Genomic DNA, 57,671 nt, shown 5'->3' with positions numbered 1-57,671 from the left:
ACCGCATGATCGCCCTGCACCTGAAAAAACTGCCGCTGACCCGCGAAGTCAGCCTGCTGATCCTCGCGTACCTGTACGTACCGATCTTCGTGCTGATCGCCTACAGCTTCAACGCCAACCGCTCGGCGACGGTGTGGACCGAGTTTTCGTTCGCCTGGTACGGGCGGATTCTGGCCAACCCGTCGATCCAGACCGCAGCGCTGAACTCGATCATCGTCGCCAGCATCGCCACGGTCTGCGCCACGGCCATTGCGCTGCTCGCGGCGCTGGCGACTTACCGGCCGTTCTACGGACAGAAAATGGTCGAGGGCGGGATCAACCTGCCGCTGATCCTGCCGGAGATCGTCACGGCGGTGGCCACCCTGCTGCTGTTCATGGCGCTGGGGATCAAGCTCGGTTTGCTGACGGTGATTGTCGCGCACGTCGGCTTCTGCATTCCCTTCGCGTACCTGCCGATTCGCGCGCGGCTCAATGATCTCGACAAAAGCCTGCTGGAGGCGGCGAACGATTTGTACGCCAACCCGTGGCAGGTGTTTCGCCGGGTGACGTTACCGCTGTTGTGGCCGGCGGTTTTGTCCGGTTCGGTGCTGGCGTTCGTGGTCAGCCTCGACGATTTCATCATGACGTTCTTTGTCGCCGGGCCGGGTTCGACGACCTTGCCGGTGTACATCTTCTCGGCGATCAAGGCCGGCGTGACGCCGGAGATCAACGCGATCTCGACCCTGATGCTGGTGATTTCCATCGTGCTGGTGGTGCTGGCCTTCTGGCTGGGACAGCGCGGCAAAAACCAATAAATCCTGGAGCGCACAAAAACATGAAAATGAAAAAACTGTGTTTCGCCGTCACCGGTCTGGCCCTGAGTTGCTTCACCGCGTTCGGCGCACAGGCCGCCGAGCCCAAGGAGCTGTTTTTCTACAACTGGACCGATTACTACCCGGTGGACCTGCTGGCCAAATTCGAAAAGGAGACCGGCATCAAGGTCACCATGGACGGTTACGACAGCAACGAAACCCTGCTCGCCAAATTGCAGGCCGGTGGTGCGGCGTATGACGTGATCGTGCCGTCGCAGTCGATCATGCGCACGCTGATCAATCAGAACCTGCTGCTGGAAATCGACGCATCGACCCTGCCCAATTTCCAGCACGTCAAACCGGCGTTCCGCGACCCGAGCTTCGACCCCGGTCGCAAGTTCTCGGCGCCGTACCTGTGGGGCACCACCGGGTTTTCCTATGACAGCGCACGCGTGCCGGGCGGCAAACTGGACGATTCGTGGAAGGAATTCTTCGAGCCACGCAAGGAACTGCAAGGCCAGCTCGCCGCGCTCGACACCTCCAGCAGCGTGATCAACGCCGCCAGCCACTATCTCAACGTCGACGAATGCAGCGAAAACCCGCAGGACGCCAAGCGCATTCTGGAACTGCTGCAAAAGCAGAAACCGTTCCTGAAGATGTACAGCTCGGATAACACCGTCGACCGCATGGCCTCCGGTGAAGTGATCATGATGCAGAACTGGAACGGCTCCACCGCCCGGGCCACGTTGCAGAAGAGCAGCATCAAGTACGTGTATCCGCGTGAAGGCCTGGCGATGTTCCAGGACAACTTCGCCGTACCGAAAAGCGCCCCGCACCCCGGCAACGCGAAGATCTTCATCGACTGGATGATGAAACCGGAAAACGCCGCCGCCGTGTCCAATGCGATCGCCTATGCCAACGGCATTCAAAGCGACAAATTGATCGACGCCAAATGGCGGGTGATGGACGCGATCAACATGCCCGACGAGTTCGCCTCGCGCCTGCGCCCTGAGAAAGAGTGCAGCAACAAGGCGCGGGAGCTGCAGGACCGGATCTGGTCGAAGCTCAAGGGCTGATCCGAGACCGCGTCGCGGCCATCGCCAGCAAGCTGGCTCCTACAAGGATTTTGCGTTCGCCGCGCCCCCTGTAGGAGCTGGCTTGCCAGCGATGAGGCCCTCCAATACACCACAAAGCTTGAGGTTTGAAATGAATCACCCCCGCTGGCTACGCAACGTGCGGCCCTACGGTTCCACCGCTGAAGACCTGCTGATCGAAAACGGCCTGTTCAAACAACGCCGCCCGGCATCGTCCGCGCCGCTGACCGCCACCGACATTGACGGCCAGAACCAGCTCCTCACCCCGGCCCTGGTGGAAAGCCTCGTCCACCTCGACAAAACCCTCTGGGGCCAACCCTGGCGCCCGAACAGCGCCGGGCCGACGCTCAAGGACTACATCGCCAACGAGCGCCGCGTGCTGCGTGAAGTTCAGAGCCCCATCGCCGAACGTGCCGGCGCCCTGCTGGAAAACTGCATCGCCCGTGGTTCGCTGACCATGCGTTGCCACGTCGACATCGACCCGGATTTCGGCCTGCGTCATGTCGAAGCCATGCAACAACTGCGCGAACGCTACCGCGACCTGATCGACCTGCAACTGGTGGTATTCCCGCAAACCGGCCTTATCAGTCGCCCGGGCACCGCCGAGCTGATGCGCGAGGCCATGGCCCTGGGCGTGGAAAACGTCGGGGGCCTCGACCCGTGCGGCATCGACAACGACCCCGTCGCCCAACTCGACTTCGTGTTCAAACTGGCCAGCGAATTCGACCGTGGCGTCGACATTCACCTGCACGACAAAGGTGAACTGGGCCTGTGGCAAATCGCGCTGATCGCCGATTACACCGAGCATTTCGGGCGCCATGGCCGAGTGATGATCAGCCACGCCTATTGCCTCGGGATGTTGCCTTGGAGCCAGGTCAAACCCGTGGCCGAACGCTTGGCGGCGTTGGGCATTTCGTTGATGAGTTCGGCACCGGCCGATTGTGCGGTGCCGCCGTTCCTGGCGTTGCGCGAGGCCGGGGTCAACGTGTGCCTGGGCTCGGACGGCATCCGCGACGCCTGGTCGCCCATGGGCAACGGCGACATGCTGGAACGGGCGATGCTGCTGGCGTTCCGTTTCGACTTGAACAAGGACGAGGAACTGGCGGCGGCGTTTGCAGCGGCGACGGTGAATGGTGCGCTGGCGTTGGGCTGCGAGGATTATGGCGTGGAGCTCGGTCAACCGGCGGACTTCCTGTTGATGCCGGTGCAGACGCTGGGTGAAGCCGTGGTGTCGCGGCCGCTGCGACAGGTCTATCGGCGCGGCGAGCTGATTGCCGCAGGTGGTCGACTGCTGGAAAGCCGGTTGTGAAGCGCATCGGCCTGAAAAGCAGCTGCGTGGTCGGCTTCGACGGCACGCAGCATGTGCTGTGGCGCGACGGCGAAGTGGTGTTCGAGGGCTCGCGCATTGTGTTTGTCGGGCGCGGTTATTCGGGGCCGGTGGATCAGTGGATCGATTACGGCAACGCGTTGATCGGTCCCGGCTTCATCGATCTGGATGCACTCGGCGACCTCGATTCCACGGTGCTGACGCTGGACAACGGCGATGAGCGCGACATGGGGCGGATGTGGTCCGAGGACTATCTGGCAGCCGGTGCGCGGGAGAGTTACAGCGCGGACGAAGAAGTCTTCAAATACCGCTACGCCTTCACGCAACTGATCCGCAACGGCATCACCACCGCCATGCCGATCACCTCGATGTATTACCGCGAGTGGGCCGAAACCTACGACGAATTTGCTGCGGTGGCCGGCGTGGCGGCCGAGCTGGGACTGCGGACTTACCTCGGGCCCTGCTACATGAGTGGCATGAGTTATTGGCGCGCCGATGGCAGCCTCGGGCATCACTGGGATGAAGCACGGGGCTTGGCCGGGCTCGACGCTGCGGCCCGTTTTTTCCAGGATTTCGACGGTTCACATGACGGTTTGATTCGCGGCGCGCTGCTGCCGGATCGCATCCAGACCTGCACCCCGGCGCTGTTGCAACGCACCGCCGCGCTGAGCCGCGAGCTGAATGCGCCGATGCGCTTGCATTGCTGTCAGGGTCTCGGCGAAGTGGCGATGGTCGAGCAGTTGCGGGGTGTTTCGCCGCTGGCCTGGCTGGAGCAGTTGAACCTGCTGACCCCTCGCAGCCTGCTGCCCCACGGCATTTACACCCAAGGTGATGCAGACCTGCAACGGCTGGTGGATGGCGGCGCGAGCCTGGTGCATTGCCCGGTGGTGTTTGCCCGGGACGGCGAAGCGCTGAACTCGTTCGGACGCTATCGGGCCAAGGGCATCAACTTTGCGCTGGGCACCGACACCTGGCCGGCGGACCTGCTGGAGAACATGCGTCAGGGGTTGAACATCGCTCGCTTGATGGAGGGCGGCGGTTCGCTGACCAGCGCCCTGGATTTTTACAACGCGGCCACACTCGGGGGCGCCAAGGCGTTGGGGCGTGACGACATCGGTCGTCTGGCACCGGGAGCCAAGGCCGACATCACGGTGTTCAACCTTCGCGGTCTGCACCTCGGGCCGCTATTCGACCCCTTGAAAAACCTGGTGCTCGCCGGACGCGGTGATGACTGCATCGCCAGCTACATCGACGGCCGCTGCGTGATGCAGGACAGGCAGGTTCAAGGCGCCGACTACCCCGCCCTGCAACGCCAGGCCCAACGACAATTCGAAACACTGATGCGCAGCCACAGCGACCGGGCCTTCGGTCGACCGGACTGGAAAAGCCTGTTCAAACCGGCCATCCCGTTCGCCGATGACTACAGCGCACAAGCGCCGCTAAGCGCGATTGATCCCCTTCCTTAGAGATTTCTGCCCATGCAAAGCTTCGACTTCAGCACCCTCAGTGCGCGGGACAAATACAAGATTCTGATCGGCAGCGTAGTGCCTCGGCCCATCGCGCTGGTCACCACGGTTGATGGCGAAGGACGGATCAACGCCGCGCCGTTCAGCTTCTTCAATGCGCTGTCCGCCGACCCGCCGATCCTCGCACTGGGCGTGGAAAACTATGGGGACCAGAGCCCCAAGGACACCACGCGCAATATCCAGCTCAATCAGGAATTCACCGTCAACATCGTCAGTGATGCGCTGGTGGAAGCGATGAATGTCTGCGCCGTGCCTTTCGCTCCCGGGTTCGACGAACTGACCGCCGCCGGACTCACTGCGATTCCCGGCACCACGGTCAAATGCCCGCGGATCGGCGAGGCGCCCGTGGCGCTGGAATGCCGACGGATGATGGCGCTGTCCATCGGGCAGTCGCGGGAAATCATCTTCGGCGAAGTGCTGATGGCGCATGTGCGGGATGAACTGATCGACCCGAAAACCCTGTACATCGATCAGCTGGGGCTTGATGCGATCGGGCGAATGGGTGGGCATGGGTATGCGCGCACGCGGGATTATTTCGATTTGCCGACCCGGTCGTTGCAAGCGTGGACGGATGCGCCGGGCGGTGGCGAGCGGTTTTGGCCAGAGGCTAAATAGTCAGAGAATCACCACGACCTGTAGGAGCCGGCTTGCTGGCGATGGCGTCATCATGGCCACCACCGCTTCGCCAGCAAGCCGGCTCCTACAGGTTCGGTGTTGTTCAGAAAATTAACGGCATGATCCTTCAGTGGAAATCCCGGCTGCGTACGTTGATGCCATCCAGTAGCGGACTCAGGTCGCTCAAGCGTCCGGCAATCAAATGCCGCACCTCGCCTTCCTTCTCCCAGCGCCCGTCGACCTTGAGCAACTGCGAGCCGACCAACACCTGCCGTTGCCGGTCGGCCAGGTCGCGCCAGACCACCACGTTGACGTTGCCGAACTCGTCTTCAAGGGTGACGAAAGTCACGCCACTGGCCGTGCCCGGACGCTGCCGACCGGTCACCAGCCCGGCGACGCTGACCGGGCGGCCATGCTCGACGTCCAGCAACTCCCGCGAACTGCGACAGCGCCGGGCTTTCAACTCACCCCGCAACAAGGCCAGTGGATGCGGGCCGAGGGTGGTGCCGAGACTGTTGTAATCCGCCAGCAGGTCTTCGCCCACCGTGGGTTTGGGCAATGCCACCGCGTCCTCTTCCTGGCTCGGCAAACCGGCGAACAAGCCCAATTGCTTCTGCACCCCCGCCACTTCCCAGCGTGCTCGATGACGATCACCGGCCAGCCCACGCAACGCGCCGGCATCGGCCAATTGCTCCTGCGCACGGGCATCGAGCCGCGCCCGTTCGCCGAGGTCGGCGATATCGATAAACGCCCCCTTGGACCTCGCGGCTTCGATACGCCGCGCATCGTCTTCACGAAAACCCTTGATCATCCGCAGCCCCATGCGAATTGCCGGCTGCGCACCGATGACGGGTTCGAGGCTGCAATCCCAGTCACTGGCACGCACGTCCACCGGGCGGATCTGCAAATGATGCCGGCGCGCATCCTGCAGAATCTGGTCCGGGCTGTAGAACCCCATGGGCCAGCTGTTGATCAGCGCACAGGCGAAGGCCGCCGGCTCGTGGCATTTCAACCAGCAACTGGCATAGGTCAGCAAGGCAAAACTGGCGGCGTGGGACTCGGGAAATCCGTAGCTGCCGAAGCCTTTGATCTGCTCGAAAATCTGCGCGGCGAATTCGGGTGTGTAGCCGTTTTTCTTCATTCCGGCGGCCAGGCGATCCTTGTGTGGTTCCAGTCCGCCATGGCGTTTCCAGGCGGCCATGGAACGGCGCAATTGATCGGCTTCACCGGGGCTGTAGTCGGCAGCAACGATGGCGATCTGCATCACCTGCTCCTGGAACAGCGGCACGCCGAGCGTGCGCTTGAGTACCGCTTCCAGCTCTGGAGACGGGTAAGTCTCGGGCTCCTGTTTGTTTCGCCGCCGCAGGTACGGGTGCACCATGCCACCCTGGATCGGCCCCGGCCTGACGATCGCCACTTCGATCACCAGGTCATAAAACTTCCGGGGTTTAAGCCTCGGCAGCATCGACATCTGCGCCCGGGACTCGATCTGGAACACGCCGATGGTGTCCGCATGACCAATCATGTCGTAGGTTTGCGGGTCTTCGGACGGGATCGTCGCCAGGCTTAAATCAAGGTTGCGGTGCCGTCGCAGCAGATCAAAGCAGCGGCGGATGGCGCTGAGCATGCCCAGCGCAAGAATATCGACCTTGAGCAAACCGACCGCGTCCAGATCGTCCTTGTCCCACTGGATGATGGTGCGCTCGGCCATGGCGGCGTTTTCCACCGGCACCAGACTGTCCAGCGGTTGCTCGGAAATGACGAAACCGCCCGGGTGCTGGGACAGGTGCCGGGGAAAACCGATCAGTTGCCCGGTCAGGCTCAGCACCCGGCGCAACACCGGGCTCTCGGGATCGAAACCGCCTTCATGCAGGCGCTCCACCGGTGGTGTTTCATCACTCCAGTGGCCGCAGCAATCGGCCAGGGCATTGATCTGGTCCGGCGGCAAACCCAACGCCTTGGCCACATCGCGTACCGCGCCGGCCGCGTGGTAGGTGCTGACCACCGCCGTCAACGCCGCACGGGTCCGGCCATAACGCTGGAACACGTACTGCAAGACTTCTTCGCGTCGCTCGTGCTCAAAATCGACGTCGATGTCCGGCGGCTCGTTGCGCTCTTTGGAGAGAAAGCGCTCGAACAACAGCGTGGTGCGATCCGGATCGATTTCCGTGATTCCCAAGGCATAACACACCGCCGAGTTGGCGGCTGAACCACGGCCCTGACAGAGGATTTTTTGCTCACGAGCAAACCGGACGATGTCGTGAACCGTCAGGAAGTAACTTTCGTAGCCCAGTTCGGCAATCAGCTCCAGTTCCTTGTCGATCTGTTTGAGCACCTTGGCTTGCGGGCCTTTTGGCCAGCGCCATGTGATCCCCTCTTCGGTCAAATGACGCAACCAGGACGAGGCCGTCTGGCCTTCGGGCACCAGTTCGCGGGGATACTGATATCGCAACTGGCCAAGGTCAAAGGTGCAACGCCGGGCGATGGTCAAGGTTTCATCGAGCAATGCTTGCGGGTAGATCGATTGCAACACGTCGAGGCTGCGCAGGTGCCGCTCGCCGTTGGGGTGCAGGCGCAACCCGGCCTCGGCCACCGGCAGGTGATGACGGATTGCGGTCATGGTGTCCTGCAAGGCGCGCCGCCCACGCGTGTGCATGTGCACATCGCCGCTGGCCACTGCCGGGATTCGCAGCTCCCTTGCCAACGTCATCAGCGCACTCAATCGCCCGGTATCGTCCTGGCCGCGATGTAACTGGACCGCCAGCCACAGGCGTTCGGCGAAGGCTTGCTTCAGCCAGTGACCGGTTTGAAAATCATCCGGCGCATCCGGCACCCACAACGCCAACAGCCCCGGCAAAGGCGCGCTGAAATCCTCCCGCAACACCTGATACCGGCCTTTCTGCGAGCGACGCCGCGCCCGGGTAATCAGCCGGCACAGGTTTTGGTAACCCTCAAGGCTCTCCACCAGCAGCACCAGTTTCGGACCGTTCTCGATGCGTACTTCGCTGCCGATGATCAGTGGCAGCTCCACGGATTTGGCCGCTTGCCAGGCGCGGACAATGCCCGCCAGCGTGCATTCGTCGGTGATCGCCAGCGCCTGATAGCCCAGCTTTTTCGCCCGCTGAAAAAGTTCGAGGGCGCTGGAGGCGCCACGCTGGAAACTGAAGTTCGACAGGCAGTGCAGCTCGGCATAATCAATGCTCATGCGAACCACCCCTGCAACCACAACGGGCCGTCCTCACCGACCGTACGATAGGCCCAGCCCTGTTGGCCGGAACGGGTTTCGATCAGGTAGTAGTCGCGGCGCACGTCGGCGCCGTCCCACCAACCGGACTCGATGCGCTCCGGGCCCATAAGGATGCGCGTCGAACCTTCGTGTACCGCTTGCGGCTCCGTCAGCAACCAGCCCGGACGCTGCACGCCAGGCATCACCGCGCAGCGCTGGCTCTCGGCACTGGCCTGCCACGCGCACTCCGGCCGGTGATCGGCCTGGAACCGCAAGCCCTGCACCGCGTCATCCCCCAGCCGCGCGCGCAAGCGTTCGCGCAGTTGCTCCCAGGGCAAGGACTGCTGCGGGCGATCATCGAACAGTTCCTGATACTGCGGAACGAAGGCCGGCAAGTCTTCGGCGCGCAAACGAAACCCGCGCACCGGCGCCTCGACCTGAACCTGTTCCAGCCGCCCTCGGGCCAGTTCGAAGAGCATCGCCGGATCGCGCTCGGCGCTGAGCAGGCCGACCTTGATCACGCTGTCCGGCAAGCCGGCATGTTCCAGATGCAGGTCAAAACGCTGCACACCGCTGTCGCGACCGCACAGGAACGCCGACAGATCGCCGGTCAGCCGGCGTAACGGAAACAGCAGCGCCTGATGGGATTGCACGTCGAAATTGAGCTCGATGCGCACATCGAAGCGGTCCGGCGGCAGGTAGAACGCCAACGCCAGCCGTCGTTCGCCAGACAGCGCGTCCAGGTGCTTGAGCACCTGGGCCTCGAAACGCCGCGCCAGACTCTGTCGCGGTAACGCCTGCACCTGGCTCAAGGTGCGCAACCCCATACGCGACAATGCCGTGGCCACCGCTGGCTCCAGAGCGATCCGGTCGACAGGCAATTGCCCCAGATGATGCTGCAAGGCTTGAGCGTCCGGCACCACCAGACCGTCATACGCATTGGCCAATACCCGCGCCGCCACCGGGTTGGGCGCGGCAACAATCCGATGACGAAAGCCCAGTTCGCCGAGTTCGGTGCGCAAGCGCGCTTCGAATTGCGGCCAGTCGCCAAACAATCCCAGGCTGGACTCGATTTCAAACACCACCGCACGCGGGTAATGCACGCTGACCTGGGAGCTGAAGCGGTAGGCCCAGGCCGCGAGAAACTGCTGCCAGTGCTCGATCTCGGCGGCGTCGTATTCCGCCGTGACAAAGTCTTTGCTCAAGGCCTGCGCGGCAGTCATCGACATGCCGGGGCGCAAGCCCAGCGCCCGCGCCGAAGCGTTGACCGCCTGCAACACCCGACGCTGCGCCGGACCGGTCAGCAGCGCCAGCGGCTCATCGGGATCGGGGCGCTGACGCAGTACCGCGTCCAGCGCCAATTGCGGGAAGAGAATGCACACCCAGCGCATGGCAACCTCAATGCCCCACAGGGAAGGCAATCGGCGCCGAGCGGGCCAACCCGCCCCGGCACTTGAGCACGCGCAATTGCGCAGGCCTGGCATCGATGGCGATGCGCAGCGCGGCCGGTGACGGGTTGATCGCTTCATGGATCGAGCGGTAGGCGAATGCCAGGGTCGAGCCGGTTTCCGCCGCCACCTGCAAGCGCCGCAAGGCGCGGTCATCCGCCTTGTGCGGCCAGCACAGCACTGCGCCGCAACTGCCCGAACGCAGGCATTGTTCCGCCGCCCACAGCGCATCACGCTCGCTGGCCTGGATGATCGATAACTGGCGCAGATCAACCCCGGCGTTCTGCCAGGCTTGCGGATACGGCACGTACGGCGGCGCCACCAGCACGATGCGCTCACCCGCCGCCGACAACCGCGCCAGCGCCGGCCACACCAGTTGCAACTCGCCGACGCCCTGCCCGGCCAGGAGGATTTCGGTCAGCGCCGCCTCCGGCCAGCCGCCAGTGGGCAACGCCGCATCCAGCGCCGCATGCCCGGTGGGTTGCGGGCTGACCGTTGGTGGCGCAGGCCGACCCTTCCAGACCTGGCCGCCATTGAACAGCGTGTCCAGCGCAACGACGGCGCCCATCACCCTTGCCTCACCAGACCGCAGAACACCCCTTCGATGGCCAGGTCCTGATCGGCCTCGACGATGATCGGCTTATAGGCCGGGTTGCGCGGCAACAGGCGCACCGCATCGCCGACCCGCTCGAAACGCTTGATGGTGACTTCGCCATCAAGCCGCGCCACGACGATCTGGCCATTGAGCGCTTCGGGATTGCGATGCACGCCCACCAGATCGCCATCGAGGATGCCGTCCTCGATCATCGAATCACCCTGGACCCGCAGCATGTAATCCGGCACCCGGGAGAAGATCGACGGGTCGAGCAGCAAGCGGCTGTGCACCTCGGCATCGGCACCGATCGGCGCCCCCGCCGCCACCCGGCCGAGGACCGGAATGTCCAGCAGCTCGGGGCGCGTCGGTTGCCCGAGCAAACGAATGCCTCGGGCCTGATGCGGATTGACCTCGATAAAACCGGCGTCGGTCAGCGCCAGCACATGCTTGCGCGCCACGCTGCGGGAGGCGAAACCAAAGGCCTCGCTGATTTCAGCGAGGCTCGGGGACTGACCGTGCTCCGCGATTCGATCACGGATAAACGTCAGGATGGCAGTACGGCGGGGAGTTAAAGTCGTCATGGAGTACATTTGTACTCTTTTGACTTTTTTATGGCAAGGCCCGCCAGTCAGCTCCCCTTTATCACGGGGCCCGGCATACCGCACATCCGGAGTCAGGCCCTACAACGTCCGCTGGCCATTGCCGATATCCTTGGCTTTCTCGATCCCCCACTCCATCGCGGCCTCCATGTCGAGAAAATGCAACGCCGGGTGATCATTCTCTTCAATGGCCGAGCCATCGGGTCGGTATACCCCGATGAACATTCCCAACGAACCGTCTCGCAGGATCTCGGCCTTGACCTTGATGCTGCAATCGTTCGACAGCGTTTCCGTATGAACCATGTGGCGCTCAGTCATCATCGCGTTCCTCCGGGTGATTGAATCCAGTAAAGGCGATCTGCCGTCCCTGTTTCAAGTTCGACCCATCCGCCAAAAGGCGTGATTTATGGGGCACAAGACAGCGGCGTAATGCCACCTATACTACAAGCCACCGCCCCCTCGGGGTCTGCAATCCCAACAATAAAAAGCAGAGGTGGAACATGGTCTGGCAGCAAATCTACGATCCGTTCGGCAACCCGGTCATTTCAACCATCATGGCAGCTGTGCCGGTCGTGGTGATGCTCGCAGCCCTGGCCTTTTTCCACATCAAGGCCCATCTGGCGGCCTTGCTCGCCCTCGCCTCAGCGCTGGTCATCGCGATTTTCGCCTTCGGCATGCCGGCGAACATGGCAGGCTCGGCCGCCCTTTACGGCGCCGCCAACGGCTTGCTGCCAATTGGCTGGATTGTGCTGAACATCATCTTCCTGCACCGGCTGACTACCGAAAACGGCTCATTCAAAGTGCTGCAGGACTCGCTGGCGCGCATTACCGACGATCGCCGCCTGCAACTGCTGCTGATTGCCTTCTGCTTCGGTGCCTTCTTCGAAGGGGCTGCCGGTTTCGGCACACCCGTGGCGGTGACCGGCGCGATTCTGATTGGCCTGGGCTTCTCGCCGCTGGCGGCGTCGGGCCTGGCGTTGATCGCCAACACCGCGCCCGTGGCGTTCGGCGCCCTCGGCACGCCGATCATTACCCTGGCCAAAGTGACCGGTCTGGACGAAATGGAACTGTCGATGATGGTCGGTCGGCAATTGCCGTTTTTCTCGGTGATCGTGCCGTTCTGGTTGATCTGGGCCTTTGCCGGGTGGCGCAAGATGCTGGAAATCTGGCCGGCCATCCTGGTCGCCGGGGTCAGTTTCGCCGTGCCACAGTTCCTGGTGTCCAACTATCACGGGCCGATGCTGGTGGACGTGATCGCCGCGCTGATTTCCATGGCCTGCCTCACCGGTTTTCTCAAGGTGTGGAAACCCGCGACCGTGCACACCTCCGCCGCGCTGTCCGGGCGCGTCGACAACTCCAAAATAGCCGAAGAACATGACGAGAAACCCATCGCCAGCGCGACCTTCGCCAGCGATGCCAAGCCTGCGGTCATGCGCGCGTGGATGCCGTGGATCATCCTCACGGTGTTCGTGTTCGCCTGGGGTACCCAAGGCTTCAAAAACCTGTTCGATACCCGCCCGGCGATTGATCCCGTGACCCACTCGGCCAAGCTCGATCCCCAAGGCAAACCGCTGCGCGAAGCGAACCCGATCTTTGCGCCGGTCGTCACCTTCGGCACGATCCACCAGCAAATCGAAAAGGTCCCGCCGGTGGTGCCTGCGCCTAAAACCGAGGACGCGGTCTACAAGTTCACCTGGCTGACCAGCACCGGCAGCGGCATCTTGCTGGCGGCGATCTTTGGCGGGCTATTGATGGGTTACTCCATCCCGCAGTTGGTCAAACACTATCTGCGCACGATCTGGGTCGTGCGTTACTCGCTGATTACCATCGTCGCGATGCTCGCGCTCGGCTTCCTCACCCGCTATTCGGGGCTGGACGCGACCATGGGCCTGGCGTTCGCTGCGACGGGGATCTTTTACCCGATGTTCGGCACCCTGCTTGGCTGGCTCGGTGTGGCGCTGACGGGGTCGGACACGGCGTCCAACGTGTTGTTCGGCGGGCTGCAGCGGGTGACGGCTGAGCAACTGGGGCTGAGTCCGGTGTTGATGGCTGCTGCCAACAGTTCCGGTGGGGTCATGGGCAAGATGGTCGATGCGCAGTCGATCGTGGTGGCTTCCACTGCTACGCGTTGGTATGGGCATGAGGGGGAAATTCTGCGTTATGTGTTCTTCCATTCCGTCATTCTGGCGATTCTGGTGGGGGGGTTGGTGACGTTGCAGGCTTATGTGGCACCGTTTAGTCATATGGTTGTGGGTGGGCATTGAGCGCTGGGGGCATATCCGTTTCTGCGGTGATGGCGGCTGGCGGTTTCGCTCTTACAGCGAGTCACTTGGAAGAGCCCCAAGTAACCAAGGGCTCTTGCCCCTTTCGTTCGGTGGCTCGCTAATGCTCGCCATGCCCTCGCTCCGGTCCTGCTCCGTGGGCCCGCCGCCATCGGCCATCCATGGCCGGGGGCGGCTAACCCGGCATCCTTGCCGGGTTGCCCACTGCGCAGAACCTCCACTCGGCCTCTCGAGGGGGCGTGTACCGCAAAAGCAAAAACGAGGCGGCCTGCCAGCCGACCTGGCTCTTCTGACGTGTGCACACTCCCGCACTGTGGCTGCCGCACTAATTTTCGATGTTTGCACATTCCCCTGTAGGAGCCGGCTTGCTGGCGATGGCGTCCGTTCAGCCAATACATACGTTGACTGACTCACCGCTATCGTCGGAACGCCGCCCGCAGCAAGCCGGCTCCTACACGAGGATTGGGTTCACACGATTCAAAATTGTAGGAGCTGGCTTGCCAGCGATGGACGTCAACGATAACGAGGGCTGTCTGAATGAACGCGTTGCCCCGACGTTTTTCGCCGGCAAGCCGGCTCCTACAGGGAATCGCGTTTGCTTTTGATTTTCACCACTCATCAGGCCGAGCGTTAGCTCGCCTTCAGCTTTTGATCTGGCGGTACACGCCCCCTCGAGAGGCCGAGTGGAGGTTCTGCGCAGTGGGCAACCCGGCATGGATGCCGGGTTAGCCGCCCCCGGCCATGGATGGCCGATGGCGGCGGGCCCACGGAGCAGGACCGGAACGAGGGCATGCCGAGCCTAGGCGAGGCACCGAACGAAAGGGGCAAAAGCGCTTGGTTACTTGGCGCTTTTCCAAGTGACCCGCTGTAAGAGCGGAACCATAAGCAGCCATCACAAAAATAATGGATATACACACAAAGCCTAAGTAAACAGACCGCTGCCCGGCCGCACACGAACGGAGTATCGTAAAACGACCATGAACATTCTCTACGATGAACGCGTTGACGGAGCGCTGCCCGACGTCAACAAGTCAGCATTGTTGCAAGCCCTGCAAACCCGTTTGCCAGGCCTGGAAGTGCTGCATCAGCAAGAAGAACTCAAGCCATACGAATGCGACGGACTCTCGGCCTATCGCACCACGCCCCTGCTGGTGGTCCTGCCACGCCATCTCGACGAAGTACAAGGCGTGCTCCGGCTCTGCCACGAAATGCACGTGCCGGTGGTCGCCCGTGGTGCCGGCACCGGTTTGTCCGGCGGCGCGTTACCGCTGGAAAAAGGCGTGCTGCTGGTCATGGCGCGCTTCAACAACATCCTGCACATCGACCCGACCGCCCGCACCGCACGGGTCCAGCCCGGCGTACGCAACCTCGCTATTTCCCAGGCAGCAGCCCCCTTCGGCCTGTACTACGCGCCCGACCCTTCCTCACAGATCGCCTGTTCCATCGGCGGCAATGTCGCCGAAAACGCTGGCGGCGTGCATTGCCTGAAGTACGGCCTGACCGTGCACAACCTGCTCAAGGTCGACATCCTGACCGTGGACGGCGAACACCTGACATTGGGCTCCGACGCCCTCGATTCACCCGGCTTCGACCTGCTGGCACTGTTCACCGGTTCCGAAGGCATGCTCGGGGTGATCACCGAAGTCACCGTCAAACTGCTGCCCAAACCGCAGTCCGCCAAGGTGCTGCTGGCGGCGTTCGACTCCGTCGAGAAAGCTGGGCGAGCGGTAGGTGACATCATTGCCGCCGGCATCATTCCGGGCGGTCTGGAAATGATGGACAACCTGGCAATTCGCGCCGCTGAAGACTTTATCCACGCCGGCTACCCCGTGGACGCCGAAGCCATCCTGCTGTGCGAACTCGATGGCGTCGAAGCCGATGTCCACGATGACTGCGACCGCGTGCGGCAAGTGCTGGAACAGGCCGGCGCCACCGAAGTGCGCCAGGCCAGGGATGAAGCCGAACGCGTGCGTTTCTGGGCCGGACGCAAGAATGCCTTTCCGGCGGTGGGTCGGCTCTCGCCGGATTATTACTGCATGGACGGAACGATCCCGCGCCGCGAGTTGCCCGGCGTGCTGCGCGCCATTGCCGCGTTGTCCGCCGAGTATGGCTTGCGCGTCGCCAACGTTTTCCACGCCGGTGACGGCAACATGCACCCGTTGATTCTGTTCGACGCCAATCAACCGGGTGAGCTCGACCGCGCCGAAGCGCTGGGCGGCAAGATCCTCGAATTGTGCGTGAAGGTCGGCGGCAGCATCACCGGCGAGCACGGCGTGGGCCGCGAGAAGATCAATCAGATGTGCGCGCAGTTCAACGCCGATGAGCTGACGCTGTTCCATGCCGTTAAAGCCGCGTTCGATCCCGGCGGTTTGCTCAACCCCGGCAAGAACATTCCGACGCTGCACCGCTGCGCCGAATTTGGCGCCATGCACGTGCACCTGGGTCAGTTGCCCTTCCCTGATCTGGAGCGATTCTGATGCGCAGCGAACTCGATATCGATGACAGCGGCGTGCTGCTGGAGCAGGTCAATCAAGCGCTGGAAAACGCCACGCCGCTGCGCATTCAGGGCTCCAACAGCAAGGCGTTTCTGGGGCGCATCGTTGCGGGCGAAGTACTCGACACGCGCAGCCACCGAGGCATCGTCAGCTACGACCCGACCGAACTGGTGATCACCGCCCGCTGCGGCACACCCTTGTCCGAACTGGCGCACGTGTTGGATGAAGCACAGCAAATGCTGCCCTGCGAACCACCGTCCTTTGGCGACGATGCCACCGTCGGCGGGATGATCGCCAGTGGCCTGTCGGGACCGCGTCGTCCCTGGTCAGGCTCGGTGCGCGATTTCGTCCTCGGCACACGGGTCATCACGGGGCACGGCAAGCATTTGCGCTTTGGCGGCGAAGTGATGAAAAACGTCGCCGGTTACGACCTGTCGCGCCTGATGGCCGGCAGTTTCGGCTCCCTTGGGGTGATCACAGAAGTCTCGCTCAAGGTCCTGCCCAAACCACGGCAAACCCTGAGCATCAGCCTGGAAATGGATAGCGATCGTGCCTTGCTGCGTCTCGCGGAATGGGGCCAGCAGCCGTTGCCCATCAGTGCCGCGTGCCACGACGGGCAACGCCTGCACTTGCGGCTTGAGGGCGGCGAAGGCTCGGTGGCGGCGGCTCATGACCGTTTGGGCGGTGAGCTTCTGGACGCCTCGTATTGGGCGGATCTCAACGAGCACCGACTGAGTTTCTTCGACGAGGGCCAGCCACTGTGGCGCCTGTCCGTGCCGCACAACACGCCGCGGTTGTCCCTGCCCGGCCGGCAACTGCTCGACTGGGGCGGCGCCCAGCGCTGGCTCAAGTCTGACGCCGAAGCGGCGTTCATTCGCCAGGTCGTGGATGAGGTCGGCGGCCATGTAACCTGCTACAGCCATGGCCTGATCGACAGCCCGTTCCAGCCGTTGCCTGCCGCGTTGATGCGCTACCACCGCAGCCTCAAGCAACAACTCGACCCACGGGGCATTTTCAACCCGGCACGCTTGTACGCGGAGCTTTGAACCATGCAGACAACCCTGAGCGAAACCGCCCGGCAGCTGCCCCGCGCCGAAGAAGCCGAAAGCATTTTGCGCACCTGCGTGCACTGCGGCTTCTGCAATGCCACCTGCCCGACTTATCAATTGCTTGGTGATGAACTCGATGGACCACGGGGCCGCATCTACCTGATCAAACAGGTGCTGGAAGGCAACGAGGTCACGCAGAAAACCCAACAGCATCTGGACCGCTGCCTGTCATGCCGCAATTGCGAAACCACCTGTCCTTCCGGGGTCGATTATCACAACTTGCTCGACATCGGCCGGGCGGTGGTCGATGCGGCGGTGCCGCGCCCCATCGACCAACGCCTGTTGCGTGAGGGATTGCGCAGCGTCGTCCTAAATCCGGGGCTGTTCAAAGCGCTGATCAACAGCGGTCAGGTTTTTCGGGCACTGCTGCCCAACACCTTGCAGGCAAAGTTGCCTCGCCATGTTTATCTCCCCCGGCCACGCCCCACCACCCGCCATGCCCGTCAGGTGCTGATGCTCGAAGGCTGCGTACAGCCGAGCCTGTCGCCCAACACCAATGCGGCAGCGGCGCGGGTGCTGGATCGACTGGGTATCAGTGTTACTCCGTCCAGCGAAGCCGGGTGTTGCGGCGCGGTGGATTATCACCTCGACGCTCAGGCCGCCGGCCTCGACCGCGCTCGCCGCAATATCGATGCGTGGTGGCCGAGTATCGAGAACGGTGCAGAAGCCATCGTGCAAACCGCCAGTGGCTGTGGCGCCTTCATCAAGGACTATGGCCATTTACTCGAACGCGATCCGGCCTACGCCGAGAAGGCAAAAAGGGTCAGCGCGCTGGCCAGGGACCTGGTGGAAGTGTTGCGCGACGAACCGCTGGAAACACTCGGCATCCACAGTGACCAGCGTTTGGCCTTCCATTGCCCCTGCACTTTGCAGCACGCGCAAAAGCTCGGCGGCGCGGTGGAAGCGCTCCTTGCTCGCCTCGGTTTCAACCTCACACCTGTGCCCGACAGCCATTTGTGCTGCGGGTCGGCGGGCACTTATTCGATCACCCAACCCGAACTGTCCCGGCAACTGCGCGACAACAAACTGAATGCACTGGAAAGTGGCCATCCTGAAGTTATCGTTACCGCCAATATCGGCTGTCAGTCGCATCTCGACGGCGCGGGCCGAACCCCGGTCCGGCACTGGATCGAACTGCTCGACGCGGCGCTGCCCTCATCGATCACCGGAGATTCCCCATGAAAAGCAAAGCCGTCCTGAGCCAGACCGAAGTCAGCCGAATCCTCGCGGCCGCACGCACCGAAGCACAAAATAACCAATGGGCCGTGACCATCGTGATCGTCGACGACGGCGGCCACCCCCTCGCCCTCGAACGCCTCGACGGCTGCGCGCCCATCAGCGCGTACATCGCCACCGAAAAGGCGCGCACCTCGGCGCTGGGCCGGCGCGAGTCCAAAGGTTATGAAGAAATGGTCAACGGCGGGCGCTTCGCGTTTTTGTCGGCCCCCTTGCTGACATCCCTGGAAGGCGGTGTGCCGATCATCGTCGACGGTCAGGTGGTGGGTGCGGTTGGCGTGTCCGGCGTAAAAGCCGAGCAGGATGCACAAGTGGCGAGCGCCGGGGCGCAATGCCTGAAGTGAACCGTGCTCGAGGAACGTAATCAGAAGAAACAAAAAAGAGACTTACGTCTCTTTTTTTATGCGCGGCTAGAATTGATAGTTGTCGCCGCTTTTTCGAACTGACAGAGCAACCGCCCACTTCAAAGGAAGCGCAAAGATGAATCGTCTTACTGCGAAAGACTTTGCCCCTGAGCTGCTCGAACTCTACGACTACTACGCCCACGGCAAGATCAACCGGCGAGAGTTTCTCGACCGGGCGGCGTTATTCACCCTTGGTGGCCTGACCGCCAGTGCGCTCCTCGCCGCCCTGAGTCCCGACTATGCCTTGGCCGAACAAGTGGCGTTTACCGACCCGGACATCATCGCCGAGTACATCACCTACCCCTCGCCCAAGGGCCACGGGCAGGTTCGGGCCTATCGGGTGCGTCCGGCAAAAGCCACCGGCAAAGTGGCGGCCGTGGTCGTCGTGCATGAAAACCGCGGGCTCAACCCCTACATCGAAGATGTTGCCCGACGCGTGGCCAAGGCCGGGTTCATCGCCCTCGCCCCCGATGGCCTGACGTCAGTGGGCGGCTATCCCGGCAACGACGACAAAGGCCGGGAGCTCCAGGCGACCGTTGATCCTGAAAAGCTCATGAATGACTTTTTCGCTGCGATCGAGTGGCTGATGAAACACGATACGACCACCGGAAAAGTCGGCATCACCGGCTTCTGCTATGGCGGTGGCGTCGCCAACGCGGCTGCCGTGGCCTATCCCGAACTCGGGGCTGCCGTGTCCTTCTATGGCCGGCAACCAGACGCCAGGGATGTCCCCCGGATCAAGGCGCCGGTGATGCTTCACTTTGGCGAACTGGACACACGCATCAACGAAGGATGGCCCGCCTACGAGCAGGCATTAAAAGCAGCCGGCAAAACCTATGAAGCCTACATCTACCCCGGCGCCAACCACGGTTTCCATAACGATTCCACGCCTCGATTCGATGAGGCCGCAGCCAAACTTGCCTGGGAAAGGACGCTAAACTGGTTCCGGCGATACCTGTCTTAGCGCCGCAAGCAATAAGTGGTCTTGAATTTTTATTGCTGTTTCCAGGTTTTTAAAGAGTGCATCACACATGAATAACAATGATTTTCTGTCGCAACAGAAACCACCCTTCAGCATTGTCCTGGTCAACTACAAAACCATCGAAATAACCCGGATTTGCCTCGACCTGCTACATCAGCACCTGGGCGACAGCAACATTCCGGTCTGGGTGGTTGATAACGACTCGGCCGATGAAAGCACCGACTATCTGCGCACACTGGACTGGATCAACCTGATTGAGCGAAAAGCTCCCGAACCGGAACATGGTCATATCGCGCATGGCAAAGCACTCGACCTGGTGCTGGAACGGGTTGAGACCGACTTTCTGTTCCTGCTGCACACCGATACGTTTATTTTCGACAAAAATGTATTTTCAATGATGTTGAACAAGTGCATTAAAAACCCGAATGTCGTGGCCGTCGGGTGCACAGAACAACTTAACCGCGGCACCACCAGAACCCTTTGGCGCTTTAGCTCACGACTGGTAAAACATCACGTCAGACGCCTGAAACTGTCCCTGGGACTACGTTCCAGAGAGCCAAAGCCCTACAGGGAAGTATATTTGAAAAGCTTCTGTACCTTATGGAACTGCAAGCTGATGAAGCAGCACGGCATGCATTTCCTGATGGATGAGCGCGTACCTGGTTATACCCTCCAGGACCGCATGACCCAGTTGGGCTATGTTGTTGAACTGTTGTCCCCGCGCAAGATATTCAGCTACCTCGACCATATTCAAGCGGGCACTGTCGCGGCCGCTGGCGGTTATGCGACAACTCACAGACGAACGAAGATGTACAACGACATCCTTAAACGTTTGAAAGGTGACAACAACCAGGTATCGGCAGCGCGTCACAAGTAGCGCGCCCCTCTTGCAGGGAGCACTCGCAGGTTGTTATGAACAGACTATTGGAGCGGTAATGACACCGATCACTCAGACACTCCCCATCGTCACCACCCCGGAGCTGGATTTTGACCAGAACGCTGCCAGCACTTTCGGTCACTCGCTAGCCAGTACTTATGCTCAAGCCACCCCCTTCCCACACATCGTCATTGACGATTTTTTACCGCAGGACCTGATTGCGAGCATCTGCGCGCATTTTCCCGTCGAGCCAACCAACAACGAAATGCTCTATGAGCGCGGCTATAAGGGTCAGCACAAACGGCAAGTCAGCCCCAACGAATGCGATCCCTACTTGAAGACGGTTTTCAACGCCTTCAACTCGGCGCCCATGTTGCAGTTTCTTGAAAAGCTCACAGGTATCGAGGGTTTGATTCCCGATCCTTACTTTACCGGCGGCGGACTGCACGAAACGAAAAAGGGTGGGTTTCTGGGGGTGCACTCGGACTTCCGGCTCAACAAAAAGTTGAATATCGAGCGCAGACTGAATGCCATTATTTACCTGAATCAGGATTGGCAAGAGGCGTACGGCGGCAACCTGGAGCTATGGGACGTCGGGATGAAGACGTGCCTCAAGAAAGTCCTGCCGATCTACAACCGCTGTGTCATTTTCAACACCGACAAGGACAGCAATCATGGACACCCGGAGCCTCTGACGACGCCGGAACACATTACACGCCGGTCCATCGCGCTGTACTACTACACCGCAGCAACCGTGGTGGCTGATCCTGCGCAAAGAAACAAAACCCACTACAAACCAAGGCCCAAGGATCGCTTGAGCCTCAAGTACTACCTCAACAAACTCATCAAGAAAAAAAACTGACGGCACCTGCGGTTATCCGACCACATCGATCAACTGCTCGCGTTGCGCCCCCGTCAGCATCGGGCCGAAACCGGCACCGGCATTGTCCGCCATGTAACGCGGGTTGCCGGTGCCGGGGATGACGCAGGTCACTGCCGAATGCGCCAGCAAATACTTGAGCGCCAATTGTGCCCAACTGGTGACGCCGACTTGCGAGGCCCAGCCGGGCAGCGGTTTGCCCTTCAAGCGGGCAAGCAAATCACCGCCGCCAAATGGCCGGTTGCAGATCACCGCCACGCCGCGTTCGCGACACAGCGGCAGGATGCGTTTCTCGACCCCGCGATCGTCCAGCGCATAGTTGATCTGCAAGAAATCCAGTGGCTCGGCTTTGAGCACCGCTTCCACTTCCTCATATGCCGACGCGGTGTAATGGGTGATGCCGATGTAGCGAATCCGCCCTTCTTCCTTCCACTTGCGCAATGTAGGCAAATGGGTTTTCCAGTCCAGCAGGTTATGGATCTGCATCAGGTCGATCCGGTCGGTCTGCAGCAGTTTGAACGATTGTTCCATCTGCGCGATGCCTTCTTCGCGGCCACGGGTCCACACCTTGGTGGCCAGGAACGCGGGTGAACGCGGCTTGTGGATCGACAGCAGTTCGCCGATGGTCTGCTCGGCGCGGCCATACATGGGTGAGCTGTCGATCACCGTGCCGCCCTTTTCAAATAACGCGCTGAGAACGGCGGGCAGGTTTTTGTAGGCCGGATCGGCAGGTGCGACATCAAAGCCGCGATAGGTGCCCACGCCGACAAGGGGCAATGGCTCGTTGCTGGAAGGAATGGCGCGGGTCAGCATGTTCTTGCCTCCTGTTTCCTTCGACGGCGCGGTGGCTGCAAAGGCCGGATCGAAAGTGAGCACCGCCGAAGCACCGGCAGCCAGCGTGAGTATTCGTCGACGCGTGTATCCATCAGTGTGGCTCATGGTGGTGTCCTTCCACTCTTTTGCGCTTGTTGCGCGGCAAACGGCGCGATCACCAGTGTCACGAGTCCTCTGCTAGCCAAGAGAATAGCTGCCGGCGGCAATTCGTCCTTGCTTGAAATACAACGAGGTCTCAAGTGCTGGTGGGCGGCGGCAATTGCTTGGGGGTATATCCATTATTTTGGTGATGGCTGCTGGCGGTTCCGCTCTTACAGCGGGTCACTTGGAAAAGCCCCAAGTAACCAAGGGCTCTTGCCCCTTTCGTTCGGTGGCTCGCTAATGCTCGCCATGCCCTCGCTCCGGTCCTGCTCCGTGGGCCCGCCGCGATCGGCCATCCCTGGCCGTGCGCGGCTAACCCGGCATCCATGCCGGGTTGCCCACTGCGCAGAACCTCCACTCGGCCTCTCGAGGGGGCGCTCAGATCAAAAGCGGAAGGCGAGCTAACGCTCGGCCTGATGAGTGGTGAAAAGCAAAAGCGCACGCCGATCCCTGTAGGAGCCGGCTTGCCGGCGAAAAGCGTCTGGGCGACGCGTTCATTCAGACAGCCCGCGTTATCGTTGACGTCCATCGCCAGCAAGCTGGCTCCTACAAGGGAAATGCATATGCATTTGGATAAATACGATCAACTGTAGGAGCCGGCTTGCCGGCGGAAAGTGTCTGGGCAACGTGTTCATTCAGACACCCCGCGTTATCGCTGACGTCCATCGCCAGCAAGCTGGCTCCTACAAGGGAAATGCATATTCATTTGGATAAATACGATCAACTGTAGGAGCCGGCTTGCTGGCGAAAAGCGATTGGACAACGCGTTCATTCAGACACCCCGCGTTATCGTTGGCGTCCATCGCCAGCAAGCTGGCTCCTACAAGGGAAATGCATAGGTGTTTGGATAAATACGATCCCCTGTAGGAGCCGGCTTGCTGCGGGCGGCGTTCCGACGATAGCGGTGGGTCAGTCGACACATCTATCGCCTGAAAGGACGCCATCGCCAGCAAGCCGGCTCCTACAGGGGATCGGTGTACATATCCGGAATGAGGGAACGCATGCACCAAAGAGCCAGGTCGGCTTTCAGGCCGCCTCGGCGGCTGTGGCGGTGGTCGCCCCCTCGAGAGGCCGAGTGGAGGTTCTGCGCAGTGGGCAACCCGGCATGGATGCCGGGTTAGCCGCGCACGGCCAGGGATGGCCGATCGCGGCGGGCCCACGGAGCAGGACCGGAGCGAGGGCATGCCGAGCACTAGCGAGGCACCGAACGAAAGGGGCAAGAGCCCTTTGGTTACTTTGGGCTGGGCCGGCATTCCGGCTTTTCCAAAGTGACTCGCCGTAAGGGCGAAACCATACGCAGCCGTTACCACAGCAACGGATATGCCCCCCTCAAAAACCACACCACCAAGGGCCCCGCCATGATTCAACTACACTCTGAAAGCGATCAAGCCGTCGCGGTCGTCAGGCCCAGAGCAGTCAATGCCACCCACTCACGCTAACCGAATGTCACGCACCCTGATGTATCTCATCGTCATCGTTACCGCGATGTACCTGGCGCTCTGCATCGCGCTGTTCGTGTTCCAGCGTGCCCTCATCTACTTCCCGCAACCCGCCGCACTCGGAACGCCCGAAACGCTGCTCACGCTATCGGTGGCGGACGCACAGGTGCAGGTCACCGTCAAACCGCACGACGGACCAAATGCACTGATCTATTTTGGTGGAAATGCCGAGGACGTTTCGCGCAACCTGCCCGTATTTTCCCAGGCATTCCCCGACCATGCCCTGTACTTGCTGCACTATCGGGGCTTCGGTGGCAGCACCGGCTCACCTTCCGAAGAGGCGATTTCCCGCGACGCCCTGACCTTGTTCGACAAAGTCTACGACACCCATCCCCACATCGCCGTGGTCGGCCGCAGCCTTGGCTCGGGCGTCGCCGTGCGCCTCGCCAGCCAGCGCCCGGCCTCCCGACTGATCCTGATCACCCCCTACAACAGCCTTGAAGACCTCGCCGTCCGCCAGTACCCGATATTCCCGGTGAAGTGGCTGCTGCTGCAGGACAAGTTCGAATCGTGGAAATACGCCGAGCACATCTCGATACCGACGCTGTTGCTCGCGGCCGAGCAGGATGAAGTCATCCCGCCCTCCAGCACGGAAAAACTCTACGGGCATTTCGCCAAAGGTGTGGCGACCCTGAACGTTATTCCGGGCGTGGGGCACAATTCGATCTCCGACAGCCCGGAGTATCTGAAGCTGATGGAAGACGGGTTGTAGGTCACTCGGTCATTTGCGCGCCAACTTAAAGCGCACGCAATCTTCGTAGAAACTCTGGCGCAGCGCCGCAGGTTTGATCCGCGACGGGCTGTCGTAGGTTTGCTCGGTAATACCCATGGCCGTCATGCGCATCCACGGTTTGCTGAACTTGTAGGTCTGTAATTTCTGGCGAGCGGCGTACAGGGAAACGCCAGCCAGTTTGAGTTCCTGGGCTCTGGCTGCAGTGCCCGCGCCCCAGCTGCACATATACCGGTCATTGGCTTGAAGGTCTTTGGCCTGGGCGGAGACGGCGATGCCAGCCAAGCCTATCGAAATCAGCGAAATCCATACATTGCGCATTTAAAGCCAGCCCTAACCACCTGAAATTAAAGTGATTCTGTCTGTAACTTTCGGGCTTCGGGGCCAGCAAAATGCCTTATTTCAAAGCTTCTCAGTTTCCCGTGACCAGCTTGAGTCCGATAACACCGCCCAGGATGACCAGGATGCACAGTATCCGCAGCAGTGTGGTGGCGTCGCCCAGCACCGCCATCCCCAGTATCGCGGTGCCCGCCGCGCCAATTCCGGTCCACACCGCGTAGGCGGTGCCGACGGGCAGGGTTCGCAGCGACAGTGAAAGCAGAAAGACACTGGACAAACCGGTCGCGGCTGCCAGCAGTCCCGGGGTCAATCGGGTAAATCCGTCTGAGCCCTTCATGAAAAACGCGAAGGCAATTTCGAGAATGCCGGCGATGCCAAGCAGTGACCAAGCCATGGTGTTAACTCCTTTGGTTGACCCGCCGAGCGTGACCACCCGGCGAGTTCTATTGATTCAAGGGGATGGTTCAGGCGTTGTTGGCAGCGGCGGGTTTCGCCCGGAACGTCACGCCGAACCGGTTGAAAGCATTCATCAGACCGATCGCGTACGTCAGGTCTGCCAGTTCCTTATCGCCGAATTCGGCAGACGCAGCGGCATAGTCGGCATCGGGAACGCCGGTTTCCGCCACGCGAGTCACCGTTTCCGCCCAGCTCAGCGCAACGCGTTCGCGGGCACTGAAGACTGAACCGGCATCACGCCATACCGGCACCAACACCAGTTTTTCTACGCTGACGCCGAGCTTGAGCAGGTCCCGGGAATGCATGTCTATACAGAAGGCGCAGCCGTTGATTTGCGACACCCGCAGATAGACCAGGTCAATCAGCTCGTGGGAAAGACCGCTGTTCTGCAGGTAGACATAAACCCCGCCGAAAGCCTTGTAACCTTCAGGTGAAGCCTTGGCGTAGTCGAGACGATTACTCATGATGAGTCCTTGTGTTTGCTGGTTGAGGGACTTCATCGTGTCGTGTCTTGGTCTTGTTGATAAGGTCCATGATCGGCCTTGAGTCATGGGCCATGATTCGGCAATCATGGCCCAGTGATTAACCGGATTCATGGACCTTTGGCCTGGGTCATGAGCTTCATAGAATGATTCCCTCCACACAGTTCAAACCGGGTGAATCATGAAAATCCTCCACGTTACTTGCAGCCCTCGCGGCGAAGCGTCCGAAAGCTATCGGCTGTCGAAAAACATCATTGGCTTTTTGCTGAAGGCCCATCCAGCGGCAACCGTGATCGAGCGGGTGGTCGGTGGTGACGCGCTGTCCCCTATCGACGAGCCTTACGCGATTTCCCAACAGGCGTCCGCCGATGTCACAGAGACAGGCTCTATCGCCCGATCCGAAGCGCTGATCGAGGAGCTGCACAGTGCCGATATGCTGGTGATTGGTACGCCGATGCATAACTTCACCGTGCCTTCGACACTCAAGCTCTGGATCGATCACATCGCTCGGGTCCGACGCACGTTCAATGTCGGTGCGCAAGGCAAAACCAGCCTGCTGCAGGACCGCCCGGTGTATGTTGCAGTGTCCTCTGGCGGCAGGTTTTCCGGGATGACCCCGCGGCAACCGGATTTTCTCACGCCGTACCTGACCGCCGTGCTGGGTATGATCGGGCTGCACGACGTGAATTTTTTCTCCGTAGAGGGAACCGCCATGGGCCCGGAGGCCGTCGCCGCCGCCAGGGACAAGGCGGGCCAGGCACTACAAGCGCATTTTTCTGCGCACGACACGGGCGAGGCCAATGACCCTTCAAATCAAAAACTTCTCACCCCTTGATCCGACCTCGTCGGAGCCGATCTACCGGCAAATCTACTGGCGGTTCCGCGGCGCGATCAGTGACGGACTGCTCGCCCCCGGGGACCGGATTCCTGCGGCCCGGGCACTGGCAAAAGAGCTTGGTCTGGCGCGGGGGACCATCGATACCGCGTATTCACTGCTGACGGCGGAGGGCTATCTGCTGTCGCGGGGTCAGGCGGGCACCGTGGTGGCGCCGGGGGTCAGCGGCAGGAAGCCTTCGGCGCGTACGGAACACCCGTTTAATGCGACCGCCAGCGCCTCGATCAGGCACAAGGCAGCGGTCCTGCCCTTTCAAATGGCCTTGCCCGCGCTGGATGCCTTTCCGCGAAAGATCTGGTCGCAGATCGGCGCACGCTGCGTGCGCGCCACGCGCATTCCCGACATGGCCAATCCGTCGGTGTTGGGGCTGGAATCGTTGCGCACGGCGATTGCCACTTACCTGCAAGTCTCACGGGGCATTACCTGCTCGCCCGCGCAAGTGTTCATCACCTCGGGATACCGCAACACACTGGCACTGATCGCTCACACGCTGCTCAAGCCCGGCGACCGTGTGCTCGTGGAAGACCCCGGCTACCTGCCGACCCGCCAGTTGCTGGCGCATCTTCAGATCAAGGTTGCCCCCGTGCCGGTGGATCAGGACGGCATGCAGGTCGCGCAAGGGGTGAGCAGCGCGATGGACGCACGAGCGGCGGTGGTCACACCGGCACATCAAAGTCCCCTGTGCGTGTCGCTGTCACTGCCGCGCCGACTGGAATTGCTTGAGTGGGCCAGCCGGCAGCAGGCCTGGATTATCGAGGACGATTACGACGGCGAATACCGCTACGTCAGCCGTCCCCTGCCCGCGCTGAAAAGCCTGGACCGTGATGGACGGGTGCTCTACGCCGGCACGTTCAGCAAGGTGCTGTTTCCGGGGATCCGCCTTTCGTACCTGGTGGTGCCGCCAGCGCAGGTCGAACGCTTCGAACACGTCAGCGAGACCTTTCTCGGCGGTTGTCCGGAACTGACCCAAGCCATCGTCGCCACGTTTATGACCGAGGGGCATTTCGCGCGCCATATCCAGCGCATGCGCAAGCTCTACGGCGAACGCCGGGAAGCGACGGCGCGCGGATTGAAGAAAGTCCTGGGTGAACGCATCCGCATCGATCCGCAGCCGGGTGGCATGCATCTGATTCTGCGGCTGATGGAGGCACAGTCCGACCGATTGCTGGTCGAGCGCTTGTTGGCGGCCGGTCTCTACGCTGAAGCGTTGACCGATTGGCGTGTGCATGACGAGACCGATTCCGCGCTGTTGCTCGGGTTTGCCAACATTGATTCGCAAGAGACTGCCGAGCAGTTGGGAAAACGGATTCTGGCGTTGATGTAGGGGCCAGGTTCGAGGGCCCTATCGCCGGCAAGCCGGCTCCTGCAATTTTGCGTGCACCGCAAACCCTTGCTGGCGATGGGGGCCTCGTGGCCGGCACAAAAAACCATCATGGCTCACTCAAACAGCCAACTCTTGGACCTGTTTGCGCCCTCCTCCGAACCGCATCATCGGGGCATTGACCACCACCCGGAATAATCTGATGCCCAGCTCTTCCCCACTCCACAGCATCGCTGTGTTCTGCGGCTCCAACTATGGCTTCAACCCCGACTACGTGGCAGGCGCCCAGGCCCTCGGCCGGGAAATCGCCAGACGCGGCATACGCCTGGTCTATGGCGGTACCGACAAGGGTTTAATGGGCGTGATGGCCGATGCCGTACTCGCCGAGGGCGGTGAAGTGCTCGGCATCATCACGCGCTTGCTGTTCGACCTTGGGCATCTTCATGGCCGCCTGACCGAACACGAAGTGACGCCAGACATGCGCAGCCGCAAGACACGCATGAGCGAATCGGCGGATGCGTTCATCGCATTGCCCGGCGGGCTGGGGACGTTTGAGGAGTTGTTTGAAGCGGCAACCCTGACCCAATTGGGTGAACACCACAAAGGCGTCGCTTGCCTGAACATCGGCGGTTTTTTCGACCCGGTGCGCAGCCTGCTCGACCATGCGGTGAACGAAGGCTTCATGAAGACCGAACACAGCCAGATGCTGATGTTCAATACCGACCCGGCGGCACTGCTCGACGCGCTCGAACAGTGGCAAGCGCCCACCGTCACCAAATGGATCGGGTCGGCGGCTTGAAAGGCGTTTCAGTGCTTAGCGATGCACCCGGTTCCGCCCAGCGCGCTTGGCCTGGTAGAGCGCGTCATCGGCGCGGGTCAGGAGGCTGTCCATATTCTCGCCGGGTTGCGCGAAAGCCACGCCAAAGGATGCCGTGATCGTATCGAGCACCTTGCCATCAACCCGCGCCTTGATCCGTAATGACTGGATTTTCACCCGCAGTTGCTCAGCGAAAACAGCGGCACTCGCCAGGTCGGCGCAGTGTTGCAGAATCACGCAGAACTCTTCACCGCCATATCGCGCAGCCGTGGCGTGGGGTGGTAGCGAACTGCGCAACACCTGCCCGACATGCTGCAGCACTCGGTCGCCCAACGGGTGTCCGTACTGATCATTGAATTGCTTGAAGTGATCGATATCCAGCATGACCAGCGCGACGCCCTGGGATTCATTGCTCAGCGCCTGCTCCAGCAAACGGGTAAACGCGGTGCGATTGAGCAGTTCGGTCAGGCCATCGAGCGTGGCCGCCAGTTGTGCACGCTCAAGCTTACTGCGCAGGCTCTTGATCTCACTCTGAGCGGAGTGCAGTTGGGTGAGGAACTGTTCCTGCTGACTGTGCATCAGTTGGGTGCTTTGTTGCAGCTCACTCAAAATGCCCGGCAATCGCTCGTTGACGGGCGACTCGAGCATTTCCAGGCAACGTCCCAGACTGCTCTGAAAGTTGAGATTGCCCTCGACGCTGCGCGAAACGTCGCGCTGCATGTCGTCCACCAGATTGATCGCTTGTTGCTGCCCGGCGCGGGCCTCTTCCAGCTCGTCGCGAATGATGTAGTCGCGGAAAAGCCGGGTGGCGGATTCCGGCGGGAAGCAATCGAAGTCTTTGACCACCCGGTCCAGGTGACGATTGAGTTCGGGGTCCAGACCTTTGCTGTAGGTGTACCACAGCGCGTAATGCACCGGATTGGGCGGGATGTTGTGACGAACCATCAGCGGAATGGCTTGTTTGAGCAGCGCCGCGGCCTCGCGGGAATCTTCCGGATACAGCGCAAGGGCAGTCGCACGCGTCTCTGATTGGCTCATGACATCACTGTGGTTGTTAATGATTGGCAAATGCAAAACGATGCGAGCATAACCATACGCATGACAAACGGCCATCCCCCTGTGTATTGCCGTGCCATTCGGGTTGATTCAGGTCAGTTTTATGGCCTGCATTGGCCACCGCGACGGCGTGAAAACACGGACTTGTAGGAGCCGGCTTGCCGGCGAATAGGCCTTCAAACCCTGCGGCGTGTCTGAGGACGCCATCGCCAGCAAGCCGGCTCCTACAATGGTTTTGTGGTGTGCAGATGCTTCGGTGTTGCGAACACGGACCTGTAGGAGCCGGCTTGCTGGCGATAGGGCCTTCATGCCCTGCGGTGTGCCTGAGGACGCCATCGCCAGCAAGCCAGCTCCTACAAAAGTTTTGTGGTGTGTTTAGCTGCCTGCATCGCCGTGTGCTTCTTCGAAGAAGTAGTCCTTCCAGCTGGCCGCCTTGTTCTTCAGTACGCCCAGTTCCTGCAGTTTCTCGGCGTAGACCGCCGTGCGCTGCGGCACCACCGTGAAGTTGATCTCTGGATCGTTGACGATTTTCTCAACCAGCGGCAGGGCCAGCTTCGATTGTTCGACGCGGATGTAGGTCTGGGCGGCGGCGGATTTGTCGGCCTTGATGATTTTTTCCGCTTCGGCCAATGCGTCGTAAAACGCCTTGTAGGTTTTCGGGTTTTCGTCGTGGAATTTTTCCGTGGTGTACAGCACATTGAACGTGGCCTGGCCACCCAGCACGTCGTAGGAACTCAGCACCTTGTGCACGTTGGGGTTCTGCAATTCCTGATACTGGAACGGCGGGCTGGAGAAGTGCGCGTTGATCTCGGAACCTCCGGCGATCAATGCCGCCGTCGCATCCGGGTGGGCCAGGCTGATCGAGATGTCGTCGAATTTCTTGTAGTGGTCATTGCCGAACTGCCTGGCCGTTTCGATCTGCAAGGTGCGCGACTGGAACCCTACTCCGGCCGCAGGCACGGCAATACGATCCTTCTCGGTGAAGTCCTTCAGGCTCTTCACATTCGGGTTATTGGTCAGCAAATAGTTGGGCATCGAGCCCAGCGAGGCAATCGCCTTGACGTTCTGTTTGCCCTTGGTGCGATCCCAGATCGTCAGCATCGGTGGCACGCCCGCCGACACCACATCCAGCGCGCCGGCCAACAGCGCTTCGTTCATCGCCGTGGCACCGGAGATGCTGTTCCAGTCGACCTTGATGTCGAGGCCCTGGGCCTTGCCGTGCTTCTCGATGAGTTGCTGGTCGCGGACCACATCCAGAATCAGGTAACCGATGCCGAATTGCTGGGCGATGCTGATCTTGCCTTCGGCCTGCGCGCCGGGACTGAGTAACGCACTCATCGCCGCCAGGGAGGCTGCCAGGAGGGTCAACGCTGAACGCTTGTAGGGAATTGCCATGAAATGCTCGCTGTGAGTGGACGAATCAGAAATAAAGCGACGACGAGGACTATTCCTCCACCGCCAGTGTCTTGTTCAACTCCCCGATTTTCTCCAGCCGCGCCCGGACGATGTTGCGGCTGATGTTCAGCAGGCGTCCGGTCTGCAACTGGTTGCCGTGGCAGAACCGGTACGCCGCGCGGAAAATGGTTTCTTCGATATGTTCGTAAAGGTCCGGGATGTTCTGTTCGAACAGCGCGTTGAGGGCGGCTTCCAGGTCCACCGGGCCGGCGACGGCGTGGCTGGTTTGGCTGGCCTGTTCCTGGCGGATGCCGGAGGAACGCATGTCCACCAGGTGCAGATCCGCCGGGGCGACCCGCTGATTGCGGCACACCAGCAACGCGTGGTGAATGGAGTTCTCCAGCTCGCGGATGTTGCCTGGCCAGCTGTGCTCCAGCAGCTTGCGTTCGGCTTCGACGCTCAATGACGCGCGGTTGTAGCCCAGGCGCTGGCAATGTTCTTCGAGGAAAAACTCGGCCAGCGGCAGGATGTCGCCCGGTCGTTCGCGCAAGGGCGGCAGGCGAATGGTCGCGACGTGCAGACGGTAAAACAGGTCCTCGCGAAAATGCCCGGCGACGACCGCATCCGCAAGGTTGACGTTGGTTGCAGCCACCAGCCTTACGTTGATCGGGATCGGCGTGCGCGAGCCCAGGCGCACCACTTCGCGCTCCTGCAAGACCCGCAGCAGTTTGACCTGCATGTTCAACGGCAGATCACCGATTTCATCGAGAAACAGCGTGCCGCCATTGGCCGCTTCGAACCACCCGGCCTTGTTCGTCGTGGCGCCGGTGAAGGCGCCTTTTTCGTGGCCGAACAGCTCACTTTCCACCAGGGTTTCGGCAAACGCGCCGCAGTTCACCGCCACGAAGGGCTCGCGTCCGCGGCGGCTCAAATTGTGGATATGCCGGGCGACCAGTTCCTTGCCGGTGCCGGTCTCGCCAATGATCAATGTGTTGGCTTCACTGGGCGCCAGGCGCTCGATGCGGCTGAGCAATTCCTGGGAGCGCGGGTCCTTGAACACCAGGACGGTGGCCCGCACCGACTTGGTCAATTCGCGAGCGTTTGGATGAGTGATCAGCGACATGGTGCATTCCTGGCAGTAAAAGCGCGTGCTCAATAGTGCATGAAGTTGTTTAGACTAAAAAATTCTTAATTAATATTTATATATTCCAAAAAACCATATGCAACGCAACTGCTGCCAGCCTGCTGCTGGAGCAGCAATTGGCACGCACCGGCCTGCTTGCACATCAACACCCCACGCTCCCGGCAGTTCCCTCCCCTCGCCCTGAAACCCAGTCCCTGCGCGGCCTGCAGCGCGTTTTTCGTGCAGTGGCATGCAATCTGCTCTCTCCCATGTACAGCGCAAAACTTTGTAGGAGCTGGCTTGCCGGCGATGGCGTCCTCAGAAACGCCGCATGGTTTGAAGGCCCCATCGCCAGCAAGCCGGCTCCTACAAGGATTGGGTTCACAACGCTGGAGCATCGGACACCGCAAAACCCTGTAGGAGCTGGCTTGCCGGCGATGGCGTCCGCAGAAACGCCGCAAGGTTTGAAGGCCAGATCGCCAGCAAGCCGGCTCCTACAAAGACCGTGTTTCGCCAATAGCCATTTAGGGAGAGTTCAATGAAACGTTTCTGGCGCAACAGCCTGGTCGCCTTGACCGGGTTTCTGCTCAGTGCCACGGCGCTGGCCGGACAGGCACCGGCGTCGGTGAAGATCGCTATCGTCGCGTATACGCAGGGTGGCAAACCGGTATTCGGCGGGATCGCCGGGCGGGTGATCGAGGACGGTTGGCTGGAACAGCAACTGGCGCAGCGCGGCGTGAAGCTCGACTGGATCGCCCTGCCCCACGCCGGCGCCGGGCCGCAGATCAACGAAGGCTTCAGCAACAACAGCATCGACTTTGCCGTGCGCGGCGACCTGCCTTCCGTGATTGCCGGGGCTGGCGGTGTGCCGGGCAAGCTGATCGTGCCCGGTGGCAGCGGCAACAACATCTATCTGGTGGTGCCCGCCGGTTCCAGCGCCAACAGCATCGACGACCTCAAGGGTAAACGCCTGGCCCTGCATCGCGGTCGTCCGTGGGAGTTCGCGTTCAGCAACTTCCTCGCCAGCAAGGGCCTGAAGCTCGACGATTTCAAGATCGCCAACCTCAATCCGCAAGTTGGCGCCGCAGCGGTGTCCGCTGGCAAAGTCGATGCGGCCGTATTGCTCAGCGAAGCCTATGCGCTGGAAGACAAAGGCGTCGGCAAGATCATCTGGTCGACCAAGCAAGGCGCCAACGACTGGCGTCTGGTCTCCGACCTCTGGGGCACCGACAGTTTTGTCGCGCAGCACCCGGACATTACTCAACTGCTGGCGACCGCCTGGATCAAAGCCGCCTGGTGGATCGCCCAGGAACAAAACCAGGACGCCTACTACGAACTCTCCTCCCGCGCCGGCACCGCTGAAAGCGTGCTGCGCCGTGACGACCAGAACGATCCCGTGGCCTGGAAAGACCGCTGGGCGCCGAAAAGCGACCAGCAACTCAAGGCCCACTATCAGGCACTCACCGCCTATGCGCTGGCCAACCACCTGATTCGCGACACCTACGACATCACCCCTTCGCTGGCCACCGGTTTCACCAACCAGGCGCTGATCGATCTGAAACTCACCGACTACTGGCCGGCCCTGCGCGGCCAGGTCAGCAACAATCCATGAATAGGGAAATCCAGATGAAACTGCCGCAACAATTCGTTTTCGGTCTGAGCGTCCTGGCGCTGTCCATGAGTGCCATGGCCGCCGGTGCCCACGCCCCCAAACCCGACCCGCAACAAGGCGATGGCCGCGTCTCGGCGTTCTACACCTGGCAAGAGGTGATCCCGGCCACGCCAGGCAAACTGCTGCGCAGCGAGCCGCTGGAAAAAACCCTGAGCCTGCCCAACGCCGCCAGTGCGCAGCGGATTCTCTACACCTCCACCGACGGCATCGACAACAAGTCGCCGATCGTGGTCTCCGGCACGTTGTTCCTGCCCAAAGGCAAGGCGCCCGCCGGTGGTTGGCCGGTTGCCAGCTGGGGGCATGGCACGGTCGGTGTGGCCGATGTGTGCGCGCCGTCCTGGCAAGGTCGCTCCTACCGTGACGTGCAATACCTCAGCCGCTGGCTGGATGAAGGTTATGCCATCGTCGCCACCGACTATCAGGGCCTCGGCGTCCCCGGCGGTCACCCGCTGCTGAACAATCGCATGGCCGCCTACGGCATTCTCGACGCGGCAAAAGCCGTGGTTGCGGGCGTTCCGGGGCTGGCCAACAAAGTGCTGATCGTCGGTCAGTCCCAGGGTGGCGCGGGCGCCTTCGCCTCGGCGGCCTATGCCCCGACCTACGCGCCGGACCTCGGCGTCAAAGGCAGCATCGGCACCGGCGTGATCTATACCGTCGGCGCGAAAAACGTTGGCGAACAGGACGTCAACAAAGTCGATGCATCCCTCGCCTACGGCTTCTACACCCTGCTCGCGGCCCAGCAATACGACCCAAGCATCAACCCCAAGGATTTCTATACCGACAAGGCCCTGCCGCTGTTCGAACAGGCGCGTACCAGTTGCCTGGCAGCGCTGGTCAGCGATGTGGTCGGCGTCGGCCTGACCCCGGCCAATGCCAAGAAAGACTACAAGGGCGACCAGCTCGCGGCGTGGCAAAAACAGGTCTCCTACCCGACGCTGAAGCTGGCCCAGCCGATCTTCATCGGCACCGGCGCCGAAGACAAAACCCCGGCCGCCTCGACACAGGTCGCGCTGATGCAGGACGCCTGCAAGACCGGCTCGGTGGTTGAAGGCCATCTCTACAAAGGGCTGGGCCACAGCGAAACGGTCAACGCCTCGCTCAAGGATTCGGTGCCGTTCGCGCACAAGGTCATCAACGACCAGCCCATCACCCCGATCTGCAGCCCCAGCGTGCAGTAAGACGGAGCCTTCGACATGAGTATTGAATTCTTCACCCGCCTGCCCCTGCATGGCGAAACCCAATTCCTCCCCGGCGACCCGCGCAACCGTGGCGACTGGCACCGTGGCGGCCCGAGCACCGGCGCCGTCTCGGGGTTCAGCGTCGGCGATCACTTCACCTACATCGACTACCTCGGGCAGATCGCCAAGGCTGCCGAGATCAACGGTTTCGGCGGTGCGCTGATGGTCAACGCGCCCTCCGGCGAGGAACCGTGGACGGTCTGCTCGCTGCTGGCCCGGGAAACCCGCACGCTGAAATTCGTCACCGCGTTCCAGCCCTACCACTACACGCCGTGGGTGGCGGTGCAGCAGGCCGCGACCTATCAACGGGCGACCGGCAACCGGCTGGTGTGGAACATCATCAACGGCGGTTCGGATGCGATTCAGCGTCAGGTCGGCGATTTCAGTGATCACGATGAACGTTATGAGCGCGCCATCGAGTTCATGGACGTGGTCAAGGGTTACTGGCACAACGAGAATTTCCACTACGAGGGCAAATTCTACAAGGCCGAGGGTGGTGGCCTGCGCGGGCCGTTGAAGAAAGCCGAACTGCCGCTGATCTGCACCGCCGGCTCGTCGATTCCCGCCCGGGAATTTGCCGCCAAACACGCTGATTTCTACCTGATGCGCGCCGAGCACCCGAACGAGATTGCCGCGCTGATCGCCGACATTCGCGAGCGCGCGCTGAAGTACGGGCGCAGCGACATTCGCTTCGGTCTGTCGATTGACGTCATCACCCGCGAAACCGAGGAACTGGCCCGCACCGAAGCCAGGCGCTTCTTCGATGAAGGCATCGCCAGGGGCGCGGTCAAGGCCGTGGCCTCGCATGCCGGGCTGCGTACTGCGCGCAAACTCAGCTATGAAAACGAGTTCGCGCAGAAGACGGAAACCCAGAGTTTCGATGACTTTTTCATCCACCCGAATGTATGGACCGGCTTCGGCTACATCGGCATTCCGCCGGGCTGCGCGCTGGTGGGCAGTTATGAAAATGTCGTGGCGCGGATTCGCGAGTACAACGCCATCGGCATCGACCTGTTCTTCCTCGCCGGTTACCCGCATCTGGAAGAAGCCTATCGCCTGGGCGAGCACATCCTGCCGCACTTTCGCGGCGAGCGCACCGAACTGAGCCGCCCGCTGCCGGCGCCGCTGGAACTGCGTTCCGCCAACGGCCCGGCCGGAGCCTGATGCCATGAGCGAGGATCATTCATTGTTCAGTCGCCGGGATTTTCTCGGTCACAGCGCACTGCTCGGCGGCGGTTTGCTGCTCGGTGGCGGCCTGCTCGCCGGGTGTGGCCCGAGCGGCGAAAAAACGGCGGCGGCGATTGCCACCGCCGATGATCAGCCGCGTTATGGCGGGCGCCTGCGCCTGGGGATTCTCGACGGCAACCAGAGCGGCAACCTCGATGCGCACAAACCCATCGGCAGCGGCATCGTTCGCGGCTTTGCGCTGTACAGCAAGCTGTGGGAATGGGACGAGCAGATGCAGCCGCGCCTGGCCCTCGCCGAGTTCGCCGAGCCGAATGCCGACGCCAGCAGCTGGACGTTACGCCTGCGCCCCGGGCTGGAGTTCCACCATGGCAAGACCATCGATGCCGATGACCTGATCTTCTCGATCCGCCGCCTCACTGACCCGCAACTGGCCTCGCCCTATGCCGCGCTGCTGCACTGGGTGGACCGCGACAACCTGGTCAAGCTTGACTCGCGCACCGTGCGCCTGAACTTCCGTGAAGGCCGCAGCTATATGCCGCTGGCGGAAACCTGGGTCAACTTCGGTGGCATCGTGCCGGTGGACTATCACCCGGTGAGCAATCCGGTGGGCGCGGGCCCCTACAAACTGAAAAGCTTCACCCCCGGCCAGCGCTCGCTGTTCACCCGCTTCGAGAACTACTACAAGGACGGCAAACCCTACGCCGACGAACTGGAAATCATCGACTTCAAGGATCAGGTTTCGCGCTTGGCGGCCCTGCGTTCCGGGCAGATCGACATGGCCAACGTGATGCCCACCGAACAGCTGGAAGTGCTGCAGCACGACCCTCGGCTCAAGGTGTTGAAATCGGTGACCGGCAACTGGTTGTCGTTCGACATGAACCTCGACAAGCCACCGTTCAACGATCCACGGGTGCGCGAGGCCTTTCGCTTGCTGGCGGATCGCGAAGAACTGGTGCGCCGGGCGCTCAACGGTCAGGGCCGCGTGGCCAACGACCTGTATGCGCCGAGCGATCCGACCTTCAACCACACGCTCGGGCCGCGTCCCCACGATCCGCAGCGCGCGGCGCAATTGCTCAAGGAGGCCGGCTACGAAAACCTTGAACTGGAACTGGTGACCACGCCGGGGCCGGGGCTGACGTCGGCGCTGGTGCTGGCCGAACAGGCCAAGCGCATTGGCGTCACGCTCAAGGTCAAGCAAGTGGACCTGGCCACGTTCCAGGGACCGCTGCGCACCGACTGGACCTTGAGCACCGGCGGCAGCATCGGCGCACCGTTCCTGGCCAGTGCGATCCACACCGACGCGCCGTTTGCCGTGGCCAACAAGACGCACTTCAAGGATGCACAGTTCAGCGAGCTGTTTCTGGCAGCCATGGCCCAGCCCGATCTGGAGAAACGCAAGGCGTTGGTGCATCAGGTTCAACAGATCCAGTACGAACGCGGCGGCATGCTGATCTGGGGCTACGCCGACCTGCTCGACAGCGTGGCCAACCGCGTAGGCGGCGCGGCGGCGGAAGAGTCGCTGTTCAGCACCTGGCGGTTTGAAAAGCTCTGGTTGAAAGACACGGCGTAACACCTAACAACATGCCCTACGGGAACGAATCCTTGTAGGAGCCGGCTTGCTGGCGATGGCGTCATAACGGCCACCACCGCCATCGCCAGCAAACCGGCTCCTACAGGTCGGGGGGTGTCAGGAAGCGCCTACAAATTTCCATGAATTATCATCTCGAGGCTCATTTGCCATGCCCTCTATCGCCTTTCGTTTGCCCGTAAAACGCTCCGCCCTGGCCATGGCGGTGATGTCGACCCTGTCGATACCAACCTTCGCCGCCGACACGCAACTGCAAACCGTCACCGTCCAGGCCACCGCCAGCGAGTCCGACGATGACGCGCTGCCCACCCGGCCACCCACATCCGTCTACGGCGGCATCGAAACCAAGGTGCTCGACACGCCGCGCTCCATCACCCAGATCAACGCCGAGCAACTGGCCAGCGACTCGATCCGCAGCGCCGATGACCTGGTGAAATACGCCCCCGGCATTACTCGCGGCGGCGGCCAGAACGCCGGCCTCGCCCCGCAGTTCCGCGCCCAGGGTTCCGAAGTGTTCCAGGACGGGCAACGCGCATACGGCGTGCGCCACCCGGCCAACTTCAACGCCTACGAAGGCGCCGACATCGTCGCCGGCCCGTCCTCGGTGACCTACGGTTCGGTGTCGGGCAGTGGCGGCTACGTCAATTACCTGAGCAAGAAGCCCAATTTCAACGAATTCAAAACCAAACTCAGCGGCGAACTGGGCGCCTGGGTACCGGACAGTGAATCCCGCGATTCCAGTAAATTCAGCATCGACAACACCGGGCCGCTGACTGACAACCTCGCCTATCGCTTGAGCATCACCAAGCAGCGCCAGGAAGACTTCTACGACAACGTCGACAACAACTTCGACGCGTTCTACGGTGCCCTCGCCTGGCGCAACGACACGGTGCGGGTCGACTGGAACGCCAGCTACGACAATTACTACGACTACAACATCACCCACGGCTGGAACCGCGCCAACCAGGAACTGGTGGACAGCGGCAAGTACTACGCCGGGCGCGCCACGCCGATCATCCAGAACGGCAACACCCTGTGGTCACCGGTGCTGGCGTCCGGCGCAGCCGATGCGCCGACCCTCGGCTGGGTCAAACGCCAGCGCAACGCACAAGGTCAATACAGCGTGGTCAACGGCAGCTTCCAGACGGCCTCGCCCAACACCCAAAGCAGCCCCGGCAGTTTGCGCGGCTGGGTGTATGACCCGACGTTGACGGGCAATGGCCTGACCAGCCTGTCGTCACAAACCGGCCAGCGCGACGAGGATGAAAACAGCTCGCGGCGCTTCACCACACAGCTGCGGGTCGAAGCCGACCTGACACCGACCATCACCCTGGCCAACAGCACCTTCTACCAGCGCTCCAAAGACATGACCGATGCGGTCGGTTCTTTCCAGGTGCAGTCCAAGGACAATCTGTTCGATAACCGCTTCGAATTCCGCTCGCGCAACGAAGTGCAGCTCGGCGGCTTGACCCTGCGCGATGACAGCAACACCGGGGTGATCTACCGCCGCGAGTTCAACCAGTCGATCGCCGCCAACAACAATTTCGGCTCGACCATCAACGCCTATGACTTGACCCAGGACCCGTCGGGCAAGAATCCCGGCACTTTGCTGGGCCTGACCGGCTCCAACCCCGCCGGCGGCAATGGCGCCTGGATCGGCCAGCCCGGCGTGGCGCAGTTTTCCAACTACTACGGCTGGCTGAATCTGCCGGCGATGTACCCGGCGGGCCACGGTTTATACGCCGAGTCGGTGGCGCCCTACACCGCCGAAAGCACCTGGACCACCAAGACCCTGTTCAGCCAGCACAACCTGCGATTCGGTGACAGTGTCGGTCTGAACATTGGCGCCAGCCGCAGCTGGATCGACGCTGAAATCGAGAACCCGTTCGTGCTGGCCGGCGGCAATCCGCGCAAGGACAGCGACAATTATCGGCTGTTCGCGTTTCAGGTCAGCCCGTACGTCAAACCGACCGAAAACAGCACGCTGTATTACACCTTCGATCGCTCATTGGCGGTCAATACCGGGTTCTTCTCCAACGGCCTCGGCTGGGGCAGCGGCGCCGGTGCCAATCAGCTCAACCCGCTGGCCTTCCAGAGCCTCAGCGTGTTGCACGAAGTCGGGCTGAAAGTCGAAGCGGTGCCCAACGAACTGTTCATGACCCTGGCCGCGTTCAAGCAGGCGCGGGATCAATCGCCCGACAGCAATAACAACATTGCCCGACTGGTGATCAAGGGCGTGGAATCGACCCTTCGCTACCAGCCGGACAATCACCTGCGCAGCGGTCTCAACCTGTCGAAACTCAGCGCTTACAACGAGTTCGCCTCCCAGGCCGGTTTCGCCTCGGCCGGGTTTGCGCCCGACAACGGCACGGTGTTCGGCGACAACAACAGCCTCAATCAGCGGCCGTCAGGGCGCTTCGACGCGGTGCAGATTCCCGAGTACACCGCCAGCGGTTATGTCGACTATCGCTTCGACTCGGGCTTCGGCGCCGAGCTGTCCGGCTGGTGGACCAGCAGCTGGTATTTGAACCTGAGCAAGACCGTGAAAATCCCCGACGAGTACAACCTCGACCTCGCGGTGTATTACCGCCAGCCGCAATGGAGCACCACGTTGCGGGTGCTCAACCTGACCAACGAGCTGAACTTCGTCAGTGGCCTGGCCGGCTCGACCAACACCTTTTTGCAACCCATGCCTGGCCGCACGTTGCTGGCCCAGGTGGATTACCAGTTTTAACGCAGCGGCACCTATCGCTATCAGGAGTGTTCCATGTCCATTGAATTTGTCGGCATGATTTTCCCCCGCCAGTGGTCCGAGACCCGTGGCATTCGCAGCGCGGATTTCGATCTGGACTTTATCCGCCACCACGCCCGCGCCCATGAACACGCAGGCTTCGACCGGGTGCTGATCGCCAGCGGCCCGGGCAGCGCGGACAGTTTGCAGATTGCGGCCTACGCGGCGACGCACACCGAGCGCCTGGGTTTCATGATCGCCCATCGTCCGGCATTGAACGCCCCCACCGCCGCTGCCCGAGCCTTCGCGACGCTCGATCACACCACCGGCGGCGGGCGGATTCGCCTGCATGCGATTACCGGCATCACCGCCGAACCCCAGGAAGGCGACTTCCTGCTGGACAAGATCGAACGCTACAAGCGCACCGATGAGTACCTGGAGATCGTCCGGCGCACCTGGACGGCTGAAGAACCGTTCGACTTCGAGGGGCAGTATTTCAACATCAAGGGCGCCTTCTCGCCGGTCAAGCCATTGCAGCAGCCGCACATTCCGATTTCCTTTGGCGGGTCGTCGGACATTGCCTATCAGATCGCGGTGAAACACGCGGACCTGTATGCGCTGTGGGGCGAACCGCTGAGCGGCGTCGCCGAACAGATCGGCAAACTGCGCGCGGCGGCAAGTGCGGCGGGCGTGGAAGCGCCACGGGTGAGCCTGTCCGTGCGCTTGATTTTGGGGGCGACCGAAGAATTGGCGTGGCAGCGGGCGGAGCAGATTCTGGAACAGATCAAGGCCAATCCACAGTTCGCCGCCGGCAGCCCCTGGCAAAAACGCATCAAGGGCACCGGCTCCGAACGCTTGCTCGCCGCTGCGGCACAAGGTGATCGTCACGACCGCGCCCTGTGGATGCCCACCGCCACCGCCGTCGGCGCCTACGGCGACACCACCGCCCTGGTCGGCACCCCGGAAACCGTGGCCCAGGCGTTGCTCGATTACGTCGACCTGGGCGTGACCACCTTCCTCAATCGTGGTTATGACCCGCTGTACGACACCGTCGATTACGGCCGCTGGATCATCCCGGCGGTGCGCGAGGAAGCACGGCGGCGCAAGGCGCGGGTGGCGTAGTTTCCACCGACGCCATCGCCGGCAAGCCGGCTCCTACAGGGTTGTGTCGTGCCACGTTTCAACATGCACACCATGCCTTTGTAGGAGCCGGCTTGCCGGCGATGGCGGTTTAACGATCACCAGAAAAATGTGCGCCTACAGCCATTTGGCATCCCACAGCGGGTAATCGTGCACACGCCTGACAAGGCCAGCACGTATCGGATTGGCGATGACATAACGCGCCACCGCCAGTAAATCCTCTTCACGCCGAATCGCCCGGTCGTGAAAGTTTTTTTGCCACAAACGCCCGGAGCGTCCGAGGTGAGCATTGATCATCCGTGCACTGCGGGATTTGGTGCCCCGCATCAATGTTGGCAAGGTGCACTGTTTGAGTTCGACCAGCCAATGGAAATGGTCGGGCATGATGACCCAGGTAAGAGATTCAACCAGATCCCCCGCGTGCGCATGTTGAAATTCTCGTACCAACAACCGTCCGGTCCGCCAATCGCTGAACAAGGGCTCGCGATGCTGGACGACGGCCGTCAGCAGGTAGATTTGGCCGCTTTGAGAATAACGACCGGCGCGTAATTGGTTGGCGTGGGGAAGATCGGGCATTCCATTGCCCTCCTGTGTTGTTGGGAGAAACACAAGGCTAGTGCGCAGGCGGGATGGTCGTTGTCAAAGTTCAGTTCTGAATGTGTCTGTTTGACCGCCATCGCCGGCAAGCCAGCTCCTACAGGTTTGTGCCAAGCCGCATTTCGGCGTACACCCCATAACCCTGTAGGAGCTGGCTTGCCAGCGATGGCGGCATAACGTTCGCCATCGAATTGCCGGTAAGCCGACTATGCGCCCAACGTCGGCGAATTCTCCAGCAACGTACGCGTATACGCCGCCTGTGGCTGATCCAGCACATCATCAACCGCCCCCTGCTCCACCACCCTTCCCAGCTTCAGCACCAACACCCGGTCGGCAATCGCGCGAACCACGCCGAGGTCGTGGGTGACGAACAACAGGGTCAGTCCTTCGATTTGCAATTGTCGCAACAACGCCAGGATCGAAGCCTGCACCGACACGTCCAGCGCCGAGGTAATTTCATCGCAGATCAGCAGTTTCGGCTCACACACCAGCGCCCGGGCAATGGCCACGCGCTGGCGCTCGCCGCCGGACAGGCTGTGCGGATACAGATCGGCCACCGACGCCGGCAGCGACACCCGCTTGAGCACCGCATCCACGCGCTGGCGCGCAACGTTGCCCTTGATGCCGAAGAAGTGTTCCAGCGGCGCACTCAGGGTCTGGTAAACGGTTTGTCGCGGGTTCAGTGCCCGGTACGGGTTCTGAAAAATGTACTGAATCTGGTGCCGTTGCCGCTCGTCACGTCGGCGGGCCGACAAGCTCAGCGGCACACCCGCATAGTGCAAGTCGCCCTCGGCGTTTTCCCCGAGCCCGGCGATGGCCCGGGCCAGGCTGGTCTTGCCGGAACCGGATTCGCCCACCAGCGCCAGGCATTCCCCGGCGGCCACCCGCAGAGAAACGTCGAACAACACCTGTCGATCGTAAGCCACGTTCAAGTCTTTGATCTCCAGCAACGGCGCCCGCTCCACCGGCACATCGACAGCCGACACCGGCGCCTGGGCAACTAGCTGCAAGGCCTGAAGATGCGGATCGAGACACGCCACTCGCTGCGCTGAAGACAGGTCGTGCAAGGCCGGCTCAGCCTGCGAGCAATCGGCGGCGCGACGCGAACACCGAGGCGCGAAAGCACAGCCGTGCGGTCGCTGCCCCGGTGCCGGGGCATGCCCCGGGATCGCCTGCAAATCGCGGCGCTGCGCCACATCGGGAATCGCCGCCAGCAGGCCTCGGGTGTACGGATGAGCCGGCCGCGTGAACAACGCTTCACGGTCGGCGACTTCGACGATGCGCCCGGCATACATCACCATCACCCGGTCGACCAGGTCCTTGATCACCGCAAGGTCGTGGGACACATACACCGCCGCCACCCCGAGGCTTTTGCACAAGCGGCGCAAGGTCGCGAGGATGTGCGCCTGAGTGGTGACGTCCAGCGCCGTGGTCGGTTCATCAAGGACGATCAACTGCGGACGCAGGACAAACGCCAGCGCCAGCATCACCCGTTGCTGCTGCCCACCGGAGAGCTGATGGGGGAAGCGCCGCAAAAACGCCGGATCGTCCGGCAAGCCAACATCACGCAAGGTATCGGCGATGCGCTGCTGTTGCGCCGCACGATCCAGCTCAATCTGATGTGCACCGAGGGTTTCGCGCAGCAGACTGCCGATGCGCAGCGCCGGGTTCAGCGCCGTCGCCGGGTCCTGCGCGACGTAGCCGATCAGGCTGCCACGGGCCCAGCGCAACGCTTCGCCCTCCAGGGTCAGCAGCGAATGACCGGACACCTCGACCTGCCCGCCGACAATCCGCGCCCCGCGTCGGGCATGGGCGAGCAACGCGGTGGCCAGGGTCGTCTTGCCGGAGCCGGATTCGCCGACCAACCCCAGAATCTCGCCTGCCTCAAGGCTGAACGAAACCCCGGACAGCACGTCAATCTGTCCCGCCAACTCGACCCGCAAATCCCGCACCTGCAACACCCCGGCAGTGGTCACCGACGGGCGGGACTCGATCCCGGCAATCGCATTCATGGCTGTTTTTCTCCGATCCGTGAACTGCTGCGGCCGATGCCTTCAGCGAGGATATTGGTGCCATAGGCGAAGATGCCGATCAGGATCGCCGGGGCCAGCACCGCCCACGGCTGCACCAGTAAACCGGCCTGGTTTTCATTGATCATCAGCCCCCAGTCGGCGGTCGGCGGCGCCACGCCGTAGCCGAGAAAACTCAGGCCCGAGAGCATGCCGACGCCCCAGGTCAGCATGTTGCCGAAATGCACCAGCAGCGGCGTGAGGATGTTCGGCAGGATCTCCCTGAACAGAATCCGCCGCCGCGAGTAGCCCATCATCTGCGCGGCCTCGACGAACTCCTGCCCCGCCACCGCCACCGCACTGCCACGGGCCAGGCGGATCACACCGGGCGTGAAGGCGATGGCCACAGTCAACACGATCAACCACGGCGCGCGGCCGAGCATGGAGACAATCAACAACACCAGAATCAGGTCGGGAAAGGCCAGCGACACGTCCGCCAGCCAGGTAATCAATTGGTCGAGCCGACGCCGGGAAAAACCCGCCAGCAACCCCAGGGTGCTACCGGTCAACAGCGCAATCGAGGCCGCCGCCACCGACATCCACAACACCGAGAGGCCGCCACTGAGCAAGCGCGACACCACGTCGTGCCCGAGAAAGTCATAGCCCAGTAATGCCGCGCCAACCGGTGCGCCGTACACCGAACCAAGCATTTCCGTCGGGCTGTGCGGCGCCAGCCACGGGCCAGACAAGGCCAGTATCACCACCAGCGCAGTGATCAGCGCGCCTTTGCGGGTTTGCGGTTCCGCCAGCCAGACCTGCCAGCGCGAACGTCGGGAGTCAGTCATGTTTTACCTCTCAAGGCGCCTTGGATGGGGAACGTCGCCACCACGGCTGAATGCCCCGGCGGTTACGCTGAATCATGGTCACGCGGCGGGCGGTGCGCAGTTTCGGCGTAAGCAGCACGGTCAGCAGATCGGCGAGCAGGTTGATCAACACCACGCCGAGGGTGATCACCAGCACGATGGCCTGGACCATCGGCAAATCGCGCATCTGGATCGCCGAATTCAGCGAAGTGCCGATGCCGGGGTAACTGAAAATCACCTCGGCCAACAGCGCGCCGCCGATCAGCGTTCTCAGCGTCAACGCCACGCCTTGAATCGCCGGGATCAGTGCGTTGGGCAGCGTGTGGCGCCAGACGATGCGCCACTCGGGAATGCCGCGCAGGCGCGCAGCGATCACGTAATCGGACTCCAGCGCCTCGATCATCGATGCCCGCACCATGCGCGTCAGGTACGGCAATGCCGACAGGCTCAGGGCCAGCACCGGCAACACCAGGAACTGCAATTGGCGCAGCAACGACTTGTCCGGATCGAGGATCGACACCGCCGGCAGCAGGTCCATGTGCGGCATGGAAAACAGCAGCACCAGACCGATGGCCAACAGAAACCCCGGCGTGGCTTTAAGGAAGATCAGCAGCGACAGGCTCCAGCGATCCAGCCGACTGTCACGGCGCAACGCCAGGGAAACGCCGAGCATCAACGCCGCCGGCACCACCACCGCAATGACCCCGGCGAGCAGCGCCAGGGTGCAGCCGAAACGGCCGAACAGAATGCTGCCGACCGGCGCGTTGGAGTCGAGCGATACACCGAGTTCGCCGCTCAGGGCATGCCCGAGCCAGCGCAGGTACTGTTCGAGAATCGGCCGGTCCAGACCCAACTGGCGTTGCAAGGTGAGGATGCTTTCCAGCGGCGCGTCGGGGCCGAGAATCACCCGGGCCGGGTCCGAGGGCAGCGCCTGCGTGGCAATGAACACCACCAGACTGATGACCCACGCCGTCAGCAATCCGTAAGCCAGGCGCCCGATAAACCACGACAGCCAGGCTGGCGTGCGGGGTTCTTTGCAAGAAGGCTCAGGCATGGTTCACCCACAATTCATCAAAACGCCAAGAGGCAAACGTGGTCTGTTCAGGCTGCAAACCGCCGACCCGCACCGATGCCGCGTCGAGCACATCGTTGAAGCCCCAGATCAGCAAGCCACCGCGTTCGTGTTGAATGCCTTGCGCTTCGTGCACCAGCACTTTGCGTTGCTCAAGGTCGGGTTGCGCCAGCGCCTGGCGGTACAGCGCGCTGAAGCGTTCATCGTGGAAGTTGCTGCGGTTGTAGATGGCCTGTGGCGCATCGTTGTGCAGCGCCGACGCGAGAAAACCCCGGGCCGGTGTGGAGCCCGGCGACAGCAGCCAGTTTTCCCGTTGCGGACCGTTGAACACCGAGCCATCGACCTGAGTGACCTTGATCTCGACCCCGGCCTTTTTCGCCTGTTGCGCAAACACCAGCGCCGCGTTGACACCCGGCCCCGGCGTGGTGGTCAGCTCCACCCGCAGGTCGGTCTGCCCGGCCTGGCGCAACAGCGAACGCGCCTGTTCCAGGTCGTAGGGACGCTGGGCAATGCTGTGGTTGTAGGTGGGGTCGTGGGGCGAATACAGGTCGTTGGCGATGCGCCCGAAACCGTTGAGGCCACGGTCCACCAACTCGCGACGGTCGGCCAGCAGGCGGAACGCCTGGCGCACCCGCTGATCCTGAAACGGTTGCTTCGCCAGATTCAGATTGAACCCGGTGAACGAGGTGCTCGGCGAGGCGTACAACCTCAGCCGCGAGTCGGCCTTGAGCAGTGCGCTGTGTTCGGCTTGCACGCCGCTGGCCACGTCAATCTGCCCGGCGCGCAGGGCGGCGGCGCGGGACACCTGGTCCTTGAACTCGATGATCTCCAGTTCATCGGCATAGGGTTGGCCGGGCTTGTAGTAATTCTCGAAGCGCTGATAAAGCGAGCGCTGGCCGGGAATGAAACTCTTGAGCTTGTAGGGGCCGGCGCCGACCGGGTTGCTGACGGGGTCGTAATCGGTGGGGACGATGCCGCCGAAACTGATCAGGGTTTCATCCAGCGGGTAAAAGCTCTGGCCTTCCTTGAAGCGGATTTCGATGGTGCGCGCATCCAGTTTGCGCAACGCGTTGCGGTCGATCGCGCCCACCAGACCGGCAAATGGCGACGCCAGTTTCGGATCGGTCAGGCGCAGGATCGAGAACAGCATGTCATCGGCGCCGATGCTCTTGCCGTGATGGAACTCCAGGCCCGGTTTGATGCGAATGGTCCACGCACTGGCGTCGGCGTTGGGTTCGGCAAACTCGGCCAGGGCCAGGCGCGTGCTGACGTCGGTGTTCCATTCCCAGAACTTGCTGTACAGCGCCCAGCCGCGAATGATCCCGCCGCCCACCGGTTTGTGCGCGTCGAGGTTGCCCGACTGATCACCATCGATGATGCCGACCCGCAAGCGACCGCCGCGCACCGGAGTGCTGGACAATGCGGCCGCACCGCTGACCTGCGCCCCGCTGTCGCATCCGCTGAGCAGGCTGCTGCCGAGCAACAGGCCGCCACTGACCGCCAGGCCATTGCCGAGAAACCGGCGACGGGAAAATTCGTTCATCGCTGTCTCCTCAGACTCGCTCGGTCACTGCTACACGCCGTGGTGCCGGTGTGCTGACACCCAGTTTCGGCACGTCGAAACCGTGATCCAGATCGAGCAACGGGAACAGCAGATCCGCCACCCGGTGCGCTTCATCGATCAGCGGGAAACCGGACAGAATGAATGCCGATGTGCCCTGCGCTTCGTATTCTCGAATACGCTCGGCGACCTGCTCGGCGCTGCCCACCAGGTAAGTGCCGGCTGCCGGGCCGAGGATGTTGAAGCCGAACAGGCTCGGGCCGAGCCAGACGTTCGGGTAGATCTCCAGGTCCCGGGCCTTGGGTAAACGGCCGGCGCGAATGGCCTCGACGTTGCGCTGGATCTGCGGATCGTCGCTGTGGAAGGTTTCCAGGGTTTCACCGGGCGGCAATTGACGTTCGATGGCCGTGCGCGCGGTTTGCAGCGAGGTACGTTGCAAGAGTTTTTCAGCGTGGGCCCAGGCCTCTTCCTCGGTTTCGCGAACGATGATTTGCAGGCGCGTGCCGAAGGTCAGCTCACGGCCGATTTTCGCGGCTTCTGCTGCGACCTTGCGGAATTTCTCACCGAGTTTCGGCGGGGTGTTGGCGAAGCTCAGGTACACGTCGAGCAGTTGCACCGAATGCGCGACACCCGGCCCCGACGTGCCCGCGCCCCACAGTGGGATGCCAGGCTTTTGCTTCGGCGGATGCCAGCCACCCAACGGATGACTCGCGGCAGCCGGTGAACGGGGGGCGAGCTTGACGTACTGGCCGTCGAACCCCGAGGTGTCCCCGGCGTAGAAGCTCTGGAACGCACGCCAGTATTCGAGGCTGAAGTCATAACGTTCGTCGTGGGGGTAATGCACGCCGAGGGTGGCAAGGCCGGCGTCATTGCCATTGACCACGTTGAACAGCAGGCGGCCGTTGGAGAATTGATCGAAGGTCAGCGCCCACTTGGCCAACACGGCTGGCGACAGTTCGCCGGGGTGTTGCGCGACCAGGAAGCGCAGGCGTTTCGTGGCATCAATCAGCGCGGCCGAGACAGCGAGGCTTTCGTTGGGGCTGGAACCCAGCAGCGAACCGTAGTAACCGAGACGGTCGCTGGCCACGGCAAGTTGTTTCAGATGTTCGAAATCGGTTGTCCAGCGGCCTTCGGGTTCCCACGGATAAGGCCCGTCGGGGGTGGTGAGGTACCAGAGAATTTTTACAGCCATGGGTGTGTTCCTTGAATGTGTGTCGACCTTGCGGGCGATGAGGCCCTTGAACCTTGCGGTGATCTTTCGGCCGCCATCGCCGGCAAGCCGGCTCCTACAGGGTTCCGTGTTTTGTTCAGGTCAATCGGTGTACGCCGAACTTTGTAGGAGCCGGCTTGCTGGCGATGGGGCCCTTGAACCTTGCGTCGATCTTTCGGACGCTATCGCCGGCAAGCCGGCTCCTACAGGGGGTCTGTGTTTTGTTCAGGTCAATCGGTGTACGCCGAACTTTGTAGGAGCCGGCTTGCTGGCGATGGGGCCATTGAGCTTTGCGTCGATCTTTCGGGCGCTATCGCCGGCAAGCCGGCTCCTACAAGGGGACCTGAAATCGTTAGCTGCGCCGGTCGATGGCCGGCACCAGGCCCAGCTCGGTGGCTTTGTCGTACAGGCCGCTCATTTTCCATTGCTGGGTCAGCACGCCAGGGCCATAGGCACGGGAGCCGCCGAGGGCGTCGGCGAGCAATTGCAGTTGCGCGCCCTCCTCCAGCAACAGGATGAATTCGGCGGTGGCGCGCAGGCCCTGTTTGCCCCACACGGTGGAGCCGCCGTTGGCTTCGAGAATCGCCAGGTTGAAGGGGTTTTCGGCAATCTTGTCGAGGATGAAATCGACTTCCGGCTGACGACGGTCGATGTACACCGGCAACTCCCGGGCGAGCTGATAACGCTGCACCGGCACGTAGTGGAACGGCAGCGTGCGGTGGGTTTGCGCCCAGGCGCCGAGGTATGGCGAGTGCACATGGGACACGGTGGTCACATCGGCATGTTGCTGGAACAGTTTGGTGTAACGCCCCAACCCACCCTTGCCTTTGCCGAAGATCACCTTGCCTTCGAAGTCGGTGACCGTGGCTTGCAGCGGCTTGCGGTAATTCCACGGGCCACCGTAGTTCACCGACACCAGCAGCTCCTGGCCCGGTACGCGCTCGATGAAACCAACGGTGCCGTTGGCGGTGATGGTGTTGGTTTCACGGAACACGGTGAAGGCTTCTTCAGCCTCGACCAGCACCTTGTCGATGAAGTTTTTCAGTTCTTCGCTGATCAGTTGTTCGTTGATGAGTACGGTCATGGCAATTCTCCAGAGTCAGGCGCGGCGCTTGGCCAACAGTTCATGGGCGGCTTGCAACGGGCGCGGATCGACCCAGTCGGCGATGGAAAAATCGCGTTCGAGGAAGCCGTGCAGGTAAAGGAAATCTTTCTGGGTATCGAGAAATTCCAGACGCTGTGCCGACAGGTCAGGCGCCAGCGTGGTGTGGAATTCACCGCGATAGGCTTCGGCGACACCGGCACTGCCGGCGCGGGTTTCTTCTTCGAGAATCGCGTTCAACGCCTCGCGATTGTTCGCCGCCCAATCGGCGGCGCTGAGGGTTTGCGCGAGGAAGCGCACGACCAGGTCGAAATGGTTGTCCAGCAGGCTCTGGTGGACCGTGATCGGGCGCGGCGTGCCATTGTTGATGCGATAGCGCGGCTCTGCGATCAGGTCGAGGTCAATGCCCACCACCAGCCCGAGACGCCGCGCGGCATCATCGGCGGACGCGCCTTTGACGTACACCGCGTCGACTTCACCGCGCACCAGGTAATCGAGGCCCGACCAAAGGCGTTGCAAGCCCTCTTGAGGATTCGCCGCCTGCTCCTGGTTTTGCAGCGCCACTTCCACCAGTTCGACGTCATCGAAGCCCAGCCCCGCCAGACTCAACGCGCCTTTGTAGCCGTGCAGGCTCATGGCCCGAGCGATGCTGCCGGGGCGGGTTTCACCCCAGGCCGGCAGCGCCAGACGCTTGCCCTTTAGGTCTTGCGGACGACGAATGCCGGAGTCCGGGCGAACCAGGATGGTTTGCCACTCTTCGATCCAGGTCAGGCCGATCAGGCGACTCGGCGCACCAGCGGCGCGTGCCGCCAGGGCCGGTACGTTGCCGCCTTCACGAAACAGGCCCGGCAACTCGTGATCGTAGTGGTGATGCCCCAGTTGCCGGGCCTCCTGCAAGGTCGACACCGGCAGGCCGTCAGCGGCGAATTCTTCGCTGAGCCAGCCGAGTTTGTAGGCGATGCCGGAAGCGGTCGGCACCGGGCAACGGGTGAACCAGATCTGCTCCAGTTCAGCCGGGGCAGCGGGTCGGGATTGTTTGGCAGCAAGCGTCATGGGCAGCTCCGTGGTTGGGCAAGTGTCTGTTGCCAGAGCTATTGCAGCGCCCGTGCCAAGAGCTGAAACGCCCGGTTTAAGGGGCTTTGCGCCTGACACCAAGCAAACAACCGACGCTGGTTGCTGGCCTGCCAGCAGCATTGCGCGGCGACTGCTGCTGGCCGAGCAGTCGCCTCAGCGGCATTGCTTCCCCAGCAACACCACCCCGCCCAACCCCTTGCCGGGCGGGCATTCCAGCCCTTGGCGCAGAACTTGCTCAAGGCCCTTCAACGCCCGTGAAACACCGATCCCTTTGTAGGAGCCGGCTTGCCGGCGATGGCGGTGCATCAGGCGACATCCATGTTGTTTGATCCGCCGCCATCGTCGGAACGCCGCCCGCAGCAAGCCGGCTCCTACAAGGTTTCATGGCCATCATCAGATCAATGATCAGAGGTACAGCAATGAGCAAGGTCGAACACAACCCCGCCGGACAACTGATACAAGAACAGGCGCCGATCCGCCTGCTGGACAGCGAGGCTCAAGCCATCGCCGTGGCCAGGGACATCGCCCGGGAGATTGCCGAAATTGCCGCCGACGCCAGTCAAAACGGCCAACTGCCACGGCGTCAGGCGCAACTGTTGTCGGAGAGCGGCTTGACCGCCATTGGCGTGCCCAAGGCGTTTGGCGGCCTCGGCGCTTCGGTGGAAACCATCGTCGAAACCGTGCGAATCATTTCAGTCGCCGACGGCGGCGTCGGTCAGTTGCTGCAAATCCACAACGTCATGCTGCGAGGGATTTTTACCGGATACTCCGACGAGATTCGCGACCGACTGGTTCGCGATGTATTGGCCGGCAAGCGTTTCGGCAATGCCCTGGCGGAAGTCGGCGGCAAGAATAAATTCGCCCTCAAGACCCGCGTCGAACGCCGCGCCGACGGCAAGCTGATCCTCAATGGCAGCAAGTTCTACTCCACCGGTTCCTACCTGGCCGAGTGGATTTCCCTGACCGCCGCCAGCGATGACGGCGGTGCCGGTGTGCTGCTCAATCGCAACACACCGGGCCTGACGCTGGTGGATGACTGGGAAGCGTTCGGCCAGAAAAACTCGGTCAGCGGCACAGTGATTTTCGACAACATCGAACTCGACGAAGGGTTCGTCTCCCAGCGCAAAGGGCCGATGAAACGTACCGGGTTGACCTTCCCACAGATTCTCCACGCGGCCATCGACACCGGCATTGCCGAAGGTGCGTTGTCGGCTGCGGTGGATTACCTGAATCACAATGCGCGGCCGTGGGTGGAAAGCGGCGTCGATCACGCCAATCAGGAGCCGCACATCATCAAGCAGATCGGCGAATACGCCGTGGCCCTGCGCGGCGCGCAATCACTGCTGCGCGACGCGGCGCGGGTGTTCGATCAGCACGAACTGGACCCGGACAACAAGGAACTGCAGGACGAGCTGATTCTGTCGGTGGCCACCGCCCGCGCCCACTCCGACGCGGCGTCGCTGAAAATCTCCAGCGACATTTTCTCCCTGCTTGGCGCCAGTTCCTCGCTGAGCAAATGGAACCTCGACCGTTTCTGGCGCAACGCAAGGGTCCACACCACCCACGACCCGATCCGCTGGCGCCTGCACCACGTCGGCAACTACTACCTCAACGGCGTCGACCCCGGCGAATACACCGCAATCCTCAACGCCAAGGAAAAACAGGGCGCGACCAGCCCCGGACGGTGATCCCCCAGGCACCGTCTCCCCTTGTAGGAGCCGGCTTGCTGCGGGCGGCGTTCCGACGATGGCGTCCTCGAAATCGATGCAAATCCAAAGGCCCCATCGCCAGCAAGCCGGCTCCTACAGGGACGGCGTTCAACCTGAACAAATGCGAAACCCTGTAGGAGCTGGCTTGCCAGCGATGGCGTCCTCGAAATCGATGCAAATCCAAAGGCCCCATCGCCAGCAAGCCGGCTCCTACAGGTTCGGCGTTCCACCTGAACAAATGCAAAACCCTGTAGGAGCTGGCTTGCCGGCGATGGCGTCCTCGAAATCGATGCAAACCCAAAGGCCCCATCGCCGGCAAGCCGGCTCCTACAGGTTCGGCGTTCAACCTGAACAAATGCGAAACCCTGTAGGAGCGAGGCTTGCCCGCGAAGGCGCCCTAAAGCCCCATGCAAAATCCCAAGGCCCCATCGCCGACAAGCCGGCTCCTACAGGGTCGAGATCGTGTCCGCACACCACACAGAGCTTTTTCATGATCGAAAAACATCCTCTCTTGCGCAGCCTGGCGATTTACCGGGAGATGCCCTGGCGCTTCGCCCTGGTGGCGGCGTTGTACATCGCGGTGAACCTCGGACTGGTCTGGCAGCAATGGCTGATCGGCCACGCCGTCAACGACGTCAGCGCCGGCCGCGCGGTTGTCCGGCAAGCCGATGGCAGTCTCGACGCCAGCCTCGGCTGGTACTGGTTGTGGCTGATGCTCGCCGTGGCGTTCGGCCGTGGCGTCTTGCAATACGCCGCCAGCGTGCTGTCGCTGGTGCTCAGCCAGGAACTGCTGACGCGCCTGCGCGAGCGCATCCTGCAGCAGGTGCAAACCCTGCACCTGGGTTATCACTGGCAGCACGGCATGGGCGAAATGATCACCCGCACCACCCGCGATGCCGACAAGGTGCGCGATGCGCTGATCAGTTTCTGGCGCCAGGTGGTGGAAACCCCGCTGGTGGTGCTGGCCACCGTCGGCCTGTTGAGCTGGTACAACCCGCTGCTGGGGTTGGTGCCGCTGCTGCTGACGGTGTTCGGCCTGTGGATTTTCGTGCGCCAGACCGAGCGTCTGGTCAGCCTCGACCGCGCCGTCGGCGAGGCCTACGACCGGGTCAATCAGGACCTCAGCGAAGGCATCGGCGGCGTGCGGGTGATCAAATCGTTTGGCCTGGAACACAGCCGCATCCAGCGTTTCGCCGGGCAGGTGGCGGTGTTCGCCGAGCATGCCCGCCAGGCCCTCGCCTATTCCAGTTCGCGGATTCCGTTGCCTCAAGCGGTCGTCGCGCTGGGGCATGTGTGGATTCTGGTGTACGGCGCGCACCTGGTGGCCACCGCGCAATTGGGCATCGGTGAACTGGTGACCTCGCTGCTGATCGCCACCACCCTGGTGTTCCGCATCGAAGGCATTGGCCGGGTGATGCAGACCTTCGCCGACGCACGCTCCAGCGCCGAACGGATCTGGCAACTGCTGGACGAGCCTGCAGCGATCCGCAGCGGCAACGCACCCCTGCCCGACACGCCGCTGGGGCTGAAACTGGAACACGTCAACGTCAGCGCACCGGGTGGCGGCCTGGACATTCTTCATGACTGCTCGCTGACCGTGCAGCCCGGCGAAATCGTCGCGCTCGTCGGCGCCACCGGCACTGGCAAAAGCCTGTTGGCAAGCCTGTTGCCACGCCTCAGCGACATCAATTCCGGGCGTCTGCTGATCGGTTCGGACAGCGCCGGCTGGCAAGACATTCGCCAGTTGAACCTCGACGAATTGCGACGCCGGGTGCACGTGGTGCCACAGGAAAGCTTCCTGTTTTCCGACACCCTGGCGGCCAACCTGCGCCTGACCGCATCCGACGCCAGCGATCAACAACTGCGTCACGGTTTGCGCCTGGCCGCCGCCGAAGATGTGCTGGAACGCCTGCCGCACGGCCTGGCCACGCCGCTGGGGGATCGCGGCGTGACCTTGTCCGGCGGCCAGCGCCAGCGTCTGAGCCTGGCTCGCGCGCTGCTTGGCGAGCCGGACATTCTGTGCCTGGACGACGCCACCAGCGCGCTGGATGCGATCAGTGAACGCCAGGTACTCAACAACATTCGCCAGTTGCGCCGCGATCAGGGCCGGGCCACCACGTTGCTGGTGATCTCCAGCAAGCTCTCGACCATCCTCCTGGCCGACCGCGTGCTGATGCTGCAGGACGGCAAAATCGCCGCCAACGGCACCCACGAAGCATTACTCAAAACCCATCCGGACTACCGCGACCTGCTAGGGATCGACCATGGCTAACCCAATCGCCGGCAAGGCCTTGAGCGATATCGAAATCGAAGAAATGCTCGCCCGCAAGGCCCTCGACCGCAGCATGTTCAGCCGGCTGTTGCCGCTGCTGAAACCGATTCGCCGGCACATTGTCGGCGTCATCGGCATTGAACTGCTGCTGGTGTTCACGGTGTTTCTGCGGCCGTGGTTTGTCCGCGAATTGCTCGACCGTGGGCTGATTCAACAGAACGATCACTGGCTGCTCGACGAACGCCTGGTGCTGTGGCTCGGCCTCGGATTGGCGGCCAGTTGGCTCGGGCGTTTCCTGCTCGCCGGTGTCTCGCAGTTTGTCGCAGGCAGCGCGGCGATCCGCGTACTCAATGACTTGCGGGTGCGCGTATTTGCCCATGTGCAGAGCTTGAGTGTCAGCTACTTCGACCGGACCAAGGCCGGGCGGATCATTTCTCGCGCCGACCGCGATGTCGACGCCCTCGAACCGCTGCTGATTCAGGGCCCACCCGAACTGCTGGGCGCATTGCTACGCTGTGGCCTTGCCTCGGTGATGTTGTGGCGGATCGACCCGCGATTCTTTCTCAGCCTCGCCGCCACGGTGCCGTTGCTGGTGTTGGCGACCTGGAGTTTCAAACGCATTTCCCAGCGCAACTGGGCCAAAGTCGCGGAAAACCGCAGCCGTTTCACCGCGCATCTGGTGGAGAGCGTCAGCGGCGCGCGCATGTTGCAACAATGCGCCCAGCAAGCGCCCAACCTGCGGCGCTATCGCGGCTTGCTGGATGATTTCAATCAGGCGCTGATTCGCGGCAGCCTGCGATCCAGCTGGTTTGCACCGTTCACCGCGCTGCTCAGCTCCGCCGGCATGGCGGTGCTGTTGCTGGTGGGCGCCTATGGTCTGGCGCAGGCGGATGTCACCGTGGGCCAGGTCGCGGAAAGCCTGTTTTATGTGTTCCTGTTTCTTGGGCCGTTGCAGGAACTGTCGGACCTGTTCGAGCGTTACGCCACCGGATCGGCCTCGGCGCAGCGGATCTTTTTGCTGCTCGACACGCGCCCGGAGATCAGCGACAGCACCACCCCGCAACGCCTGGGCAAGGCCCGCGGCGAAGTCAGTTTTGAACGGGTGCGGTTTGCCTACGATGCCGGCAATTCTTCACCGGTGATCAATGACCTCGACCTGCAGATTCCGGCCGGCGAAGTGCTGGCGATCGTCGGCCCCTCGGGCCATGGCAAGAGCACGCTGGTGCAGTTGCTGACGCGTTTTTACGAGGTGCAGTCGGGGGCGGTGAAACTCGATGGCGTTGATATCCGCGACCTCTCCCAGCATGAACTGCGGCGCAACGTCGGCGTGGTGCTGCAGGACAATGTGCTGTTCAGCGGCAGCATCCTCGATAACCTGCGCCTCGCCGCGCCCCAGGCGGACGATGCCCGGCTGATTGCTGCTGCCCGGGAACTGGGAGCGGACGAAGTGCTGGAACGCCTGCCGCATCAGTACCAGACCGAAGTCGGGCCGCTGGGCGGGCACTTGAGCCATGGCCAGCGGCAACTGGTGTGCCTGGTGCGCGCCTACCTCGCGGACCCGGCGGTGCTGGTGCTGGACGAAGCGACTTCGGCGGTCGACATCCACACCGAGCGACGCATTCAGCGCGCGTTCCGCCGACTGTGCGAGGGCCGCACCGCGATCATCATCGCCCACCGCCTGGCAACCATTCGTGATGCCGACCGCATTGCAGTGATCCGTCATGGCCGCCTGGTCGAACAAGGGCCGCACAGCCAATTGATCGATCAGGGCGGCGCCTATGCGGCATTGTACCAGACCTATCTGCGCAGCGCCGAAGCGGGTGCGTCGATCGACGATATCGTCGCCACAGCGCCGGCATGATCAAGACCGCCATCGCCGGCAAGCCGGCTCCTACAAGGTCACCGATAACCTGTAGGAGCCGGCTTGCCGGCGATAGCAATCTGCAAAACACCACAAAACCCTCTGCTGCACCCCGAACAACCATTGCTGACAGACTGCTGCTACAGCAGCACCTCCCACCACCAACACCACTTCTATCCCCGTCAAACGCCCGCCCCCGCTGACCCAAAC

At 62.0% G+C, this 57,671-nt stretch carries 49 protein-coding genes (1 of these 49 running past the window's edge); 27 read left to right on the top strand and 22 right to left on the bottom strand.

Going from position 1 to position 57,671, the window contains the following annotated elements; genetic code table 11:
• From KGB27_RS12220 to KGB27_RS12195, 6 genes are all read left to right on the top strand, one after another.
• Positions 1-9: the final stretch of an ABC transporter permease gene (locus KGB27_RS12220; protein ID WP_223554641.1), read on the top strand. It extends 909 nt beyond the left edge of the window; 9 of the gene's 918 nt are visible here — the last part of the coding sequence; its start codon lies off the left edge, out of view; it ends in the stop codon at positions 7-9.
• Positions 6-794, top strand: a complete 789-nt coding sequence (locus KGB27_RS12215; RefSeq protein WP_008031524.1) for an ABC transporter permease — start codon at positions 6-8, stop codon at positions 792-794. Before KGB27_RS12220 ends, KGB27_RS12215 begins: the two co-directional genes overlap by 4 nt.
• A gap of 20 nt (positions 795-814) precedes the next feature.
• On the top strand, positions 815-1,867 hold the full coding sequence (locus tag KGB27_RS12210) for an extracellular solute-binding protein (RefSeq protein ID WP_223436354.1): 1,053 nt from the start codon (positions 815-817) through the stop codon (positions 1,865-1,867).
• Between the two features lie 130 nt (positions 1,868-1,997).
• Positions 1,998-3,194: an amidohydrolase family protein gene (locus KGB27_RS12205; protein WP_223554639.1), complete on the top strand. Its 1,197-nt coding sequence runs from the start codon at positions 1,998-2,000 to the stop codon at positions 3,192-3,194.
• Positions 3,191-4,678 carry an amidohydrolase family protein gene (locus KGB27_RS12200; protein WP_223554638.1) on the top strand — a complete coding sequence of 496 codons (1,488 nt, stop codon included), beginning with the start codon at positions 3,191-3,193 and terminating at the stop codon, positions 4,676-4,678. Before KGB27_RS12205 ends, KGB27_RS12200 begins: the two co-directional genes overlap by 4 nt.
• 12 nt (positions 4,679-4,690) lie before the next feature.
• Positions 4,691-5,353: a flavin reductase family protein gene (locus KGB27_RS12195; RefSeq protein ID WP_223452372.1), complete on the top strand. Its 663-nt coding sequence runs from the start codon at positions 4,691-4,693 to the stop codon at positions 5,351-5,353.
• A 127-nt stretch (positions 5,354-5,480) separates the two neighbouring features.
• On the opposite strand, the gene KGB27_RS12190 is transcribed toward KGB27_RS12195, so the two are convergent.
• The 5 genes from KGB27_RS12190 to KGB27_RS12170 form a co-directional block, all read right to left on the bottom strand.
• On the bottom strand, positions 5,481-8,579 hold the full coding sequence (locus KGB27_RS12190; RefSeq protein ID WP_223554637.1) for an error-prone DNA polymerase: 3,099 nt from the start codon (positions 8,577-8,579) through the stop codon (positions 5,481-5,483).
• Positions 8,555-9,970, bottom strand: coding sequence for a Y-family DNA polymerase (locus tag KGB27_RS12185; RefSeq protein ID WP_223554636.1), 1,416 nt, complete (start codon positions 9,968-9,970; stop codon positions 8,555-8,557). The genes KGB27_RS12190 and KGB27_RS12185 overlap by 25 nt, the downstream gene beginning before the upstream one ends.
• Positions 9,971-9,977: 7 nt before the next feature.
• Positions 9,978-10,595: a translesion DNA synthesis-associated protein ImuA gene (imuA, locus tag KGB27_RS12180; protein WP_008034486.1), complete on the bottom strand. Its 618-nt coding sequence runs from the start codon at positions 10,593-10,595 to the stop codon at positions 9,978-9,980.
• On the bottom strand, positions 10,595-11,212 hold the full coding sequence (lexA, locus tag KGB27_RS12175; protein WP_223554634.1) for a transcriptional repressor LexA: 618 nt from the start codon (positions 11,210-11,212) through the stop codon (positions 10,595-10,597). Before lexA ends, imuA begins: the two co-directional genes overlap by 1 nt.
• Positions 11,213-11,302: 90 nt before the next feature.
• Positions 11,303-11,539 (bottom strand): hypothetical protein, encoded by a 237-nt coding sequence (locus KGB27_RS12170; protein WP_032832733.1) that lies wholly within the window; start codon positions 11,537-11,539, stop codon positions 11,303-11,305.
• Positions 11,540-11,721: 182 nt separating this feature from the next.
• On the opposite strand from KGB27_RS12170, the gene KGB27_RS12165 reads away from it, so the two are divergent.
• The 8 genes from KGB27_RS12165 (at position 11,722) to KGB27_RS12130 (ending at position 21,468) form a co-directional block, all read left to right on the top strand.
• On the top strand, positions 11,722-13,485 hold the full coding sequence (locus tag KGB27_RS12165; protein ID WP_008042563.1) for an L-lactate permease: 1,764 nt from the start codon (positions 11,722-11,724) through the stop codon (positions 13,483-13,485).
• 995 nt (positions 13,486-14,480) lie between these two features.
• Positions 14,481-15,980, top strand: a complete 1,500-nt coding sequence (glcD, locus tag KGB27_RS12160; protein ID WP_223554632.1) for a glycolate oxidase subunit GlcD — start codon at positions 14,481-14,483, stop codon at positions 15,978-15,980.
• Positions 15,980-17,044, top strand: coding sequence for a glycolate oxidase subunit GlcE (glcE, locus tag KGB27_RS12155; protein WP_223554630.1), 1,065 nt, complete (start codon positions 15,980-15,982; stop codon positions 17,042-17,044). The genes glcD and glcE overlap by 1 nt, the downstream gene beginning before the upstream one ends.
• 3 nt (positions 17,045-17,047) lie before the next feature.
• Complete coding sequence (glcF, locus tag KGB27_RS12150; protein ID WP_223452343.1) at positions 17,048-18,289, top strand: glycolate oxidase subunit GlcF; 1,242 nt, start codon at positions 17,048-17,050, stop codon at positions 18,287-18,289.
• Positions 18,286-18,687: a heme-binding protein gene (locus KGB27_RS12145; RefSeq protein WP_223481306.1), complete on the top strand. Its 402-nt coding sequence runs from the start codon at positions 18,286-18,288 to the stop codon at positions 18,685-18,687. Before glcF ends, KGB27_RS12145 begins: the two co-directional genes overlap by 4 nt.
• Before the next feature lie 136 nt (positions 18,688-18,823).
• Positions 18,824-19,711 (top strand): YghX family hydrolase, encoded by an 888-nt coding sequence (yghX, locus tag KGB27_RS12140; protein WP_008043907.1) that lies wholly within the window; start codon positions 18,824-18,826, stop codon positions 19,709-19,711.
• Between the two features lie 67 nt (positions 19,712-19,778).
• Positions 19,779-20,606 (top strand): glycosyltransferase, encoded by an 828-nt coding sequence (locus tag KGB27_RS12135; protein WP_008034047.1) that lies wholly within the window; start codon positions 19,779-19,781, stop codon positions 20,604-20,606.
• A 58-nt stretch (positions 20,607-20,664) separates the two neighbouring features.
• A complete protein-coding gene (locus tag KGB27_RS12130) occupies positions 20,665-21,468 on the top strand; it encodes a 2OG-Fe(II) oxygenase (protein WP_008043901.1) in 804 nt (267 codons plus the stop codon).
• A 12-nt stretch (positions 21,469-21,480) separates the two neighbouring features.
• Here the strand turns inward: KGB27_RS12130 and KGB27_RS12125 are convergent, their stop codons facing one another.
• Positions 21,481-22,425, bottom strand: coding sequence for an aldo/keto reductase (locus KGB27_RS12125; RefSeq protein WP_008043900.1), 945 nt, complete (start codon positions 22,423-22,425; stop codon positions 21,481-21,483).
• A 1,455-nt stretch (positions 22,426-23,880) separates the two neighbouring features.
• Here KGB27_RS12125 and KGB27_RS12120 point away from each other — a divergent pair.
• On the top strand, positions 23,881-24,672 hold the full coding sequence (locus KGB27_RS12120) for an alpha/beta hydrolase (protein ID WP_223554626.1): 792 nt from the start codon (positions 23,881-23,883) through the stop codon (positions 24,670-24,672).
• 9 nt (positions 24,673-24,681) lie between these two features.
• Here KGB27_RS12120 and KGB27_RS12115 read toward each other — a convergent pair whose 3' ends face one another.
• The 3 genes from KGB27_RS12115 to KGB27_RS12105 form a co-directional block, all read right to left on the bottom strand.
• The gene (locus KGB27_RS12115) at positions 24,682-25,011 is read right to left on the bottom strand and encodes a hypothetical protein (RefSeq protein ID WP_223554624.1); all 330 of its coding nucleotides are present in this window, start codon (positions 25,009-25,011) and stop codon (positions 24,682-24,684) included.
• A gap of 91 nt (positions 25,012-25,102) precedes the next feature.
• Positions 25,103-25,423, bottom strand: coding sequence for a DMT family transporter (locus KGB27_RS12110; RefSeq protein ID WP_008041149.1), 321 nt, complete (start codon positions 25,421-25,423; stop codon positions 25,103-25,105).
• A gap of 70 nt (positions 25,424-25,493) precedes the next feature.
• Complete coding sequence (locus KGB27_RS12105; protein WP_008041147.1) at positions 25,494-25,949, bottom strand: carboxymuconolactone decarboxylase family protein; 456 nt, start codon at positions 25,947-25,949, stop codon at positions 25,494-25,496.
• Between the two features lie 199 nt (positions 25,950-26,148).
• On the opposite strand from KGB27_RS12105, the gene KGB27_RS12100 reads away from it, so the two are divergent.
• From KGB27_RS12100 to KGB27_RS12090, 3 genes are all read left to right on the top strand, one after another.
• Positions 26,149-26,802: an FMN-dependent NADH-azoreductase gene (locus KGB27_RS12100; RefSeq protein WP_223436366.1), complete on the top strand. Its 654-nt coding sequence runs from the start codon at positions 26,149-26,151 to the stop codon at positions 26,800-26,802.
• Positions 26,768-28,186 (top strand): PLP-dependent aminotransferase family protein, encoded by a 1,419-nt coding sequence (locus KGB27_RS12095; protein ID WP_008041145.1) that lies wholly within the window; start codon positions 26,768-26,770, stop codon positions 28,184-28,186. Before KGB27_RS12100 ends, KGB27_RS12095 begins: the two co-directional genes overlap by 35 nt.
• Positions 28,187-28,385: 199 nt before the next feature.
• Positions 28,386-28,982 (top strand): TIGR00730 family Rossman fold protein, encoded by a 597-nt coding sequence (locus KGB27_RS12090; RefSeq protein ID WP_223554621.1) that lies wholly within the window; start codon positions 28,386-28,388, stop codon positions 28,980-28,982.
• Between the two features lie 15 nt (positions 28,983-28,997).
• On the opposite strand, the gene KGB27_RS12085 is transcribed toward KGB27_RS12090, so the two are convergent.
• The 3 genes from KGB27_RS12085 to KGB27_RS12075 all read right to left on the bottom strand — a co-directional run bounded on the left by KGB27_RS12085 (position 28,998) and on the right by KGB27_RS12075 (position 32,574).
• The gene (locus tag KGB27_RS12085; protein ID WP_223481303.1) at positions 28,998-30,038 is read right to left on the bottom strand and encodes a GGDEF domain-containing protein; all 1,041 of its coding nucleotides are present in this window, start codon (positions 30,036-30,038) and stop codon (positions 28,998-29,000) included.
• Positions 30,039-30,431: 393 nt separating this feature from the next.
• Positions 30,432-31,451, bottom strand: a complete 1,020-nt coding sequence (locus KGB27_RS12080; protein ID WP_008041137.1) for an ABC transporter substrate-binding protein — start codon at positions 31,449-31,451, stop codon at positions 30,432-30,434.
• A gap of 49 nt (positions 31,452-31,500) precedes the next feature.
• Positions 31,501-32,574 (bottom strand): sigma-54 interaction domain-containing protein, encoded by a 1,074-nt coding sequence (locus KGB27_RS12075; protein ID WP_008028129.1) that lies wholly within the window; start codon positions 32,572-32,574, stop codon positions 31,501-31,503.
• Positions 32,575-33,112: 538 nt separating this feature from the next.
• Here KGB27_RS12075 and KGB27_RS12070 point away from each other — a divergent pair.
• From KGB27_RS12070 to KGB27_RS12045, 6 genes are all read left to right on the top strand, one after another.
• Positions 33,113-34,186, top strand: coding sequence for an ABC transporter substrate-binding protein (locus KGB27_RS12070; protein ID WP_223554618.1), 1,074 nt, complete (start codon positions 33,113-33,115; stop codon positions 34,184-34,186).
• 14 nt (positions 34,187-34,200) lie between these two features.
• Positions 34,201-35,424 carry a lipase family protein gene (locus tag KGB27_RS12065; protein WP_223481301.1) on the top strand — a complete coding sequence of 408 codons (1,224 nt, stop codon included), beginning with the start codon at positions 34,201-34,203 and terminating at the stop codon, positions 35,422-35,424.
• A gap of 15 nt (positions 35,425-35,439) precedes the next feature.
• Positions 35,440-36,648, top strand: coding sequence for an LLM class flavin-dependent oxidoreductase (locus KGB27_RS12060; protein WP_223554616.1), 1,209 nt, complete (start codon positions 35,440-35,442; stop codon positions 36,646-36,648).
• A gap of 4 nt (positions 36,649-36,652) precedes the next feature.
• Complete coding sequence (locus tag KGB27_RS12055) at positions 36,653-38,242, top strand: ABC transporter substrate-binding protein (protein ID WP_223554614.1); 1,590 nt, start codon at positions 36,653-36,655, stop codon at positions 38,240-38,242.
• A 169-nt stretch (positions 38,243-38,411) separates the two neighbouring features.
• Positions 38,412-40,994 (top strand): TonB-dependent receptor plug domain-containing protein, encoded by a 2,583-nt coding sequence (locus KGB27_RS12050; RefSeq protein ID WP_223554612.1) that lies wholly within the window; start codon positions 38,412-38,414, stop codon positions 40,992-40,994.
• 33 nt (positions 40,995-41,027) lie between these two features.
• The gene (locus KGB27_RS12045) at positions 41,028-42,113 is read left to right on the top strand and encodes an LLM class flavin-dependent oxidoreductase (RefSeq protein ID WP_223554610.1); all 1,086 of its coding nucleotides are present in this window, start codon (positions 41,028-41,030) and stop codon (positions 42,111-42,113) included.
• 135 nt (positions 42,114-42,248) lie between these two features.
• Here the strand turns inward: KGB27_RS12045 and KGB27_RS12040 are convergent, their stop codons facing one another.
• From KGB27_RS12040 to KGB27_RS12000, 9 genes are all read right to left on the bottom strand, one after another.
• Positions 42,249-42,707 (bottom strand): REP-associated tyrosine transposase, encoded by a 459-nt coding sequence (locus KGB27_RS12040; RefSeq protein ID WP_223554608.1) that lies wholly within the window; start codon positions 42,705-42,707, stop codon positions 42,249-42,251.
• A gap of 227 nt (positions 42,708-42,934) precedes the next feature.
• Positions 42,935-44,740 carry a dipeptide ABC transporter ATP-binding protein gene (locus tag KGB27_RS12035; protein WP_223554606.1) on the bottom strand — a complete coding sequence of 602 codons (1,806 nt, stop codon included), beginning with the start codon at positions 44,738-44,740 and terminating at the stop codon, positions 42,935-42,937.
• Positions 44,737-45,582, bottom strand: a complete 846-nt coding sequence (locus KGB27_RS12030) for an ABC transporter permease (RefSeq protein ID WP_207286623.1) — start codon at positions 45,580-45,582, stop codon at positions 44,737-44,739. Before KGB27_RS12030 ends, KGB27_RS12035 begins: the two co-directional genes overlap by 4 nt.
• Before the next feature lie 10 nt (positions 45,583-45,592).
• Positions 45,593-46,654 carry an ABC transporter permease gene (locus KGB27_RS12025; protein ID WP_223554604.1) on the bottom strand — a complete coding sequence of 354 codons (1,062 nt, stop codon included), beginning with the start codon at positions 46,652-46,654 and terminating at the stop codon, positions 45,593-45,595.
• On the bottom strand, positions 46,647-48,215 hold the full coding sequence (locus KGB27_RS12020) for an ABC transporter substrate-binding protein (protein WP_192229263.1): 1,569 nt from the start codon (positions 48,213-48,215) through the stop codon (positions 46,647-46,649). Before KGB27_RS12020 ends, KGB27_RS12025 begins: the two co-directional genes overlap by 8 nt.
• A 10-nt stretch (positions 48,216-48,225) precedes the next feature.
• Complete coding sequence (locus KGB27_RS12015) at positions 48,226-49,425, bottom strand: LLM class flavin-dependent oxidoreductase (protein WP_223436386.1); 1,200 nt, start codon at positions 49,423-49,425, stop codon at positions 48,226-48,228.
• Positions 49,426-49,795: 370 nt separating this feature from the next.
• Positions 49,796-50,527 carry a class II aldolase/adducin family protein gene (locus KGB27_RS12010; RefSeq protein ID WP_192229261.1) on the bottom strand — a complete coding sequence of 244 codons (732 nt, stop codon included), beginning with the start codon at positions 50,525-50,527 and terminating at the stop codon, positions 49,796-49,798.
• Positions 50,528-50,542: 15 nt separating this feature from the next.
• Entirely contained in the window at positions 50,543-51,598 is a 1,056-nt protein-coding gene (locus KGB27_RS12005; protein WP_223554602.1) for an ABC transporter substrate-binding protein, read from the bottom strand.
• 174 nt (positions 51,599-51,772) lie between these two features.
• Positions 51,773-51,925 carry a hypothetical protein gene (locus KGB27_RS12000; protein WP_223554600.1) on the bottom strand — a complete coding sequence of 51 codons (153 nt, stop codon included), beginning with the start codon at positions 51,923-51,925 and terminating at the stop codon, positions 51,773-51,775.
• Positions 51,926-52,038: 113 nt separating this feature from the next.
• Here KGB27_RS12000 and KGB27_RS11995 point away from each other — a divergent pair, with 113 nt between their 5' ends.
• The 3 genes from KGB27_RS11995 (at position 52,039) to KGB27_RS11985 (ending at position 57,461) form a co-directional block, all read left to right on the top strand.
• Positions 52,039-53,307, top strand: coding sequence for an acyl-CoA dehydrogenase family protein (locus KGB27_RS11995; protein WP_008029144.1), 1,269 nt, complete (start codon positions 52,039-52,041; stop codon positions 53,305-53,307).
• Positions 53,308-53,818: 511 nt separating this feature from the next.
• Positions 53,819-55,600 (top strand): ABC transporter ATP-binding protein, encoded by a 1,782-nt coding sequence (locus KGB27_RS11990; RefSeq protein WP_223554597.1) that lies wholly within the window; start codon positions 53,819-53,821, stop codon positions 55,598-55,600.
• On the top strand, positions 55,593-57,461 hold the full coding sequence (locus KGB27_RS11985) for an ABC transporter ATP-binding protein (protein ID WP_223554595.1): 1,869 nt from the start codon (positions 55,593-55,595) through the stop codon (positions 57,459-57,461). Before KGB27_RS11990 ends, KGB27_RS11985 begins: the two co-directional genes overlap by 8 nt.
• Before the next feature lie 30 nt (positions 57,462-57,491).
• Here KGB27_RS11985 and KGB27_RS11980 read toward each other — a convergent pair.
• A partial coding sequence (locus KGB27_RS11980) for a hypothetical protein (protein WP_223554593.1) occupies positions 57,492-57,671 on the bottom strand: 180 nt, incomplete at its 5' end.

The sequence above is a fragment of the Pseudomonas sp. BF-R-01 genome, from assembly GCF_019946615.1.
In the GTDB taxonomy this organism is placed as follows: Bacteria; Pseudomonadota; Gammaproteobacteria; order Pseudomonadales; family Pseudomonadaceae; genus Aquipseudomonas; species Aquipseudomonas migulae.
This window is presented reverse-complemented; position numbering and strand designations above follow the sequence as displayed.

What these genes read in the sequence shown, in the direction of transcription:
- KGB27_RS12215 (WP_008031524.1), top strand. Translation starts at nt 6, where the DNA reads ATGATCGCCCTGCACCTGAAAAAACTGCCGCTGACCCGCGAAGTCAGC.
- KGB27_RS12210 (WP_223436354.1), top strand. Translation starts at nt 815, where the DNA reads ATGAAAATGAAAAAACTGTGTTTCGCCGTCACCGGTCTGGCCCTGAGT.
- KGB27_RS12205 (WP_223554639.1), top strand. Translation starts at nt 1,998, where the DNA reads ATGAATCACCCCCGCTGGCTACGCAACGTGCGGCCCTACGGTTCCACC.
- KGB27_RS12195 (WP_223452372.1), top strand. Translation starts at nt 4,691, where the DNA reads ATGCAAAGCTTCGACTTCAGCACCCTCAGTGCGCGGGACAAATACAAG.
- KGB27_RS12185 (WP_223554636.1), bottom strand. Translation starts at nt 9,970, where the DNA reads ATGCGCTGGGTGTGCATTCTCTTCCCGCAATTGGCGCTGGACGCGGTA.
- imuA (WP_008034486.1), bottom strand. Translation starts at nt 10,595, where the DNA reads ATGGGCGCCGTCGTTGCGCTGGACACGCTGTTCAATGGCGGCCAGGTC.
- lexA (WP_223554634.1), bottom strand. Translation starts at nt 11,212, where the DNA reads ATGTACTCCATGACGACTTTAACTCCCCGCCGTACTGCCATCCTGACG.
- KGB27_RS12170 (WP_032832733.1), bottom strand. Translation starts at nt 11,539, where the DNA reads ATGACTGAGCGCCACATGGTTCATACGGAAACGCTGTCGAACGATTGC.
- KGB27_RS12165 (WP_008042563.1), top strand. Translation starts at nt 11,722, where the DNA reads ATGGTCTGGCAGCAAATCTACGATCCGTTCGGCAACCCGGTCATTTCA.
- glcD (WP_223554632.1), top strand. Translation starts at nt 14,481, where the DNA reads ATGAACATTCTCTACGATGAACGCGTTGACGGAGCGCTGCCCGACGTC.
- glcE (WP_223554630.1), top strand. Translation starts at nt 15,980, where the DNA reads ATGCGCAGCGAACTCGATATCGATGACAGCGGCGTGCTGCTGGAGCAG.
- glcF (WP_223452343.1), top strand. Translation starts at nt 17,048, where the DNA reads ATGCAGACAACCCTGAGCGAAACCGCCCGGCAGCTGCCCCGCGCCGAA.
- KGB27_RS12145 (WP_223481306.1), top strand. Translation starts at nt 18,286, where the DNA reads ATGAAAAGCAAAGCCGTCCTGAGCCAGACCGAAGTCAGCCGAATCCTC.
- yghX (WP_008043907.1), top strand. Translation starts at nt 18,824, where the DNA reads ATGAATCGTCTTACTGCGAAAGACTTTGCCCCTGAGCTGCTCGAACTC.
- KGB27_RS12135 (WP_008034047.1), top strand. Translation starts at nt 19,779, where the DNA reads ATGAATAACAATGATTTTCTGTCGCAACAGAAACCACCCTTCAGCATT.
- KGB27_RS12130 (WP_008043901.1), top strand. Translation starts at nt 20,665, where the DNA reads ATGACACCGATCACTCAGACACTCCCCATCGTCACCACCCCGGAGCTG.
- KGB27_RS12125 (WP_008043900.1), bottom strand. Translation starts at nt 22,425, where the DNA reads ATGAGCCACACTGATGGATACACGCGTCGACGAATACTCACGCTGGCT.
- KGB27_RS12120 (WP_223554626.1), top strand. Translation starts at nt 23,881, where the DNA reads ATGCCACCCACTCACGCTAACCGAATGTCACGCACCCTGATGTATCTC.
- KGB27_RS12115 (WP_223554624.1), bottom strand. Translation starts at nt 25,011, where the DNA reads ATGCGCAATGTATGGATTTCGCTGATTTCGATAGGCTTGGCTGGCATC.
- KGB27_RS12110 (WP_008041149.1), bottom strand. Translation starts at nt 25,423, where the DNA reads ATGGCTTGGTCACTGCTTGGCATCGCCGGCATTCTCGAAATTGCCTTC.
- KGB27_RS12105 (WP_008041147.1), bottom strand. Translation starts at nt 25,949, where the DNA reads ATGAGTAATCGTCTCGACTACGCCAAGGCTTCACCTGAAGGTTACAAG.
- KGB27_RS12100 (WP_223436366.1), top strand. Translation starts at nt 26,149, where the DNA reads ATGAAAATCCTCCACGTTACTTGCAGCCCTCGCGGCGAAGCGTCCGAA.
- KGB27_RS12095 (WP_008041145.1), top strand. Translation starts at nt 26,768, where the DNA reads ATGACCCTTCAAATCAAAAACTTCTCACCCCTTGATCCGACCTCGTCG.
- KGB27_RS12090 (WP_223554621.1), top strand. Translation starts at nt 28,386, where the DNA reads ATGCCCAGCTCTTCCCCACTCCACAGCATCGCTGTGTTCTGCGGCTCC.
- KGB27_RS12085 (WP_223481303.1), bottom strand. Translation starts at nt 30,038, where the DNA reads ATGAGCCAATCAGAGACGCGTGCGACTGCCCTTGCGCTGTATCCGGAA.
- KGB27_RS12080 (WP_008041137.1), bottom strand. Translation starts at nt 31,451, where the DNA reads ATGGCAATTCCCTACAAGCGTTCAGCGTTGACCCTCCTGGCAGCCTCC.
- KGB27_RS12075 (WP_008028129.1), bottom strand. Translation starts at nt 32,574, where the DNA reads ATGTCGCTGATCACTCATCCAAACGCTCGCGAATTGACCAAGTCGGTG.
- KGB27_RS12070 (WP_223554618.1), top strand. Translation starts at nt 33,113, where the DNA reads ATGAAACGTTTCTGGCGCAACAGCCTGGTCGCCTTGACCGGGTTTCTG.
- KGB27_RS12065 (WP_223481301.1), top strand. Translation starts at nt 34,201, where the DNA reads ATGAAACTGCCGCAACAATTCGTTTTCGGTCTGAGCGTCCTGGCGCTG.
- KGB27_RS12060 (WP_223554616.1), top strand. Translation starts at nt 35,440, where the DNA reads ATGAGTATTGAATTCTTCACCCGCCTGCCCCTGCATGGCGAAACCCAA.
- KGB27_RS12055 (WP_223554614.1), top strand. Translation starts at nt 36,653, where the DNA reads ATGAGCGAGGATCATTCATTGTTCAGTCGCCGGGATTTTCTCGGTCAC.
- KGB27_RS12050 (WP_223554612.1), top strand. Translation starts at nt 38,412, where the DNA reads ATGCCCTCTATCGCCTTTCGTTTGCCCGTAAAACGCTCCGCCCTGGCC.
- KGB27_RS12045 (WP_223554610.1), top strand. Translation starts at nt 41,028, where the DNA reads ATGTCCATTGAATTTGTCGGCATGATTTTCCCCCGCCAGTGGTCCGAG.
- KGB27_RS12040 (WP_223554608.1), bottom strand. Translation starts at nt 42,707, where the DNA reads ATGCCCGATCTTCCCCACGCCAACCAATTACGCGCCGGTCGTTATTCT.
- KGB27_RS12035 (WP_223554606.1), bottom strand. Translation starts at nt 44,740, where the DNA reads ATGAATGCGATTGCCGGGATCGAGTCCCGCCCGTCGGTGACCACTGCC.
- KGB27_RS12030 (WP_207286623.1), bottom strand. Translation starts at nt 45,582, where the DNA reads ATGACTGACTCCCGACGTTCGCGCTGGCAGGTCTGGCTGGCGGAACCG.
- KGB27_RS12025 (WP_223554604.1), bottom strand. Translation starts at nt 46,654, where the DNA reads ATGCCTGAGCCTTCTTGCAAAGAACCCCGCACGCCAGCCTGGCTGTCG.
- KGB27_RS12020 (WP_192229263.1), bottom strand. Translation starts at nt 48,215, where the DNA reads ATGAACGAATTTTCCCGTCGCCGGTTTCTCGGCAATGGCCTGGCGGTC.
- KGB27_RS12015 (WP_223436386.1), bottom strand. Translation starts at nt 49,425, where the DNA reads ATGGCTGTAAAAATTCTCTGGTACCTCACCACCCCCGACGGGCCTTAT.
- KGB27_RS12010 (WP_192229261.1), bottom strand. Translation starts at nt 50,527, where the DNA reads ATGACCGTACTCATCAACGAACAACTGATCAGCGAAGAACTGAAAAAC.
- KGB27_RS12005 (WP_223554602.1), bottom strand. Translation starts at nt 51,598, where the DNA reads ATGACGCTTGCTGCCAAACAATCCCGACCCGCTGCCCCGGCTGAACTG.
- KGB27_RS12000 (WP_223554600.1), bottom strand. Translation starts at nt 51,925, where the DNA reads ATGCACCGCCATCGCCGGCAAGCCGGCTCCTACAAAGGGATCGGTGTT.
- KGB27_RS11995 (WP_008029144.1), top strand. Translation starts at nt 52,039, where the DNA reads ATGAGCAAGGTCGAACACAACCCCGCCGGACAACTGATACAAGAACAG.
- KGB27_RS11990 (WP_223554597.1), top strand. Translation starts at nt 53,819, where the DNA reads ATGATCGAAAAACATCCTCTCTTGCGCAGCCTGGCGATTTACCGGGAG.
- KGB27_RS11985 (WP_223554595.1), top strand. Translation starts at nt 55,593, where the DNA reads ATGGCTAACCCAATCGCCGGCAAGGCCTTGAGCGATATCGAAATCGAA.